Genomic DNA, 56,807 nt, shown 5'->3' on the forward strand with positions numbered 1-56,807 from the left:
CGAGAGACTGCCAGCACCCGGCCGGCCGGCCGAGATTCGAGCAGCTGGGTGACCGCGGCGAGACCGATGCCGCTGCTGGCTCCGGTGACCAGCGCAAGTGACCCCGTGGGCGGGCAAGTTCCTGACCTGGCGGCCATCGGCATCCTCGACGGTGGGCATGTCGGGAGGATGCCCGTGCGAGCGTCGGCGCTGCGTATGGGCGGCCGGAAGAAAAGCGCCGGCCATTCGGCCGGCGCGGATCATCGGAACGCCGGGGCTTGCCCGGCGCATGCTGCGTAGCCGCGTGCTCAGTGCACCGCGTTGCGCTCCTCGAACATGCGGGTCAGCCGGTCCTTGGCGAACAGCTTCTCCTTCTTCATCCGTGCCAGGGTCGTGTCGTCCAGGGGCAGCACCCCGAGTTCGGCATCCAGCACCTGCTTGTCGAGCTCCTGGTGTCGCCGGAACAGCTGGCGGAACTCGGTATCGTTCTTCATCAGGGCCTCGACCTCGGTTTGCGGATGGGCTTCGAACATCGCGTTTCCTCCTCAGGCAGAAACGCAAACGCCCCGCGCGAGAAGCTCGCGCGGGGCGTTTGCAGAGTGATCATCAAGCATGTGGCAGGCGGGGACCGGTTCGCGCTCCGACCCCGCCTCAGCCAGTGAGGCGGCGGACTCGGCGCTGTCGCAGTCATGCTTCATCGGCCTGCTTCCTTCGGACCGCACCCTCAGCGGCGCGGTGAATCCACCCTACGCCGCTGCCCGGCCGCCCGCAACCACCGTCCGTCGACTTGGCTGGCTACCGGCGAGACCTGTCGTCGGTGAGATTAAACTCTTTCAGTTCAATACGTTGCGCTATCGTCCGCGATTGATGACGATCTCCACGCGGCGGTTCCGGGAGCGCCCCTCCGCCGTGTCGTTGTCAGCCACGGGCTGGTCCTTGCCGCGACCCACCGCGGTCAGCCGGCCGGGGTCGACGCCTTCCTCGATCAGGGCGTCGCGGACCGCTTCCGCGCGGCGCTGGGAAAGGGCCTGGTTGAGGTTGGCGCTGCCACGATTGTCGGTGTGCCCCTCGATCAGAACCGGCGAGGCGCCAGCCGACTGCACGAAGTCGATCACCCGGGACAGGTTGGCCCGGGCCTCCGGGCGCAAATCGGCCTGCCCCGAGGCGAAGGCGTCGCCGGAGAGGGTCATCACCTCGCCACGGGCGTCGCGGCGCGAGGTCATCGACTCCAGCTGGATGCGCAGGCTGTCGGCCGCTGCTCCGGCCAGTTCCGCTTCGCGCTTGGCCAGTTCGGCTTCGGCCGCCTGGGCCTCGGCGAGGCGACGGGCGGCCTCGGCCTCGGCCGAGGACAGCTCGCTTTCGGCCCGGGCGGCGCGCGCCTCGTCCATCGCGCGAGCGGCCTCTTCGGCACGCGCCAGGCTCTGCAGCCGAAGCTTCTCGGCCTCGATCCGGTTGCGCTCGGCATCGCGGCGGGTGGCTTCGAGCAGGATGCGGTCGCGCTCACGCTCCAGCTGGGCCAGCTGCTGCTGGGCCAGCTCGGCCTGCGCGGCCACCCGGGCGATTTCCAGGCGCCGCTCGGCCAGATAGAGCTGGGCCGGACGATCGCGCTTCTCCGCCGCGCGCAGGGCGGCCACCGCCTGGCGCGCCTTGAGCCGCTCGGCCGGGGCCAGGCTGCCGAGCGAGGCGTCGCTCTCCAGCGCCGACAGCGAAGCCTCGAGGCGTTCGACCTCGAGATCGCGCTGCGGGGTACTGGCGCAGGCGGCAAGGCAGGCGATCAGGGCCAGCAGGATCAGGGTGCGGCTCATCGGCGTTTCTCCTCACCCAGCAGGTCGCGGCGGAGCTGGGTGTTCTCCTCGCTTCGCCTTTGGACCTCCCTGCGCGCCTGGGCGGCGCGGCTCTTGGCCAGGGCCAGCTCGGCGTCCGCCGCGGCCTGGGCCGCGGCATCCCGGGCCCGGTCGTACTGGCGGGCCTCGATCGCGGCCTGGGCGACGGCCAGCTTGTCACGGGCAAAGCCCAGCTCGACCGGTGCGAAGTCGGCGGCCTTGGCCTGCCGGGCGTCGTTCAACGCTGCCTCCGCAGCCGCCAGTTCCGCCGTGGGCGGCGGCGTGCTGGCGCAGGCCGCAAGCAGGATCACGGCGGCGATGGGCCCGCCCGCGTGGAACAATTTCCCTTTGCCTGTCATATGATTCCCGACGACACCGGCGAGATGGTGTGCTGGGCTATTGTGGAAAGCCGGCGCCTGGCTTGCAACGCCCGGGCCCGCCCACCATCCAGGGGGACGACGGAGCGACTGCTATGGATATCGGCTATTTCCTCAAATTGATGACCGAGAAGAACGCCTCGGACATGTTCCTGACCACCGGCGCGCCGGTGAACATCAAGGTCGAGGGCAAGCTCTATCCCCTGGGCAATACCGGCCTGCCGGCAGGCATGGTGAAGAAGATCGCCTACTCGCTGATGGACGAGGGCCAGGTTCCGCACTTCGAGCGCGAGCTGGAGTTGAACATGGCGATCTCGGTGCGCGAGGCCGGACGCTTCCGCGTCAACGTGTTCAAGCAGCGCGGCGAGGTCGGCATGGTGATCCGCGCGATCAAGAGCGAGATCCCGACTCTCGACCAGCTCAAGCTGCCCCCGGTGCTGAAGCAGATCATCATGGAGCAGCGCGGTCTGGTGCTGGTGGTCGGCTCCACCGGCTCGGGCAAGTCGACCACGCTGGCGGCGATGATCGACCATCGCAACAGCAATTCGACCGGCCATATCCTCACCATCGAGGATCCGATCGAGTTCCTGCACAAGCACAAGAAGGCGATCGTCAACCAGCGTGAGGTGGGACTCGACACCCATGGCTTCCACAACGCGCTGAAGAACGCCATGCGCGAGGCCCCCGACGTGATCCTGATCGGCGAGATCCTCGACCAGGTCACCATGGAAGCGGCCATCGCCTTCGCCGAGACCGGCCACCTGTGCCTGGCCACCCTGCACTCGAACAACGCCGACCAGACCCTGGAGCGCATCCTCAACTTCTTCCCCGAGTCCGCGCACAAGAACATCCTGATGAACCTGTCGCTGAACCTGAAGGCAGTGATCTCGCAGCGCCTGGTCATCGGCAAGGACGGCAAGCGACTGCCGGCCACCGAGGTGCTGATCAACACGCCGATGATCCGCGACCTGATCCGCCGCGGCGAGGTGCACGAGGTCAAGGAAGCGATGGACAAGTCGCTGGAGGAAGGCATGCAGACCTTCGACCAGTCGCTCTACCGGCTGTACAAGGAAGGCAAGTGCGAGCTGGAGGAAGTGCTGCGCAAGGCCGACTCGCGCGACGGCCTGTCGCTCAAGATCCGCCTCTCCGAAGGCTCGACCGACGAGCACGACCCCTACGCCGAGGTCTTCCGCTGACACCCTCCCGGCGGCGGGCTTGCCCGGCGCCCCTTGCCAGCGCTCCGCCACGGCATGGGCCGGGCACCGCGCAGCAGGCCGAGCGCTACGGCGGACTAACGACGCCTTCTAGTGTCCTGTCCCGGAAGTACGTTGTTGAAGTCGCGACGCGGATGCGTCGTCGAGGCAAGGCGCGAGAAGGAGGCATAGCAGCGCTATGGCGACGCCGACCGAGCGCAGCGAAGGCGTAGCGGGCAAAGCCCGCGCTGCTGCGCAGCGGCCGAACAACGCAGCATCGGCGGCGCAGACCGAGCGAGTTCTGCGATGTATTTCCGGGACAGGACACTAGCGGCTTCCGGACGCCAGGCTTGCTCAGGCCGGGGCCGTTACGGGCGGTGCGTCGGGCTGGTTCTCCGGCCGGGCCAGGTCGAACTCGGGCATCTCGAGGCAGCGACGGTCGATCCGCTCGATGGTCGGGTACTCCGACATGTCGACGCCGAACCGACGGGCGTTGTACACCTGCGGGATCAGGCAGCAGTCCGCCATGCTGGGCAGGTCGCCCTCGCAGAACTCGCCGGTAGAGGGATTGTCGGCGAGCAGGCTCTCCACCGCCGCGAAGCCGAGCTGGATCCAGCGCCGCACCCAAGCCTCACGCTCGGGCTGCGGCACGTTCCAACCGTTCTCGAAGAACTGCAGGATGCGCAGGTTGTTCAACGGATGGATGTCGCAGGCGACCATCTGCGAAATCGCGCGCACCCGAGCGCGATCACGGGCGGTGGCCGGCATGATCGGCTGGTCCGGAAAGGTCTCTTCGAGGTATTCGAGGATGGCCAGCGACTGCCGGATGACCCGTTGACCGTGCTTGAGCGTGGGAACGAGTTCCTGCGGGTTGAGCGCCTGGTAGGCCTCTCCATGCTGTTCGCCACCATCGCGGAGCAGGTGCACCGCGGCGATCTCGTGCGGCAGGCGCTTGAGCTGCAGCCCGATGCGGACCCGGTAGGCGGCGCTTGATCGCCAATAGCTGTAAAGCGTGAGCGTGCCGTTCAAAGCAACGCCTCCCATGGATTCCCCGCCTTGCAGCCTACGCTCCGCCTACCGGAGTGTGAAGCAGTCTGCTCCCTAGGCTGTGTAGCGTTTCACAGTTTGTTCAATCGCTCCGAACAGGGATTTTCCTTCCGCGTCGAGCATTTCGATGCGTACTTTGTCGCCGAACTTGAGGAACGGAGTCACCGGCTTGCCGGTCTCGAGGGTCTCGACCGTGCGCTTCTCGGCAAAGCACGAGGCGCCCAGCGAAGTGTCCTGATTGGCGACCGTGCCCGAGCCGACCAGGGTGCCGGCCGACAGCGGCCGTGTCCTGGCGGCGTGCGCGACCAGCTGGGCAAAGTTGAACTGCATGTCCACGCCGGCTTCGGGCGCGCCGAACCAGGCATCATTGATATGCGTCAGCAGCGGACGGTGCAGCTTGCAGTCCTTCCAGGCCTCGCCCAGCTCGTCGGGGGTGACGAAGACCGGCGACAGCGCCGACCGAGGCTTGCTCTGCAGGAAGCCGAAGCCCTTGGCCAGCTCACCCGGAATCAGCGCGCGCAGCGAGACGTCGTTGACCAGGCCGATGAGCTGGATGTGCCCGGCGGCCGCCTCCGGCGACACGCCCATCGGCACATCGTCGGTCACCACCAGCACCTCGGCCTCGAGGTCGATGCCGAATTCCTCCGAGCCCACCAGGACCGGATCGCGCGGGCCGTAGAAGCCGGCGCTGGTCGCCTGGTACATCAGCGGGTCGGTGTAGAAGCTGTCCGGCACCTCGGCGCCACGGGCGCGGCGGACGCGCTCGACGTGCGGCAGATAGGCCGAACCATCGACGAACTCGAAGGCGCGCGGCAGCGGTGCCGCCAGCTGGGCAAAGTCGACCGCGAACACCGGCTCGCCATTGATCGTCTCCGCCGGGCTGCCATTGAGCAGCTCGGACACCTGGTTCAGGCGCGGCGCGGTCGATTCCCAGTCTTCCAGCGCGCGCTGCAGGGTCGGGGCGATGTCCGGTACGCGCACCGCCCGGGCGAGGTCACGCGAGGCGACGATCAGCGTGCCGTCGCGGCCGCCTTCCTTGAGGGATCCGAGTTTCATGCGGTCAGTCCTTGTGGGGTTCTGGCGAATTGGGGGAGCGTAGGGCCGGGCTTGGCCCGCCGTCGAGAATGCCGGGTCGGCCGCAGAGCAGTCCGATCAATGCCTGCGCGCTGTGCCGCGATCACCGCTGCTGCGTCCGCGTTCCACGCCTGCGGCGGGCATCGGGCAGCGCGCGAGTCCCGACCTACGGCTTGCTCGGGTCGAAATGCTTCTTCAGGCCCTGCCAGCACTGCTGGTAGTCACCCTGCCTGTGGCCGGCCTGGAGCGCCTGGGCACTGGGGCAGAGCAGCCAGCGGCTCTCGAACATGAAGGCCATGGTATCGGTGATGAAGTCCGGCTTGCCGGTATCCGCCGCGCTGGCCTTCTCGAAGGTCGAGGCGTCCGGACCGTGGCCGCTCATGCAGTTGTGCAGTGACGCTCCGCCGGGCACGAAACCGCCCTGCTTGGCGTCGTAGGCGCCGTGGACCAGGCCCATGAACTCGCTGGCTACGTTGCGGTGGAACCAGGGCGGGCGGAAGGTGTCCTGCATGACCAGGATGCGCGGCGGGAAGATCACGAAATCGATATTGGCCCAGCCGGCGCTGTCGCTGGGCGAGGTCAGCACGGTGAAGATCGACGGGTCGGGGTGGTCGAAGCTGATCGAACCGATTGTGTTGAAGCGCCGCAGGTCGTAGGCGTAGGGCGCGTGGGAGCCATGCCAGGCCACCACGTCCAGCGGCGAGTGGCCGATCGAGGCCCGCCAGAGCGCGCCATCCAGCTTCTGAATCAGGTGGAATTCGCCCTCGACGTCCTCGTAGGCCGCCTCCGGCGTGCGGAAGTCGCGCGGATTGGCGAGCCCATTGGAGCCGATCGGGCCCAGCTCGGGCAGGCGGAGCGCGGCGCCGAAGTTCTCGCACAGATAACCCCGCGCCTGGCCATCCGGCAGTTCGACGCGGAAGCGCAGGCCGCGCGGAATCACCGCGATCTCCTGCGGCTCGACCTGCAGTACGCCGAGCTCGGTGGCGATGCGCAGCCGACCCTGCTGCGGCACGACCAGCATCTCGGCATCGGCGTTGGCGAAGAAGCGTCCATGCATGTCACGGTTGGCGGCATACAGGTGGATGCCCAGCCCCGACTGAGCCCGCGCCGTGCCGGCGCCGGCCATGGTGTACAGGCCATCGACAAAGTCGCGCGCCTCGGCCGGCAGGGGCAGCGGGTCCCAGCGCAGCTGGTCCGGGCTCACCGGAGTCTCGCCGAAGCGATTGTGGAAGGCCTCGTGCGGCAGCGGCTCGAACGGTCCGTGCATCGAACCGGGGCGTATCCGGTACATCCAGCTGCGCCGGTTGCCGTGGCGTGGCGCGGTGAACGCGCTGCCCGAGATCTGCTCGGCGTACAGGCCATAGGGGCAGCGCTGCGGCGAATTGCGCCCTTCCGGCAGCGCACCCGGCAGGGCCTCGCTGGCGAACTCCTGACCGAATCCGACCTGATACCGGAGCGTCTCGTCTGACTGCGTGCGGGGCTTGAGTTGGGCGTTCATGGGCCTTCGCCTTGTTTGGATCGCCCCTCTCCCACCGGGAGAGGGGTGTGTCGACGCGTGTGCCTCAGAGCACCCCGCGGCGCATCTGGTCGCGCTCGATGCTCTCGAACAGGGCCTGGAAGTTGCCCTCGCCGAAGCCTTCGTTGCCCTTGCGCTGGATGATCTCGAAGAAGATCGGACCGATCGCGTTCTGGGTGAAGATCTGCAGCAGCAGGCGCTTCTTGGTCTCGGGATCGGCGTCGATCAGGATGCGGTTCTTCTGCAGGCGCGGCAGGTCCTCGCCATGGCCGGGGATGCGCTCATCGACCACCTCGAAGTAGGTGTCCGGCGTGTGCAGGAACTCGACGCCCTGCTCGCGCATCTTCTCGATCGTCGCGTAGATGTCGTCGGTAAAGCAGGCGATGTGCTGGATGCCCTCGCCCTTGTACTCGCGCAGGTACTCGTTGATCTGCGACTTCTCGTCCGAACTCTCGTTGAGCGGGATGCGGACCATGCCGTCGGGCGCGGTCATCGCCTTCGACACCAGGCCGGTCTTGGCCCCCTTGATGTCGAAGTAGCGGATCTCGCGGAAGTTGAACAAGCGCTCGTAGTAGTCGGCCCACTTGCCCATGTTCCCCGGGAACAGGTTGTGGGTCAGGTGGTCGATGAAGGTCAGGCCGAAGCCGGTCGGCTTCATCTCGGCGCCCGGCAGCCACTCGTAGTCGGGGTCGTGGATGGTGCCCTTCTCGTCATAGCGGTCGACGATGTAGAGCATGCAGTCGCCGATTCCCTTGATCACCGGCGCGGCCACCGCCTTGCTCAGCTCGTCCTCGGCCTCGAACGCCTCGGCGCCGTTCTTCAGCGCCTGCACACGCGCCCACTCGGCGAGCTTGTTGACCCGGATGGCGAAGCCGCAGGCGCTGGGGCCGTGCTCGGCCGCGAAGCGCGCGGCGAAGCTGTCCGGATCCTCGTTGATCAGGAAGGTGCAGTCGCCCTGGCGGTAGGTCGTGATCTTGCGGGTCTTGTGCCTGGCCACCGGGGTGAATCCCAGCATGCGGAAATACTGGTGCAGCTTTTCCGGCTCCGGCGAGGCAAACTCGACGAATTCGAAGCCGTCGATGCCCATCGGGTTCTCGTGGCTGACTGCGGCGGCGCCGGCGTGCGGCTTGAGCTGGGCGTTCATGGCTTCTCCCGATGAGTCGGTGGCGTGCGGGCGCATCGCCATGATGCGCCGTCCTCCACTATAGTTTCTGTGGCAACCATTGACAAGCAGGCCCAACGGATGAGCGAACAGACCCACCCGGTGCTCGACCTCGAACACTTCCTGCCCTATCGGCTCTCGGTGCTCAGCAACCGGATCAGCGCCGACATCGCCGCCTTCTACCGCGACCGCTTCGGGCTGTCGGTGACCGAATGGCGGGCGATGGCGGTGCTCGGCCGCTATCCCGGCGCCTCGGGCATGGACATCACCGAGCGCACGGCCATGGACAAGGTGGCGGTGAGCCGCGCGGTCAATGCGCTGCTGGACCGCGGGCTCGTCCTGCGCGAGTTCGACAGGGCCGACCGGCGGCGCTCGATCCTGACCCTTTCCGAGCAGGGCCAGGCGGTGTACGACGAGATCGCCCCGCTGGCCCTGAAGCTCGAGGCCTCGCTGCTCGCCTCGCTCGATGAGGCCGAGCGCAACCAGCTCTGGCAGCTTCTGGACAAGCTCGACGCCGCCGAGCTGCGCGCACACGGCTGACGCGGGCAGGGTTCGCTTCGCCGCAGTGCAGCTTGACCGCGGACTTCGGGACGGGGACCCTCGGCGACCCGCCGGGTCGCGACCCGGTCTTCCCGATCGCATCTCAAGGACTGCCCGTGACTGCACCCCAGCGCTCCCTGCTCGCCGCCGCCATCGTTTTCTCGCTCGGGCTTGCCGCCTGCTCCAAGGCCCCCGAACAGCCCGCCGAGCCGGTGGCGAGCGCGCCGCAGACCCCCGCGCCGCTGGCGATCGACTTCAGCAAGGTGCCGGAGCCGATCAGCTTCTCGGCCGCCGACATCGACCCCGCCATCGCCGCCTGCGAGCGCTTCGGCGACCATGTGAACAGCAAGTGGCTGGCAGCCAATCCGATTCCCGGTGACCGCACCACCTGGGGCGCCTTCCCGGCACTCGGCGAGCGCTCGCTGGCCGTGCAGCACGAGATCGCCAAGGCCGCCGCGGCCGACAGCACCGCGGCCGAGGGCAGCATCCGGCGCAAGGTCGGCAACTTCTTCTCCGCGGGCATGGATACCGCGGCCATCGAGGCCGCCGGCATCAGCCCGATCCAGGCCGACCTCGACGCGATTTCCGAGCTCGCCGACGGAGCAGGCGTCGCGGCCTACCTGCGTGACCGCTACGCCAGCGGCGAGGGCATGCTCTTCTCGTTCTATGGCAGCGCCGACGTCAAGAACTCGGAGATGAACATCGCCTACGCCGGTCAGGGCGGCCTGTCCCTGCCGGAGCGCGCCTACTATCTGGAAGATCGCGAGGACTACGTCAAGGCGCGCGCCGCCTTCCTCGAGCACGTGGCGAAGCTGTTGCAGCTGGCCGGTGCCGACGAGGCCACCGCCAAGGCCAGCGCGCAGACCGTGCTCGACTTCGAGACCCGCCTGGCCCGCGCCTCGCTCGACCGCCTCTCGCTGCGCGACCCGGCCAACCGCTACAACCCGGTTGACCTGGCCAGCGCCGATGCGATGACCCCGAACTTCCCCTGGACCGCGTTCTTCGATGCGCTGCAGGTGCAGCGCCCCGAGATGTTCTCGCTGGCGATGACCGACTTCTTCAAGGAGGTCGACAAGATGCTGGTCGACCTGCCGGTCGAGGACTGGAAGACCTGGCTGCGCTTCAAGACCATCGACGAGGCCGCGCCCTTCCTCAGCAGCGCCTTCGAGCAGCAGAACTTCGACTTCTACCGCAAGACGCTGGCCGGACAGAAGGAGCAGCAGGAGCGCTGGAAGCGCGTGCTGGGCTCCCTCAATCGCTCGATGGGCGAAGCGCTTGGCCAGCTCTACGTCGAAGTGGCCTTCCCGCCCGAATCCAAGGCCAAGATGGAAGTCCTGGTCGGCAACCTCAAGGAAGCGCTCAAGGGCCGTCTCGAGAAACTCGAGTGGATGGGCGAGGAAACCCGGGCCAAGGCGCTCGAGAAGTGGGCCGCCTTCACCCCGAAGATCGGCTACCCGGACAAGTGGCGCGAGTGGGACGGCCTGGTGGTCAGCGGCGACAGCTACCTCGACAACGTGCGCGCCGCGGCCGGCTTCAACTACCGCTACAACCTCGACAAGATCGGCAAGCCGGTGGACAGGACCGAATGGGGCATGAGCCCGCAGACGGTCAACGCCTACTACCGCGCCACCGCCAACGAGATCGTCTTCCCGGCCGCCATCCTGCAGCCGCCGTTCTTCGATCCGAACGCGGATGACGCGCTCAACTACGGCGGCATCGGCGCGGTGATCGGCCACGAAATGCTGCACGGCTACGACGACCAGGGCAGCAAGTTCGACGCCGCCGGCAACATGATCAACTGGTGGACCGACGAGGACCGCAAGCGCTTCGAGGCCAGCGCTGCCAAGCTGGCCGACCAGTACAGCGCCTACGAGGCGCTGCCGGGCATGTTCGTCAACGGCAAGCTGGGCCTGGGCGAGAACATCGCCGACCTCGGCGGCGTCACCGTCGCGCTGGATGCGCTGCAGCGCGCCCAAGGCGAGAACTTCACCGACCCGATGGTCGACGGCCTGACGCAGACCCAGCGCTTCTTCATGAACTGGGCCACGGTGTGGCGGATCAACTACACCGAGGAGCAGATGAAGGTGCAGCTGACCGTCGGCCCGCACTCGCCCGGCGCCTTCCGCGCCATTGGCCCGGCGCAGAACCTGCCCGCCTTCGCCGAGGCCTTCGCCTGCAAAGCAGGCGACCCGATGGTGCGCTCCGAACAGGACCGCGTCGTCATCTGGTAAGCCCAAAGGCGCCGCGCGGGATCAACCCGCGCGGCGCGCGATGGGGCGGCGGGTTCGGGCGCGAAGTTCGCATTCGCCCCGGTCCCGCTGTAGGAGCCAACTTGCTGGCGATAGGCGCCCCGGATGGGACGATCGCCAGCAAGCTGGCTCCTACATTCGGGCTCTGCGGAAGGTCTTCTTTGCGCCCTTCCCCTCCGCTCAGCTACCCAGCACCGTGCGCACCTCGAGCAACTCGGGGAAGAAGGTCAGTTCCAGCGCCTGCTTGAGGAAACCGACCCCGCTCGAGCCGCCGGTGCCGCGTTTGTAGCCGATGATCCGCTCGACCGTCTTCATGTGCCGGAAGCGCCACATCTGGAACGAATCCTCGATGTCGATCAGCTGCTCGCACAGGGCGTACTCGGCCCAGTGCGCTGCGGTGTCCTGGTAGATCGCGGTGAACACCGGGACCAGTCCGGCGCTGCGCTGGTGGGGCTTGCGCACGTCGCGGGCGAGCAATTCACGCGGTACCGGATGGCCGGCGCGGGCGAGGTAGCGGAGGAACTCGTCGTACAGCGAGGGCGCCTCGAAGACCTCCCGCAGCTGCGCCTGCAGGACCGGACGGTACTCGAAGACGTTCAACATCTTCTCGTTCTTGTTGCCGAGCAGGAACTCGACCGTCCGGTACTGATAGCTCTGGAAGCCCGAAGACGGCCCGAGCACATCGCGGAACTCGCCGTATTCGCTTGGCGTGAGCGTCTCCAGCACGGACCACTGCTCGAACAGCTGACGCTGCACCTGCTTGACCCGCGCCAGCACCTTCTGCACGGGACCGAGGTTGTCCTCGCGCAGGTGGACGATCGCCGCCCGCAGCTCGTGGACGATCAGCTTGAGCCACAGTTCGGCCACCTGGTGCTGGATGATGAACAGCATCTCGTCGTGGTGGGTCGGCTGCGACAGCGGCGCCTGCGCATCGAGCAGCTTGTCCAGCTGGAGATAGCCGTCGTAGGTCAGGCGGTCGCGCAGGTCGGTGGTGATCCCGTCCTCCAGATCGCGCTGGTTCTCGGAAACGCTCATCGGCAGGTCAAGCCCGTGTGAAGGGCCACCGATGGTACCGGATGACCGGGGCTCGACCGGAAACTGACGGCGCCCGACATCCCGGTGAAACATGAACGGTTCTATAATGCGCGCCCGTCCGCGCCGGGGACCGCGCGGAGCCGAACCACTCCGGGGATTCCATACCATGTTCAAGCTTCGTTCGCGTCGGGCCGCGGCCCGTGCGGCCCTGTGCCTGTTTGTGCTCATCTTCTGCTGTGGCCAGGCCGCGGCGGCCGGGCGCCTGGTCATCAGCCAGGTGTACGGCGGAGGCGGCAACAGCGGGGCCACCTTCACCCACGACTTCGTCGAGCTGTTCAACGCCGGCGATGCAGCGGTCAGCGTCGATGGCTGGAGCGTCCAGTACGCCTCCTCCAGCGGCACCAGCTGGCAGAGCACCGCGCTGTCGGGCAGCGTGCTGCCGGGGCAGTACTACCTGGTGCAGCAGGCGCGCGGCAGCGGCGGCAGTGTCGCCCTGCCCGATCCGGATGCCAGCGGCTCGATCGCCATGTCGGCGAGCTCGGGCAAGGTGGCCCTGGTGGCCGCGACGGCCGCGCTGAGCGGCGCCTGTCCGCTCGCCGATGCGGTCGACTTCGTCGGCTTCGGCAGCGCCAACTGCTTCGCCGGCAGCGCCGCAGCCCCGGGCCTTGGCAACACCACCGCGGCCCTGCGTGGCGAGGCGGGTTGCCTGCTCGGTGGCGACAACGCCGCCGACTTCAGCCGCGGGACCCCGGCGCCGCGCAACAGCGCCGCCGCGCTGGCGCCCTGCGCCGGCGGCCCGGGCGCCGCCCAGCTGTCCATCTCCGACCTCAGCCTGGCCGAAGGCAACAGCGGCATCACCCCGTTCGGCTTCGAGATCAGCCTCGGAGAGCCGGCAGCCAATGACGTGGTGTTCGACGTGGTCACCCTCGACGGCAGCGCCAGCGCGGCCGAGGGCGACTACGTGCCGGTCAGCCTCATTGCGGCGCGCATCCCGGCCGGCGAGACCCGCTACCGGCTCGTGGTCGAGGTCCTGGGCGATACCGCCTTCGAGGCCGACGAGACCTTCGTGGTGCGCCTGATCAACGTCGTCGGCGCGCAGACGCTGCGCGGCGAGGCACTCGGCACCATCCAGAACGACGACCCGCAGCCGCTGCCGCTGCTGCCGATCCCGGTGATCCAGGGCGCCGGCATCGGCGACTCGCCGTGGCTCGGCCAGCGCGTGGCCGTCGAGGGCGTGATCACCGCGCGCCGCGGCAATGGCTACTTCATCCAGAGCGCGGTGGATGACGGCGACCCCACCACCGCGGAAGGCCTGTTCGTGTTCACCGGCAGCGCGCTGCCGGCCGAGGCCGAGGTGGGCACGCGTGCCCGGGTTGAGGGCGAGGTCAGCCAGTTCCGCTTCAGCCCGCATGGCTATGCGGTCACCCAGCTGAGCCGTTCGCAGCTGATCGTACAGGCGACGCGGCAGCCGCTGCCGGCCTCGGTGGAACTCACGGCTGCGGATCTGAGTCCGACGGCGCCGATCTCGCGTCTGGGCCGCTACCAGAGCATGCGCGTGCACCTTCCGCAGGCGCAGACCATCGGCGGCAGCAACAGCTTCGGCGACTTCTTCGTCAAGCTGCCCGAGGTCGCCCGTCCCGCCCGCGAGCCGGGCATTGCCCTGCTCGATGCGGTGCCGCTGCCCGCCGAGATCACCCCGCCGCGCTTCGACATGAACCCCGAGCGCCTGCGTGTGGTCAGCGTGGTCGCCCCGGGCGACGCGCCGCTGTTCGTCGACAGCCTCGCCGACATCGCCGGCCTCGAGGGCGTGCTGTACTACGACCGCGCCGAGTTCAGCCTGCTGCTGGACGCCTCGGCGCCGGTAGCGGTCAACGGCGGCATCGCCCCGCGCCCCGCCCCGGCCGCGCCCTTCGATGCGCTGACCATCGGCAGCTACAACATCGAGAACTTCAATGCCGCCAGCAGCAACGCCGGCCCGCGCCTTCAGAAGCTCAGCCAGGTGTTCTGCGGCTTCCTCGGCACGCCTGACATCGTCGGCCTGGTCGAGATCGCCAACCTCGAATCGGTGCAGGCCCTGGCCACCGCCATCAACGACAACCAGTACGGTCACTGCCCGGACAACCCGCGCTACCAGGCCTTCCTGCTGTCCAACGCCGGCAGCCAGCGTCTGGCGTTCCTGGTCAGCACCCGCGAAGTGCTGCCGGGCGTGCCCCGCGTGGCGGTCAACGAGGTGATCGAGGAAGGCCTCGGCGACAGCCTGGTCGCGCCCGACGGCAGCATCAGCGGCGTGCTGTTCGACCGTCCGCCTCTGCGCCTGTCGGCCACGGTGAGCGAGGACAATGGCCAGCAGGTCGACGTCACGGTGATCGGAAACCACCTGCTGTCCCTGCTCAACGTGGTCGACCTGTCGCCGCGCAACGACAGCTGGGGCACCGGCGGCGAGCGCTCGCGCGGCAAGCGCCTGCAGCAGGCCGTGCGCCTGGCGCAGATCGTCGATGCCCGCCAGCGGTCCAACCCGGAGGAGAAGATCGTCCTGCTCGGCGACTTCAACGCCTTCGAGTTCAACGACGGCTATGTCGACGTCATGGGCATCATCAGCGGCCGCCCGGCCGCGGCCAACGAGGTCCTGGCCTACGCGCCCTCGCCGCTCGTCACGCCGCTGTTCAACCTGGCGGCGACGGTCCCGGCCGAGGACCGCTACTCCTACGTCTTCGCCGGCAACACCCAGGCGCTGGACCACATCCTGATCAACGCCCCGCTGCAGCAGCAGAGCACCCCGCAGCTGCACTACGTGCGGGTGAACAGCGACTTCGGCTACGACAACGCGGCGGACGTTTCCATTCCGGTGCGCAGCTCCGACCACGACCCGCTGGTCGCGCACCTGCGTCTGCCCGAGTTCGCCTACGCCGATGTCGACCTGTCCGTGCGCATCGACGGGCCGCGCACGCCGCTGGTCAACGGCGCGGCCGGCGAGTTCCGCATCGCGGTCGGCAACGGCGGTGCACACCGTGCCCGCGATGCCGTGCTCTCGGTCGAGCTGACGACGCCGGCCGAGCGCGTGCAGCTGGTCGACGCCGCCGGGTGGTCCTGTGCCGTACAGGCCCAGGGCGCCCTGCGCAGCACCCTCGAGTGCCTGCGCAGCTCGCCCTTCGAAGCGGGTGCCAGCGAGACGCTCATGCTGCGCGCCAGCATGCCGCGGGTGGCCCCGCAGACCTTCCTGGTGCTGCAGGGTCGAATCGACAGCAGCGGCAGCGAGCGCTCGCCGCAGGACAACACCGATTCGTTCTCGGTACGGGTCACCGGCAAGCCGGGCGGCTGAGCCCGGCGCCAAGGCTAGACCCCGACAAGGGCGCGGCTTCGGTCGCGCCCTTGTCGTTTCAGCGGCCGCGTTGGCCCCTGGTCAACGTTGTTTGCGCAGCGCGGCTTGCCTTGTCCGGGGCGCACTGCTATCACACGGCTTCGGTTTCCCGGGAAACAGGCATGAGCGTCGTCGCCACCTTCTCCATCGAGTACCAGCGCTACCTCGACCCGGAAGGACGCCTCGTCGAGGACGACCTGCCGCCCTTCGCCCGCGATGACGAGGCGCTGGTCGAGCTGTACCGCCACATGAGCTACACACGCAGTTTCGACAGCAAGGCGGTGGCCCTGCAGCGCACCGGCAAGCTCGGCACCTATGCGTCCTGCCTGGGCCACGAGGCGACCCATGTCGGCGTCGCCTCGGCGATGCAGTACGACGACGTCATGGCGGTGTCCTACCGCGAGATCGGCGCCATGCTGCACCGCGGGGTGAAGCCGCGCGAGATCCTCATGTACTGGGGCGGCGACGAGCGCGGCAGCGACTGGTCGGGCCCCGCCCACGACTTCCCGATCTGCGTGCCGATCTCGACCCAGTGCCTTCACGCGGCGGGCTCGGCGCTGGCCTTCAAGCTGCGCGGTGAGCCGCGGGTGGCGGTGGCCTTCTGCGGTGACGGCGGCAGCTCGAAGGCCGACTTCTACGCGGCACTCAACGCCGCCGGTGCCTACCAGCTGCCGCTGGTGCTGGTGGTGGTCAACAACCAGTGGGCGATCTCGGTACCGCGCAGTGCGCAGACCGGCGCCCAGACCCTGGCCCAGAAGGGCATCGCCGGCGGCCTCGACTGCGTGCAGGTCGACGGCAACGACCTGATCGCGGTGCGCGCCGCCACCGAGTACGCCATCGCCCGCGCCCGCAACGGCCACGGCGGCAGCGTCATCGAGGCAGTCACCTACCGGCTGTCCGACCACACCACCGCCGACGACGCGCGGCGCTACCGCGACGAGGCCGAGGTCAAGGCGGCCTGGGAACAGGAGCCGATGCGCCGACTGCGCAGCTACCTCAGCGAGAAAGGCCTGTGGAGCGACAGCCAGGAGCAGGCCTGGAAGGAAACCTGCGCCAAGCGCGTCGACGAGGAGGTCAACGCCTACCTCGCCAGCGAGGCGCCGCCGCTGTCCGACATGTTCGACTACACCTACGCCGAGCCGCCGCTGGACCTGGTCCAGCAGCGCGCCGAGCTGCTCGCCGGGAGCAAGCGCTGATGGCCGCCATCACCCTGATCGAGGCGGTGACCATGGCGCTGGCCCACGAGATGCGCCGCGACGAAAGCGTGGTGGTCATCGGCGAGGATGTCGGCGTCAACGGCGGCGTGTTCCGCGCCACCAACGGCCTGCAGAAGATCTTCGGCGACCAGCGGGTGATCGACACGCCGCTCGACGAGACGATGATCGCCGGCCTCACCGTGGGCCTCGCCGCGCAGGGCATGAAGCCGATTGCCGAGGCGCAGTTCGACGGTTTCGTCTACCCGATGCTGGACCAGATCATCTGTCACGCCGCGCGCTTCCGCACCCGCACCCGCGGCCGCATCACCTGCCCACTGGTGCTGCGCGTGCCCTGGGGCGGCGGCATCCGCGCACCCGAGCACCACAGCGAGGCCAACGAGGCGATGTTCACCAACGTGCCCGGCCTGCGCGTGGTCATGCCCTCCTCGCCGCATCGCGCCTACGGGCTGCTGCTGTCGGCGATCCGCGACCCCGACCCGGTGATCTATTTCGAGCCCAAGCGCATCTACCGGCAGTACAAGGAAGAGGTCGCCGATGACGGTGAGGCGCTGCCGCTGGACGTCTGCTACGTGCTGCGCGACGGCAGCGACCTGACCCTCGTGACCTGGGGCTCGCAGGTGAAGGAATGCCTCGAGGCGGCCGACAAGCTGGCCGAGGACGGCATCTCCGCCGAGGTGATCGACGTCGCCACCCTGCGGCCGCTGGACTTCGACACCATCCGCGATTCGGTGAAGAAGACCGGGCGCTGCGTCATCGTCCACGAGGCGCCGCGCAGCGGCGGTTTCGGCGCCGAGATCGCCGCGCGGCTGGCCGAGGAGTCGATGTACGACCTGCTCGCCCCGGTCGAGCGCGTCACCGGATGGGACACCCATATCCCGCTGTTCCGGATGGAAATGAACTACCTGCCAAGCGTGGCCCGCATCCTCTCCGCCGCGCGCCGCACGCTGGCGAGGAGCGCCTGATGCTGCGCGCCATCACCGTCACCGCCAGCCGCGATGTCGAAGTGGTCGACGCCTTGCCGCTGACCCTGCAGCCCGGCGACCAGGTCTCGCTGAGCGACCCCGACCCGGAGCGCCCCGGCTACCGCTGGGCCAGCGACGGCGGGCTGTGCAGCGGCTGGGTGCCGGAGGCAGTGCTGACCATCCGCGACCGCCTCGGCATCGCCCGCAGCGAATACTGCAGCCAGGAGCTGGCGGTCGAGGCCGGCCAGGTGCTTCGCCTCATGTGGCGCGGCGAAGGCTTCCCGGCCAGCTGGTGCGAGAGTAGTGACGGCGAGCGCGGCTGGGTACCGGACGACGCGCTGGCCCCTTCCGCTGACCCAGGAGTCGATGCATGAGCGAGCGCTATACCTTCAAGCTGCCCGACCTCGGTGAAGGCCTGCCCGACGCCACCGTGGTCGAGTGGATGATCAAGGAAGGTGACAGCATCCGCCTCGACGAGCCGCTGGTCGCGATGGAGACGGCAAAGGCCGTGGTCGAGGTGCCTGCGCCCTGCTCGGGCAAGCTGGTCAGGACTGCCGGCGGTGCCGGCAGCGTGGTCAACACCGGCGCTGTACTGGCCGAGTTCGAACTCGATCCCTCGCAGCCACAGCGCGCCGCGGGCCACGACACCGGCCACCACCACGGCGGCGCCGAGGCCGACAAGGCGCCCGCCAGGTCGGAGGCGAATGCCGAGACCAAGGGCGAGCGCAGCGACGCGGGCACCGTGGTCGGCGCGGTCAGCGGCTCCGACCAGGTCCGCAGCGAGGCGGCGGTCAGCGTCGGCGGGGTCAGGGCGATGCCCGCGGTGCGGGCCCTGGCGCGCAAGCTCGGCGTCGATCTGACCGCGATCAGTCCGAGCGGAGCGGATGGCGTGGTGACCCTTCAGGACGTGAAACGGGCCGCCGCGGACCCTGCTCCAGCTCGCTCCGGGGCAACTCCCGCCGCGTCCTCGCCATCGCGGGCGGCAGAGCCGGCACCGCCCACCACGCGCACGGCAACCTCGGCCAGCGGGCGGCCACTGCGCACCCGGCCGCCCGGCGAGCAAGCGTCGGGCCAGCCCGAGGCGCTCACCGGCGTGCGCCGGAACATGGCCCGGGTGATGGCCAAGGCCCAGGCCGAGGTCGTGCTGACCACGCTCAATGACGACGCCGACCTGCACGCCTGGCAGGCCGGCAACGACCTGACCGCGCGCCTGGTCCGCGCCCTGGTCACGGCCTGCCGCGCCGAGCCCGGGCTCAACGCCTGGTTCGACGGCGAGCAGCTCGTCCGCACCCTGCATCCGCAGGTCGACGTCGGCATTGCCGTGGACACGCCGGATGGCTTGTTCGTGCCCGCCCTGCGCAATGCCGACATGCTCGATGCGCGCGGCGTGCGCGAAGGCATCAACCGCCTGCGCCAGCAGGTCGAGGCGCGCAGCGTTCCAGCCAGCGAACTCACCGGCTACACCATCAGCCTGTCCAACTTCGGCAAGTTCGCCGGGCGCTATGCGACGCCCATCGTGGTGCCGCCAACCGTGGCGATCCTCGCTGCCGGCCGCCTGCAGCACGCTCTGGTGCCGGTGATGGGCGGCGTCGAGACGCACCGGCTGCTGCCGCTCTCGCTGAGCTTCGACCACCGCTGCGTGACCGGAGGCGAAGCCGCGCGTTTCCTGCGCGCCGTGCTCGACGACCTGGCCCTGCCGGCCTGAACGGCCGGTTCGATTCGGCTAGCCGGCGATCCCGCCGAGCACGGCCAGCGCCAGGCCGGCCATCCACAGCAGGAGAATCCGCCAGATCAGGCTGAGGCTGTCCTCGACCGCGGCCTCGACCGTCGGTACCAACTGGTCCGAGGGCGCCGAGATCGACGCCAGGACGTCGGCGCTGCCGGACTCGGCCGCCTCCTCCGCTGCCTCCTCGGCCGCTTCTTCGACCTCCTCGTGCAACTCGCAGGCCACGCTGGCCTGGGCGGCGGCGTCGAGAAAGCCCAGGTCGGAGCCGAACCAGGCTCGACCCGCGGCGGCATGCCATTCCTTCCAGGCGGCGATCACCGCGTCGAAGTGGGCGACAAGGGCCAGCGACAGGGTCATCAGTGCAGCCACCGGCCACTGGGTGAGGCGGCGCAGCCAGTCGAGCGGGGCGTCCGACCGAGGAGGTTCGCGGGTGGCAAGCTGGGTCAGCCGGAACAGCACGGCACCGGCGCCGCCGAGCAGGACGAACCAGAGCAGGGGGCCGAACCAGCGGCTGAGCGCCGCGCGGAAGCTGGCCGCCACCGCCGCGCCGCTGCCCGGTGAGGTGCCGACCAGGCCAAGCGCCTCGCGGGCGCGCTGGCGCGCACGCTCGTCCTCCGCCTCGGCCAGCGCCCTCGCATCGGCGTCAAGGTCGCGCGGCCCCCAGCACAGGAACAGCATCAGCACGCCATACGGCAACAGGAGCAGGCCCCAGTAGTGCGAGGCGAGCAGCCACTGGAGCAGCAGCAGCAAGACCACCGGGCCGAGGATCCAGACCACCGACCCGGCCCCGCTGCCGGCGCTGCCCCAGGCCGCACCGAGCGACTGCCAGCGCGCCCATAGCCGGTCGATCCGCCGCCAGCGCGCGAGCTCCGGCAACGCGTGACTGACCACCAGCACCACCACGACCGCGATCAGGGCAATCGACATCGCTTCCTCCCCAGCGTTGGGGAAGAGTGTAAACCCACCCTCAACCGGGACCGCGCAGGCCCGGCTCGGGGGTTACCTCGAGCACCGTCTCGCGGCCCAGCTGCTCGACCAGCCAGTCAAAGATCAGCCGGTAGCTGATCGAGACGCGGAACGGCAAAAGGGTCTCCCGGCGGCGCACCTCGTCGAGGAGCTGGGCAGCGCCCACCCAGCGCGCATCGGCCAATTCCTCACCGAGCTGGATCGAGGGGTCCAGCGCGTCGGCGTGATAGCCGACCATCAGCGAGGCCGGGAAGGGCCAGGGCTGTGAGCTGTGGTAGCGGCAGACGCCGACCCGGACTCCGGACTCCTCGAACACCTCGCGGCGCAGCGCGTCCTCCAGCGACTCGCCCGGCTCGACGAATCCGGCCAGGGTCGAATAGCGGCGCTCCGGCCAGCCCGGCGAGCGGCCGATCAGCGCGCGCTGGCCGTCGCGCACAAGGACGATCACCGCGGCGTCGGTGCGCGGATAGTGCTCGAGCCCGCAGTCCGGATTGCGGCAGCGTCGGCAGTGTCCTGCGCGGATGCTCTCGGTGGCGCTGCCGCAGGCGCCGCAGAACGCAGCGCGGGTATGCCAGAGCAGCAGGGCCTTGGCGTAGGCGAAGAGACCGGCATCGAACGGCGTCAGCCGCGACGCCGCCTCGCGCAGACCTACCGGCTCCGGGCGATCCGGAGCGGCGTGCAGCCCGGGCAGGGCGAAGTAGGCCCGGCCCTCGGCAAGACCGAGAAAGCAGGCGCGCTCCGGAAGGCTTGCAGAGATCTCGCCACCGCTGCGAAAGCCCAGCCCGCCACGGTCATCCAGCGCGCTGCGGCCTTCGAAATCGACCTCGACCACCCGGCCCGATGGCCAGGCCTGCTCAAGCCAGTCGCGCTGCTCGCGACGCTCGGCGGCGCGGTCAAGCTCCAGCGCCTCGAACGGGTTGGGGGGCGGCGCCATGGCCGCGCTCACATCGCGAACGAGGAACCGCAGCCGCAGGTGGTCTTGGCGTTGGGGTTGCGGATGACGAACTGCGCGCCCTGAAGGCTCTCGCTGTAGTCGACCTCGGCGCCGTGCAGGTACTGCAGGCTGAGCGGGTCTACCAGCAGGACGACCCCGCTGCGCTCCACGGCGACGTCGTCCTCGGCCCGGTTCTCGTCGAACTCGAAGCCGTACTGGAAGCCCGAGCAGCCGCCGCCCTGGATGTAGACGCGCAGGTTCAGCTGGGGATTGCCCTCTTCCTCGATGAGCGCGCGCACCTTGCTCGCCGCGGCTTCGGTGAAGTGGATCGGGGCATCGATGTCCTGATAGGTCGGCAGGTTCATGGCTCAATCATCGGAAGGTGCCGGTCGACATGTGGCGCCGTCCAGCCTGGGATCAAGTATCGGCAGGCTGGCTGAACCTCGCGTGGAGGTCGGCGGCTCAGGCCGCAGCCTCCTCCCGCGCCTTGCGTACTGCCTCGGGTTTGGGCAGCTGCTTGGCCGGCGGCAGCTCGCCGTGGACCATGCGCCCGGTGATCATCGCGCCGGCGGCCATCTCGACCACCTTGTAATACACGTTGCCCTGGATCCGCGCGTTCGGGCCAAGCTCGATCCGCTCGGTGGCGTAGACGTCGCCGTGCAGTTCACCGTTGACCATCACCATCGGCGCACGCACCTCGCCGTGGATCGCCCCCTTCTCGGCCACCGTGAGCAGCGCGCTGCTGGCATCGGCTTCAGCGAACACGCCGCCGTGGATCGTGCCCTCGACATAGAGGCCACCACTGAAGTGGACATCGCCGCGAATGGTCACCTGGGCACCGATGAGTGTTTCGACGCCGGTTCCGCCGCGCACGGGCTTGCTCTTCTCCCCTCCGAACATGTCAGGCTCCTGCTTGTCTGCGGGTATCTTCCCACGGGATGGTCTGGTCCACATCGGCCCCCTCGCGGGTCAGCCGGACGCGCACCCGCTGTGGCTGGAATCCATCCGGCAGCATGATGCTCCCGGAAAGCTGCTGGAAGTAGCGGAACGAGAACGGGCGCGGGGCACCGTCGCGCTGCGGATTGAGCTCGCGCCACCCCAGCACCTTGAGCGCGCCATCGGCAACGCCCTCGACCGAAAACGTGAGGTCGCCCTCGGTCAGGCCGGAACGCTTGATGTTCTGGGTCAGGGTGATCTCGTAGCGGAGGTCCCCGGAGGCGCCCGGTTCGAACACGACGCTGTGCACGGCCAGCCCCTGCCGCTTCGCGCTGCCGCCGACCAGCCGCTCGTAGAACCCGACGTCGGCACGCAGGCTGGCGATCTCTTCCTCGCGCTCGGACAGCGAGGCCTGGAGTTGCGCCAAGGCCTCGCGGTTGACCTGCTCGGCCCGGGAAAGCACGGCGTTCTTCTGCAGCGCGGTCTCCAGCTTGACCTGAAGCGCCAGGTTCTCCTCGTTGAGCGCGTCGAGCTGGTCCATCGACTCGCCAAGCAGGGGCACCGACCAGCGGTGCACGACCAGGGCAACCAGCGCCAGGCTGGCCAGCCAGGCCAGGGTCAGCAGCGTCCAGCGCCAGCGGGCACGCGGGCGGCGCGGAACGATCATGAAGTCGGAGGCCGGCTGGGCCATGCGGCGGAACACCCTCTGCGGGTTTCAGGGGGGCTGAGTTAGCCAGCCGGGGCCGGCAGCGTCAAGGCAAACGCTGACAGTCCGACAAGCCCAGCGTTATAGTCCGCGCGACCCTCCTCAGGAATCGCCCTAGCTCGTGGCCACCCTCGCACCGGAAGACAGCCAGCAGCGCGCGGAGCTGCGCATTGCCTTCCTGCGTCACCTGCCCAAGCGCCTGCAGCAGGTCTGCCGCCGCGGGCGGCGGTTCTGCGAACAGGGCTGGGACATCAACGGGCTTTCGGTACTGCACGACGATGTCCAGCGCATGGCCGGCGTCGCCGGTCGCTACGGCGCGGTGGATGTCAGCAAGCAGCTGCTCGCCGTGGAAGAGCTCCTCGGCCGCTTCCTCGAACAGGAGCAACTGCCGGACAGCGCAGCCAACCGGACGCTGACCGGTCTGCTCGACGGGCTCGCGCCGGAGCTGCCCGGCACGGCGCCGGTGATCACCGCGCCGGTCGGCGATTCGGGCGCCAGGATCGAGCGCGCCGAGGCCACGCCCTCGCACTACTGGCGGCGCTGGACCGGCGATCTGGACGAGCCGCTGCCGGCGGCCGAGGACCTGCCCGACGGAACGGATGTCCACTCCCGCGCAGGATTCTCGCTGGATGCGGTCGGCACATCGCCCGGGGCGGGAGATTCGATCGAGATCGCAGCGGCTCCCCCGATTCAGCCTGCGTCCGAACGCCCTGCGCCGGCCGCGGCGCCGGCGCCACCCCGCCCTGCGCAGCGTCCGGCCGCGGCCGCGCCGCGTCCTGCGGCTACGCCGCCCAGGCCGACGGTACCCGCCGCGCGCCCCGCCGCCCCGCCGCGGGCGACGCCCCAGGCACCGCAGAGCAAGTCCTCGGCGCGCATCTACCACCTGAGCGACGCCGGCCCGGTCTCGCTCGAGCTCGACCAGCGTCTGGAGACGATGGGCTACGAGCTGGAACTGCTGGAGAGCGCCGATGAGCTGCGCGAGGTGCTGGCCGCGCTGGCCCCCGACCTGCTGATCGTCGACGCCGAGTTCGAACACGAGCTGGAATCGATCGGTCAGGTGCTGAAGACCACCCGCGACCGCAGCAATGCCAAGCTGCCCCTGCTGGCCATCGCCAGCGAGGACAGCATGCAGATCAAGCTGGCCGCGCGCCGCGCCGGGGCCGATGCACTGATGATCGCGCCACCTACGGCGGCCGACGTGCTGGCCCGTATCCACGAGCTGCTCGAGAGCAGCGGCGAGGAGAGCTATCGCGTGCTGATCGTCGAAGACGACCGCTCGCAGGGCCTGTTCGCCGAGTCGATCCTGCGCAATGCGGGGATGGAGGCCAAGGTTGTCTCCGACGCCTTCGAAGTGCTCGACGCCATGGACGCCTTCAAGCCCGACATGGTGCTGATGGACCTGTACATGCCGGAGTGCGACGGCACCGAGCTGACCGCCCTGATCCGCGAACGCGACGAATACCTGCACACGCCGATCGTTTTCCTTTCCGGCGAAAGCGACCTCGACAAGCACTACGCGGCGCTCGACGCCGGCGGCGACGACTTCCTCAGCAAGCCGATCCGGCCGAAGCATCTGATCGCCGCGGTCAGCAACCGCGTGCGCCGCGCCCGCGCCATGCTGCGACGGGTCGGCACCCAGGACCCGCGGGACGCGGTGACCGGCCTGTACAACCGCCGTTATGCGCTGGACCGCATCACCGAGCTGCTTGGCGCCGAGGACGTCCGCTCGCGGCCCGGCGGCGTGCTGTTCTTCGATCTTGACGGCATCGGCGCCTTGCGCGAGAAGCTGGCCCTGTCCGGCCTCGAACAGCTGCTCGGCGAGGTCGGCGCCCTGCTCGTCGGCGAACTCGACGGCCCCGACTTCGCCACCCGCTATGGCGACGGCTGCTTCGTGGTGGTCTGCCCGGACCGGCCGGAAGGCGCGCTGGACACCCTGGCCAGCGAAACCCGGGCCAAGCTCATCGCCCACAGCTTCAGCGTCGGTGGCCGCCCGCTCAGGCTGCGCGTCTCGGTCGGCGTCTGTGCGCTGCGACATGGCTTCGCGGACGCCGGCGGCCTGCTCAATGTCGCCGAGCGCTGCTCCCGCGAGGCACGCGGCAGCGAGCGTGGCGTGCGTCGCTATGAGCCAGAGCGGCGCACCGAGGACCCCAAGGCCAGCTCCCTGACCCTGCTGATCCGCGAGGCCATCGAGCGCGATGGCTTCGAACTGCTCTACCAGCCAATCGTCGCCGTGCAGGGTGGCGAGGAGTCCCAGTTCCAGACTCTGCTCCGGCTGCGCGACGGCGAGGGCAAGCTGCATACCGCCGCCGAGGTCCTGCCGTTGGCCGAGAAGGCCGACCTGATGGTCGATGTCGACCGCTGGGTCCTGGCCAGCGCCCTGCGCACCATCGAACAGCGCCGCAGTGCAGGCAAGCCGGTGCGGCTGTTCGTCAACCAGGCCGCGAGCAGCCTTGCCACGCCCGGCCACGGCGACTGGATCGCCAGCCAGCTCAAGGCCCGCGGCGTCCCCGGCAGCGAGCTCGTGCTGGAACTGACCCTCGACGACATCGATGCGCATACCCGCGACATGGTCGGCTTCTGCGAGGCCCTGATTCCGACCGGTGTCCGCTTCTGCCTGTCCCGCTACGAGCACAGCTCGATCGGCGAATCGGTGCTGGAGATGCTGCCGGTCGACTTCGTCAAGCTGGCGCCGAAGTACCTGATGGCCCTGAACCTGCCGGGTACCCGCGACGACCTCAGGCAGATCGTCGAGAATGCCCACCGCCGCAGCCTGCAGGTGATCGCACAGCGGGTCGAGGACGCCCAGTCCGCGGCTACGCTGTGGATGTCCGGCATCGACTTCATCCAGGGCAACCTGGTCCAGCAGGCGAGTGGCGAACTCAATTTCGACTTCCAGGCGGCCGTGCTCTGAGCCGCCGCACCGAACGCAGCGAGGCCCCGTTACGATGAATCTGCCTGTTGTGTGGTCCCGGCTTGCCCTCGGCTCCGCCGCGCTGGCGACGGTCGTGCTGCTCTTGCAGTGGGCGATGCCGCATCCGGCGCTGCTCTGGCTGGCCCTGCTGCTGGCCGGCCTCAGCGCGGCAGGACAATGGCTGGCAGGCCGGTCGCCCGGGACCAACGGCGCCGCGCCCGTGCAGCGGCGCGAGCCGGTCGCCGGCGACCTCGCCGGGGGGCGTCGCGACGAGCTCCTCGAGCTGCGCTCGGAGATCGAGCGACACAAGGCACTGGAGCAGGAGTTGCTGGCCGCCAAACAGGCGGCCGAGGCGGCGACCATGGCCAAGGGCGAGTTCCTCGCCACCATGAGCCACGAGATCCGTACGCCGCTGAACGGCATCATCCCCCTGCTCGACATCCTGCTGACCTCGCCACTCGGCCCCGATCAGCGTGACTACGTGCAGACCGCCTTCGGATCGGCCCGGCAGCTGCTGCGGATCGTCGACGACATCCTCGACTACTCCAAGCTCGAGGCCAGCAAGCTGGAACTCGAGACCGTCGGCCTGAACCTGAAGGAGGTCCTCGAGGGCGTCCAGCGGCTGATGGAGAAACCCGCCGAGGCCAAGCAGATCGGACTGAACCTCGCCATCGATCCTTCCGTGCGCCTGGCCGTTCGCGGCGACCCGGTGAGGCTGCGGCAGATCCTCACCAACCTGGTCAGCAATGCGGTCAAGTTCACCGACCGCGGCGCGGTCACCCTCAGCGTCAGCCGCCGCGGCGAGACCCGCACCCACCACGACCTGCGCTTCGAGGTTCGCGACACCGGCTGCGGCGTCGCCCCCGAGGCGGCCTCGAAGCTGTTCAAGCCCTTCTCCCAGGCCGACGCCTCCACCACCCGCACCTTCGGCGGCACCGGCCTTGGTCTGGTCATCTGCAAGCGCATCGTCGACCTGATGGGCGGCCAGATCGGCGTCGAGAGCGAGCTTGGCAAGGGCTCGGTGTTCTGGTTCCAGATCCCGATGCTGAAAGCGGTGGGTGACATGGGCAGCGCCCGCCACCATGGCCTGCAGGGCTCGCGCATCCTGGTCCTGAGCTCGGACCCCCAGCTCCTGCGGCGGCTCTCGGTGAGCATCCCGCAGTGGGGGGCGACCCCGGTGCCGGCCTCGAACACCCAGGAGGCGCTGACCAAGCTTCGAGCCGCAGCCAATCGACCGGACGCATTCAGCTTCCAGCTGCTGATGGTCGACCTCAACTCGGTGCGCACCACCGCGCTCGGGCTGCACCGCAACCTGATGCGTGAAGGGGGGCTGGAAGACCTGCGCGTGGTTTACCTGCAGGGCGAGGAGCCACCACCGGAGGAGATCGTCAACTCCGACCGCGTGCTGGTACTGCCGCGCTCCAGCAACGATGCCGAGCTTCGTCAGCTTCTCGGCCGCCACCTCGACGATCCCGGCGCATCAACCGGCGCAGCAGAACCCGACGTCCGGGTCAGCGCCCCGGCCAGGGGCGCGGCGCGCCCGCTGCCGGCGGCGCCCGCGGCCCGCCCGCGCCCCGCTGCGCCGGAACCGGCAGCCCCCGCGCCCTCCCCGCCGCCCGGCCCGAAGCTGCGCGGCCACATGCTGCTGGTCGAGGACAACCCGGTGAACCGCCAGGTGGCGCAGCGCCTGCTCAGCCTGTCCGGGCTGACCATGGACTGCGCCGAGAACGGTCGCGAGGCGGTCGACATGTCGGCCCGAGGCCGCTACGACGCCGTGCTCATGGACTGCCAGATGCCGGTGCTGGACGGCTACGCGGCGACGAGGGAGATCCGCGAACGCGAGAAGAAGGCCGGGATGGACCGCATCCCGATCATCGCGATGACCGCCAACGCCATGGTCGGCGACCGCGAGAAATGCCTCAACGCCGGCATGGACGACTACCTGTCCAAGCCGCTGAACCGCCATCTCCTCGAACAGACCATCCGCAAGTGGCTGATGCGCCGCGCCGAGTCCTCGCCGGTCAGCGTGATCAATGATCGCGAGCCGGAGTCCAGCCCGCCGGCGCGGTCCGCGCCGGCCCCGCAAGCCAAGCCCGCCGCCGCCCGGCCAGGGCCTCGCCCTGCGCCCCCTCCGGCCCCGCCGCGCGCCGATCCGATCAACCGCGAGGTGGTCGACGACCTGAAGGAGATCATGGGCGCCGAGTTCGACTCCCTGGTCCGGGTCTTCCTCGAGGACGCACCGCGCTCGATCGAGCGCCTGCGCCAGGCCGCCGAGGGCAAGGAGATCGATTTGATGGTCGGTCCGGCACATACCCTGAAATCGACCAGCGCCAACCTTGGCGCGATGGAGCTCTCGGCGATCGCCAAGCAGATCGAGTACGGTGCAAGACAGAAGAACCTGGACGAGCCGCTGACCCGGGTCGCCCAGCTGGAGCAGGAGTTCTCCCGGGCCGACCAGGCGCTGCGCATGCTGCTCGGCTAGTCCGGGGGAGCGTCCGGGCCTTCGAACGACCGGCCACTCGCTGCCGCAGGCGGATGACCGGCGCGACCTCGGGACCGGGCCTCACCGAGGTGGATTTCGGCACCCCGCCACGGCGCCGTCGGCCGGTTAAGGTCCACCGGTGCAATAATCAGCCGATCCCCGGCAGGAAATCGACGTGGAACACGGGACCATCAAGGGCAAGATCCTCACCGAGGTCACCGCGCGAGTGCACTCGCCCTCGCTCACTTCCGACCTGCGCCCGTGGTGTCTGAAACTCGTTAGCGGCGGCCAGGTCGGCCAGACCTTCCCGCTCGGCGATTCGGTGGTGGTCGGCCGCGAACACGGCGTCGACGTGCAGCTGCCCGAGGCCAGCGTCTCTCGCCGCCACTGCCACCTTTACCGCAAACGCGGCGGCTACTGGGTCACCGACCTCGGCGCCACCAACCCGACCCGGGTCAACGGCATGCAGGTCACCGCGACGCCGATCCTCGACGGCGACCTGCTGCGCTGCGGCGACCTCGACCTGAAGCTGCTGGGGCCGCGCAACGCCGACAACCCGATCGACCAGCCCGCCTCCAATCCGCAGGCACGCGACCCGCTCACCGGGCTTGCGACGCGCCAGCAGTTCCGTGAAGCCACCGAGGCGGCCTTCGAGGACTCGCGCAAGGGCAACGCCTACTCGCTGCTGGTGCTGGATGTCGACCATTTCAAGCACATCAACGACCGCTTCGGCTTCAGCGCCGGCAACCGGGTACTGGGCGCGCTCGGCAAGCTGCTGCGCGACCAGTGCCGGGGTGAGGAGTTTGCCGGCCGCATCGGCGGCGAGGAGTTTGCCCTCCTTCTGCCGGGCACCGCCAAACAGGAAGCGATGCGCTTCTCCGAGCGCCTGCGCCAGTCGATCGCCGCCCAGGAACTGATGGAGGATGGCGAGCCGATGACCTTCACCGCCAGCTTCGGCGTGGCCGTGGTCCGCGCGACCGATGGCTCCGCGGATGTCTTCTATGGCCGCGCGGATGCCGCGCTCTACGAGGCGAAAAGGCTGGGCCGCAACCGGGTAGTGGCCTTCCCCGACGGCTGATCGGGGCCCGGGGTCCAGCGCTCCGGCGAGGGGACGGTTTGGGCCGCGAAGCAGACGTTCCGCGAAACCCGAATGTAGGAGCCAGCTTGCTGGCGATAGGCGCCCCGGACGGGATGATCGCCAGCAAGCTGGCTCCTACAGCGGGACCGAGGCGAATGCGCACTCTGCGCCCGGATTTGGCCTTCCTCTGCCCCGGCCGGCCCGAAGGCAGACCCCGCGATTTGAGCCGGCCCCGCTCGCCGGCCTAGAGTGTCGCCATTGGGCGCCGGCCGACCCGCGCCGCCGCCGGGAGCCCCCATGCGCTGTCGCCTGCTGCTGTCCTCCGCCCCGCCCGAGCGTGCCGAATCGATCGGCCGCCATCTGGTCGAACAGGGCGTCGCCGCCTGCGTCAGCCTGCTGCCGGGGGCGCGCTCGATCTATCCCTGGAAAGGCAAGGTCGAGCAGGCCGACGAGAGCCTGCTGCTGATCAAGAGCGCGGCCGAGGTCGGCGTCATCGAGTCCGCCCTGCGCGCCGTGCATCCCTACGAACTTCCGGAGCTGATCGCGGTCGACATCCAGTCAGGCCTTGCGGCCTATCTCGATTGGGTGGCCGCGCATTCGCGTGGGGTGCCGCCCGCCGACTGACGGAATACCCGATGCTCAAACTGCTTTCCTGGCCGCTGCTGGCCCTCGCCCTCCTCGCGCCGGCGCAGGCCGCCGTCGATGAATCCGACCTGCTGCCGGTGGACGAGGCCTTCGTCCTGACCCACGAGGTCGAGCCCGACGGCAATATCGTGCTGCGCTGGGACATCGCCGAGGGCTATTACCTCTACCGGCACCGGTTTGCAGTGGAGGCCGAGCCCGGCTTCCGCCTCGACAGCGTGGTCTGGCCGCCGGGCACGCCGCACGAGGACGAGTTCTTCGGCAAGACCGAGACCTACCGCGGCTCGGTCACGGCTCGCCTGCTTGGCGCCCCGGAAGCACGCACCGCGCGGCTGGCGCTGCGCTACCAAGGCTGCGCCGACCTCGGCATCTGCTATCCGCCGCAGAAGCGCAGCCTCGAGGTCGCCCTGCCGGACGGCATGGCGGTCGCGCCGGCGCCGGCCCTGCCCATCGGCCTGCCGGCCGGCCCCAGCAGCCCGCTGCTGCCTGGCGCCGCGCCGCCTTCCGGCGGCGTGGTCGATGCCGAGCCGCTGCCGCCGGAGCAGGCCTTCGGCGTCGAGGCGATCGCCAACAGCGGGGGCGAGCTGCTGCTGCGCTTCACCCCGGCCCCGGGCTATTACCTCTATCGCGACAAGACCCGGCTCGCCCTGCGCGAGACCGAAGGCATCGCCCTTGGCGTGCCCGGCTGGCCCGAGGCCACCCCGCACCGCGATGAGCACTTCGGCGAGGTGATGGTCTACTTCGATCAGGTCGAGGTGCCGCTGCCGCTGCGCCGCGCGCGTGGCGAGGCCATGCGCCTGGTGCTCGACGTCGAGATCCAGGGCTGCCAGACCGACGGCATCTGCTATCCGCCGATGCAGCGCGTGCTGGACATCGCCCTGCCGGCCGCCGACCCGGCCAGCCTGGTCGACCCCGTAGCGCTGGCTGGCGAGGAACGCGCTCCAGCAAGCGGCGGAGAGACGCTGCCGCATGCCGGCCTCGCCCTGCTGTTCGCTCTGCTCGGCGGCCTGATCCTCAATCTGATGCCCTGCGTGTTGCCGGTGCTGTCGTTCAAGCTGATCGGCCTCGCCGAATCGCGGGAGAGCGTCGCCGCGGCGCGCCGCCACGCGCTCTGGTACACGGCCGGCGTGCTGCTCAGCTTTGCCGCCATCGGGCTCGGCGTGCTCGCCCTGCGCGAGGGCGGGCAGGCACTGGGCTGGGGCTTCCAGCTCCAGCAGCCGGCTGTGGTGGCCGGCCTGGTCTACGTCATGCTGGCGGTCGGCCTGTCGCTGTCCGGCCTGTTCCAGATCGGCGCCGGGCTGGCCGGGGCCGGCCAGTCGCTGGCCCAGCGCGGCGGCCGCAGCGGTGATTTCTTCACCGGCGTGCTCGCCGTCGTCGTCGCCACGCCCTGCACCGCGCCGTTCATGGGCGGCGCCCTGGCCTTCGCCTTCGCCGCCCCGCCACTACTGGCCCTGGCGGTGTTCCTGGCCCTCGGCCTGGGCCTTGCCCTGCCCTTCCTTCTGATCGGCCTGGTCCCGGCGCTGGGCCGCCTGCTGCCGCGCCCGGGCGCCTGGATGGAGACCCTGAAGCAGCTGCTCGCCTTCCCGATGTACCTGACCGCGGTCTGGCTGGTCTGGGTGCTGGCCAAGCAGCGCGGCGCCGACGCGGTCGGCTGGGTGCTGATCGGCGCGACCCTGCTGGGCCTCGCCGGCTGGGCGCTGGGTCAGGCCCAGCAGCGGGCCCGGCGCTGGGGCCTCGCGCTGGGCGTGGCAGCCCTGTTGGCTGCAATGTGGCCGCTGTTCGCGGTCTCCGCGCTGCCTGCCGCCCCGTCGACCACTGCACAGCGCTCGAGCGACGGCAGCGAGCCCTACTCGGCGGCGGCCCTGGCCGAGGCGCGCCGGGCCGGCCGCGTGGTCTTCGTCAACATGACCGCCGACTGGTGCGTGACCTGCAAGGCCAACGAGAAAAGCGTGCTTTCCGGCGCCGCCTTTGCCGAAGCGATGCAGGCCAGCGGCGCGGTGTACCTGAAGGGCGACTGGACCAATGTCGACCCGGCCATCACCGCGTTTCTGGAGGATCACGGGGCGGTGGGCGTGCCGCTCTACGTGGTCTTCCCCGCCGACGGCGGCGACGGCCGCCGCCTCCCGACCCTGCTGACGGACGCTATCGTGACCCAGGCCCTTGAAGATGCCCGACGCTGACGCCACCCTGCCGCGCTGGGCCGGGCCCGCGATCATCCTCGGGCTGGCCCTGCTGGGCGGCCTTGCCGGCGTGCTGGCAGGGCGCGCCTTCCTGTCGCCGGCGCCGCCCGCCGACGGCCCCGGCGTGATCGCCGAGGGCGAGGCCGCTCCGGCCCTGACACTGCGCCAGCTCGATGGCGGCAGCCAGCCTCTGGCCGGCTGGCGCGGCCAGCCCGTGCTGATCAACTACTGGGCCACCTGGTGCCCGCCCTGCGTCAAGGAGCTGCCGATGCTGGAGGCCCTGCACGCCACCCGCGAGGGCCAGGGCCTTGCGGTGATGACCATCGCCCAGGAGGACGATGCCGGCGCGGTGCGCGCCTTCCTCGACCGCCACGGCCCGGGCCTGCCGGCCTTCATCGAGCCGCCCGGTGAAACCGACAGCTCAAGGACCTTCGGCAACCTGCGCGGCGTGCTGCCGTACAGCGTCCTGCTCGATGCAGAGGGCCGCGTGCTCAAGCGCAAGGCCGGCGCGTTCACCCAGGCCGAGCTGGACGACTGGGCCGAGCTGGCCCGCGGCGAGTCCTGACCGCGACTATCGGGCCAGCCGCTGCGCCCGCTGGCGCAGCACCAGCACATTCCCAAGCAGGACCAGGACCAGGCCGCCGACCAGGAAGGGCGTGATCAGCAGGCCTTCAAGCAGGCCCGAGAGCAGCAGGGCAATGACCGGGGTCAGCACGGCGCTGTAACCGGCGCGCACCGGGCCCAGCTCGCGGACCACGTTGAGATACAGCGCGAAGGCCAGGATCGAGCCGATCACCGACAGGTACACCAGGCTCAGCGCGTAGGCCGGGGTCCAGACGATCTGCCAGCCCTCGCCGCTTAGCAGCGCGGCCAGCACGGCCAGCACGGCGCCGACCATGAAGCCCCAGAAGTTCATCGCGAACAGCGAGGCGCCGCCGCTGATCAGCCGGCTGGACAGCACGTTGCCCAGGCCTACACAGATCGCTCCACCGAGGGCCAGGCCGACGCCGAGCAGGCGCTGCGGCGGTGCCGCGCCGGTCTGCACCGGCAGCAGGACCAGGGCCAGGCCGGCCACGCCCAAGGCCGCCGCCAGCCACAGCCGGGGCGGCGAACGCCGGCCGAGCAGCAGCGGCTCCAGCAGCAGCGAGACCACCACGTTGAAGGCGAACACCAGGGCGACCAGGCCCGAGGCGATATAGGCGGTGGCGCTGTAGGCGAACAGGTAGTTGATGCCGCACACGCACAGGCCCTGGACGAGGATCAGCGGCCACAGACGGCGCGGAATCCCCAGCGGCCGACGGGTGACCAGCATCCAGGCGGCCAGGGCCGCGGCGGCCAGGGCGAAGCGCAGCGCCACCGAGACGAACTTCGGCGTGCCGTTGAGCTGTTCATGGATGGCGTACCAGGTGCTGCCCCAGATCAGGGTCATGCCGGCAAACGCCCACAGGGCGAGGCCGCGCGGGGGCGGCAGGAGGGGGCTGCTCACGGGATCTCTCTTCGGGCGGAAGGATCCCGCCGAGGCTGTGGAAGCTTGACAGCCTTCACGGATGCTTGCCAGCAAATTCCGGCGAACATCGGCCAACTGGACAGGAACGCACGCTTGTCCGACACTGGCGCGCCTTCCGGGAGGGGAAGCGATGTCACGGATACTGGTCCTGCACGGGCCCAATCTCAATCTGCTTGGTGAGCGTGAGCCCGAGGTCTACGGGCGAGCCACGCTGGCCGATATCGATGCCGGCCTCGTCGAGGCCGCGAAGGCGGCTGGCCACGCGCTGGAGTCGCTGCAGAGCAATGCCGAGCACGTGCTGGTCGAGCGCATCCACGCCGCCCGCGCGGACGGCACCGGGTTCATCCTGATCAACCCCGGCGCTTTCACCCACACCAGCATCGCCCTGCGCGACGCGCTGGCCGGCGTCCGCATCCCCTTCATCGAGCTGCACCTGTCCAACGTCCACGCCCGCGAGCCGTTCCGCCGCCACTCGTATCTCTCCGACCTCGCGGTCGGGGTGATCTGCGGCCTGGGCGTCGACAGCTACCGGCTGGCGCTGGCTGCGGCGATCAGCCGGCTGGACGCGGCGGCCGCCTGACCCTTTCCACCCATCCCACCGGGACCCCACCGGATCTGCCCACGAGATGCCCATGGACCTTCGCAAGATCAAGAAGCTCATCGACCTGCTGGAAGACTCGAACCTGACCGAGATTGAAATCCGCGAGGGCGAGGAATCGGTTCGCCTTTCCCGGGCCATGGCCCAAGCCCCGGTGACCCACTACGTCGCCGCTCCGCCAGCCGCTGCGCACCACGAGGCGCCGCGCCCGGCCCAGGGCATGACCTCGCCCACCGAAGCCGCCACCGGCGGCCGCGCGCCGAGCGCGGGCAGCGGCCTGCCCGAGGGCCACGTCGTCCGCTCGCCGATGGTCGGCACCTACTACGCCTCGCCCAATCCCGAGTCCCCCGCCTTCGTGAAGGTCGGCCAGAGCGTCAAGGCCGGCGAGACCCTCGGCATCATCGAGGCGATGAAGATGTTCAATCCGATCGAAGCCGACGTATCCGGCACCGTCGTCGCCATCCTGGTCGAGAACGGCCAGCCGGTGGAGTTCGACGAGCCGATGTTTGTGATCGGCTGATGCCGAGGGCTCAGGTGCCAGGGCTCAGGGCTCAGAAGAGCTCGCGCTCCGGCTTTTCTGAGCCCTGAGCCCTGACTACTAGGCCCTTGCAATGCTAGACAAAGTCGTCATCGCCAACCGCGGCGAAATCGCCCTGCGCATCCTGCGCGCCTGCCATGCGCTGGGCATCAAGACCGTGGCCGTGCACAGCACGGTCGACCGCAACCTCAAGCACGTGGCCATGGCCGATGAATCGGTGTGTATCGGTCCACCGCCTTCGGCGCAGAGCTACCTCGACATCCCGGCGATCATCGCCGCAGCCGAGGTGACCGATGCGCAGGCTATCCATCCCGGTTACGGCTTTCTCTCCGAGAACGCCGACTTCGCCGAACGGGTGGAGAAGTCCGGCTTCATCTTCATCGGCCCCAAGGCCGACACCATCCGTCTGATGGGCGACAAGGTCGAGGCGATCAAGGCGATGAAGGCCGCGGGCGTGCCCTGCGTGCCGGGCTCGGGAGGACCGCTCGGCGAGGACGCCGCGGAGAACCTGCGCATCGCCCGCGAGATCGGCTATCCGGTGATCATCAAGGCCGCCGGCGGCGGCGGCGGCCGCGGCATGCGCGTGGTCCGCACCGAGGGCCACCTGCACAGCGCGATCACCACGACGCAGAGCGAGGCCAAGGCCGCGTTCGGCAATGCCATGGTCTACATGGAGAAGTTCCTCGAGAACCCGCGCCACGTCGAGATCCAGGTGCTGGCCGATGGCCAGGGCAATGCGATCCACCTCGGCGAGCGCGACTGCTCGATGCAGCGCCGGCACCAGAAGGTGGTCGAGGAGTCCCCGGCCCCCGGCCTGACCGCCGAGCAGCGCGCCGAGATCGGCAAGGTCTGCGTCGAGGCCTGCCTTCGCATCGGCTACCGCGGCGCCGGCACCTTCGAGTTCCTCTACGAGGACGGCCGCTTCTACTTCATCGAGATGAACACGCGCATCCAGGTCGAGCACCCGGTCACCGAGCTGGTCACCGGCATCGATCTGGTCCGTGAGCAGCTGCTGATCGCCGCCGGCAACAAGCTGTCGATCAAACAGAGCGACGTGGTCCTGCGCGGCCACGCCATCGAATGCCGCATCAATGCCGAGGACCCGGACAGCTTCATGCCCTGCCCCGGCCTGATCAAGCACTTCCACGCCGCCGGCGGCCCGGGCGTGCGGGTCGACTCGCATATCTACGAAGGCTATCGCGTCCCGGCCAACTACGACTCGATGATCGGCAAGCTGATCGTCCACGGCGCCGACCGCGCCCAGGCCATCGCCCGCATGCGCGTTGCGCTCTCCGAGATGGTCGTCGACGGGATCAAGACCAATATTCCGCTGCAGCAGCGGATCATGGCCGACGTCGGCTTCCAGCAGGGCGGGATGAACATCCACTACCTCGAGAAGCGGCTGAAGGAGCAGAAGGAGCGCGGTATCGATCTTGGGTGAATCGAGACGCTTGCGAGCTGCCGGTGGCAGCTCGCGTCTCGATTCACGGGCGAAGCAGGATGCGCAGCCCCGGAGCCGACTTGGTGAGGCCTGGATGGCCGAACCTAGTCGGCTTGCCGCAACCGCCCCCGCGGTCTCTTTCAGAATCCTGTCGATCGACCGGTCTTGGCAACCAATGCCCACCTCCCCGAGCAACCTGTAACCATGCCCCACCTCGAACTGACCCTGCGCTGCCGCGAGGCCGAGCAGCACCGCTACGAGCACGCACTGGAGGACGTCGGCGCGCTGGCCGTCACCCTGCTCGACGCTGACGCCGAGACGCCGAACGAGCGCGCCATCCTCGAACCCGGCGTCGGCGAGACGCCTCTCTGGGCCGAGATCACCCTTAACGCCCTGTTCGACCACCAGTGCGACCGCGAAGCCATTCTGTTGGCGCTGGAAGCCTTCGATGCCGACCTCGACCTGTCCTCGGCCTGCTGGCGCGAGGTCGCCGACCAGGACTGGGAGCGGGCCTGGCTCGACCAGTACCAGCCGATGCAGTTCGGTGAGCGGCTTTGGATCTACCCCTGGAACATCGAACCGGAAGGGCTGGCCGCGGGAGCCGTGGTGCTGCGTCTCGACCCGGGGCTCGCCTTCGGCAGCGGCACCCATCCGACCACCGCGCTGTGCCTGCAATGGCTGCAGGAGCAGGCGCTCGCCGATACGCATGTACTCGACTTCGGCTGTGGCTCGGGGGTCCTTGCCATCGCGGCGCTGAAGCTGGGCGCGGCGCGTGCCGACGGCATCGACAACGATCCGCAGGCCCTGGCGGCCAGCCAGGACAATGCGGATCGCAACGGCGTCGCCGATCGACTGGCGCTGTTCGATCCGGAGTCGGCGCCCGACCGCAGCTACCCGGTCGTGGTGGCGAACATCCTCGCCGGCACCCTCGATACCCTGGCCGAGGTGATTGCCGCACGCTGCGAGGCAGGCGGACGACTGGCGATGTCGGGCATCCTCCACGGCCAGCACGAGGCGCTTCTCGAGCGCTTTGCGCCATGGTTCGAGGACTTCGCGGTTGCCCGCCAGGAAGACTGGGTGCGGATCAGCGCCCGCCGTCGCTGAGCCGGCCGCTACACTTGCCGCCATGCTGACCCAGTGCCCGCACTGCGCCACGGTCTATCCGGTCGAGGCCGAACAGTTCCTGCCTTCCGGCGGGCGGGTGCGCTGCGGAGTCTGCTCGCGCGAGTTCGATGCGCTCGAGCGCCTGCGCCACGGACCGCCCGAGGCCGAAGCGCCGATCCTCGATCCTGAGCTCGCCGAACGCCAGGGCGAGCTGTTCGCCGCGGCCGCCGCCGATGGTGAGGATGCGAGCGTACCCCGCTTCGCCCAGCGCTTTGGGCCGCGGCTCGGCACTGCCGGACTGTGGTGGATCGGGGCGACGGTGTTGGCGGTGGTCCTGGTCCTGCAGATCCTTCTTGCCGAGCGACACCGGCTGGCCACCGACCCCGAATGGCGGGCGGCCTACGAGACCCTCTGCGGCGCGCTGGGCTGCTCGCTGCCGCCGTGGAAGGACAGCGCCGCGCTGCAGCTGCTGAGCCGCGAGGTGGGCCCGCATCCAAGCGAGGAGGGCGGTCTGCTGGTGACCGCGAGCCTGCGCAACAACGCACGCTGGGCGCAGCCGCTGCCGATGGTCGAACTGACCCTGGCCGACATCGACGGCCAGGTGGTCGCAATGCGCCGATTCCAGCCCTCGGAGTACCATGTCGGCGACACCCGGCAGCTGGCGCCGGGACAGACCACGAGCCTGCGGCTGGAAATTGCCGACCCCGGCAGCCAGGCCCTGGCCTTCGAGTTCGCCTTCCACTGATCCGATCGCCCGCCGCGCATCGGGAATCCCCTGATTTGCACTCGCCAATGAGACGTGGCGGGTCTACACTGCCCCTCCGCCAGTGCGCGGTGGCTCACCGAACACAAAGCTTCCCGATGCGACCCAGAAATTCCTCTTCCGCGGCATCCTCGCCGCTGCGCGAGCATGTTGCCCACGCTGTCCAACGCTACCTGTCCGACCTCGGGGAAACCGTGGACGGTGACCTGCGCGCGTTCGTGCTGAGGGAAGTCGAGGAGCCGCTGTTCCGCGAGGTCATGAACCACTACGAAGGCAACCAGACCCGCGCCGCTGCTGCCCTCGGCATCAACCGCGCCACCCTGCGCAAGCGACTGCGCGACCTCGGACTCGACTGACGCCCCCCGCGCATCGGGGTGCGGAATGGGCGCGAAGTTCGCATTCGCCCCGGTCCCGCTGTAGGAGCCAGCTTGCTGGCGATAGTCGCCCCGGATGGGACGATCGCCAGCAAGCTGGCTCCTACATTCGGGTGTTGTGGAAGGTCTTCTTCGCGCCCGAACCGGACCATGGTGTACGGCCGACTTTGGCATGGCCGCTATAATCCGCGGCCCCGCTGCCAAGGACTCCCGCCATGACCGCCGACCGCCAGCCCATCCGCCGCGCCCTGCTCTCGGTCTCGGACAAGGACGGGCTGCTTCCGCTGGCCACGGCGCTGCGCGCGGCAGGGGTGGAGCTGCTCTCCACCGGTGGCACGGCGCGGGCGCTGCGCGAGGCGGGGCTGACGGTGCGCGACGTAAGCGAGCTGACCGGATTTCCCGAGATCATGGACGGCCGGGTCAAGACTCTGCACCCGAAGGTGCACGGCGGCCTGCTCGGTCGCGAGGCACTGGATGCCGAGGTCATGGCCGAGCACGGCATCGCCCCCATCGACCTGCTTGTCGTGAACCTCTACCCCTTCTCCGCAACGGTCGCGAAGCCGGACTGCAGCTACGCGGACGGCGTCGAAAACATCGATATCGGCGGCCCGGCGATGCTGCGGGCGGCGGCCAAGAACCATGAGCGGGTGACCGTGGTGGTCGACCCGGCCGACTACGTCGAACTGGGCGAGGCCCTGGTCGCAGGCGGCACCAGCGCGGCCCAGCGCCGGCGCTTTGCGGCCAAGGCCTACGCCCACACCGCGCAGTACGACGGCCAGATCGCGATGTGGCTGTCGGCGCGTGCCGAGGACGCCGGGCAGCCTGCCGTCTGGCCGCAAAGCTTCCACGCCAGCTTCAGCCTGCGCTCGGCGCTGCGCTACGGCGAGAATCCGCACCAGCGCGGCGCGCTGTTCGTGGAGGCCGGCGACCTCAGCGGCACCGTCGCCGGCGCCCGCTTCCTTCAGGGCAAGGAGCTGTCCTACAACAACCTCGCCGACGCCGACGCCGCGCTGTCCTGCGTGCGCCAGTTCGATCGGCCGGCCTGCGTCATCGTCAAGCATGCCAACCCTTGCGGCGTTGCCGTGGATGCCGACATCGGCCGCGCCTACCAGCGCGCCTACGCCACCGATCCGACCTCGGCCTTCGGCGGCATCATCGCCTTCAACCGCACGCTGGACGCGGCAACCGCGAAGGCGATCATCGACCAGCAGTTCGTCGAGGTGGTGCTGGCGCCGGCGATCGATGCCGAGGCCCTGCCGGTGTTCGCGCGCAAGCCCAACGTCCGGGTGCTGGAGTGCGGCGGGCTGGAGACGCAGCGCGCGGGCCTGCACCTGCAGCGCATCGATGGCGGCCTGCTGGTGCAGGACCGCGATATCGACCGTCTCGGGCTGCCCGAGCTCAAGGTGGTCAGCGCCAAGGCGCCCAGCGAGGCCCAGCTGGCCGATCTGCTGTTCGCCTGGAAGGTCGCCATGCAGGTGAAGTCGAACGCGATCGTCTACGCCCGCGATGCACAGACCGTCGGCATCGGCGCCGGCCAGATGAGCCGCGTGGTCAGCGCCAGGATCGCCGCCCTAAAGGCCGAGGAGGCCGGGCTTGAGGTCGCCGGGGCAGTGCTGGCCTCGGATGCCTTCTTTCCCTTCCGTGACGGGATCGATGCGGCGGCGCAGGCGGGGATCAGCGCGGTGATCCAGCCGGGTGGCTCGATGCGCGATGCCGAGGTGATCGCCGCGGCCGACGAGCACGGCATGGCGATGGTGTTTACCGGGGTCCGCCACTTCCGGCACTGAGCGCCGGGCCCTGCGCAAGCAGGGCCTCGAGCGGTTCGGGGATGTGCAGGTGGTGGCCCTGCAGCCAGCGCACGCCGGCGGCGGCCAGCCAGTCGGCATCGGCTGGGCTCTCGATGCCGCAGGCCACGCTGTCGGCGCCCAGCGCCTCGGCCAGCCTCACGGCGGACTCCACCATCGCCCGATCGATCAGGTCGGCTGCGCCGGCGCGGACCATCCGTGCGTCAAGCTTGAGCTGGCTCAGTGGCAGTCGGCGCAGCCCTTCGATCGCCGCCACACCGCCGCGAAAGCGATCGACGCCGATTCGCGCGCCGCTCCGGTGGATCTGTCGTGCAAACTCGAAGCTGTGAGGATAGCCGCCGACCAGCACGTCCTCCCCGATCTCGAACAGCAGTCGAGCGGCGCGGGTCGGATCGGACTCCAGCCGCGCCAGAAGCGCCTGTGAATAGTCGGAGGAACGCAGCGTCTGCTCGCCCAGATTGAGCTGCAGGCGCAGCCCCGGGTGCCTATCCAGCAGGGCCCATGCGCGGTCGAGCACCCAGCTGTCGATCCGCGGCACGAGGCGCAACTGGGCCGCCATGCCGAGCACCTGCGCGGCACGCAGACGCTGCCCGCCGTCCTGTCCGCAGGGGAGACGAAGCAGCAGCTCGAGCGGCCCGGCCTCGTTGCCCCGCGAGGGCAGCAGACGTTGGGCGTCCAACGCGAGCGCGCCGGAGGCGGTCGCGGCCTGCAGCAGGTCGCGCAGCTCGTCGAGCCCGGCATGGACGGCCGCATCGGCAGCCGCCGCGCTGACTGTCGAGACCCGGTTGCGCCCGCCGCGCTTGGCCGCGTAGCAGGCGGCATCGACCTCGGCGAGCAGCTGCTCGGCGTCCATCTCGTCGCTGAAGAAGTCCAGGGCGCCGACGCTGGCAGTGACCCGGTAGGACTGCCCCTGCCAATGGAAATCCAGCGCGTCGACGGTCTGCCGCAGCGATTCGGCGATGCGCTCGGCCACCTCCATGCCACATTCCGGCAGCAGCAGCACGAACTCGTCGCCACCGAAGCGGACCAGCAGGTCGCCGCGGCGCACCAGCGGGCGCAGTCGCGCGGACAGCTCCCTCAGCAGCTCATCGCCGGCGGCGTGCCCAGCGTGATCGTTGACCGCCTTGAAGTGGTCGAGATCGACGAACAGGACCGCATGCGGCCCGGCGGTATCGCCGGCCATCAGATCGCGCAACCGACGCAGCAGGGCCCGGCGGTTGGCCAGGCCGGTCAACGCATCGTGCTCGGCCTCGTGCTGCAACTGGCGGCTGGCGCGCTGCGCCTCGCTGACATCGCGGATGACCAGCAGGCTGGCGTGCAGATGGCCACCGTCCCTGAGCGGCAGCAGGGTGAGCGAAATGTCGCGCAACCGCCCATCGGGGCAGCGCAGGCGTGGCGCGCCGGAGGTGGCGGGGGGATCCGAGCGGTACGGGAGGGTCGGGTCCAGGCGCAGCGGCGCGCCCTCGGCATCCACCAGATTCAGGACCTTGTCCAGTGTCTGGCCAAGCGCCTGTCGGGCCCCGTCGCCGAGCAGCTTCTCGGCGGCCGGGTTGAGCCGCTGCACCCGACCGTCGGCGCTGCACAGGATGACCGCATCGGAGATCTCGCCGAGCAGCGCCGCGTGGACGTCGTGCAGGTGGCGCAGGCCCGACAGGGCGGCGGCCTCGCCCGAGGCCTCCGCTGGTCGCTCGCGTTCCCTGATCGGCGCCTGGTCCTGCATGCCTGCCCTCCGGGCCCGGGTGGGCCGGGGCGGAAGGCCCCGGAGTCCCGAGCGCGGAGCATGCCACAGTTCAAGCGGACGGGGGAGGCAAAAAGCCCGGCCGCCCGGCGCAAACGTCTGGCATGTCAGGCGCTTATCGGCTCGACAGGTCAAACCTCGCCCGCCGGTTAACCGGCGCCGTGCAGTGCCCGGCGGTGCCGGCTCAGCCTGCGAGCTGGCGCAGCGCGGCGCGGAGCGCGGCCTCGTCGATGCCCTCGCCAAGCCTCAGCCCGTCGGGCAGCCTGGCCTCCGGGTCGGCCTTGAGCGCGGCGACGGCCTGACCGGCCTCGCGCGGCTGCGGGTAGGCATCGCTCTGCGCCAGCAGGCGGCCCTCGGCGTCCAGCAGCTTGAAGTAGAAGCGACCATCCTGCTCGCGGTACTGCTTGAACTGCGGCAGGGCCGCCTTGCCGGTCGCCGCCGGCGCCGCGCTGCGGGCAGCGCTGCCAAGACGACCCAGACCGACCGCCTCGCGCAGCCTGGCCATGAAAGGCGTGGCCACCGTCCGCGCCCTGCGGGCACCGGCCTGCAGGATGTCCTCGATGTCATCCGGGCGGGCGATCAGCTCGGCATAGCGCTCGCGCATCGGGGCAAGATCGTCCTCGATGCGCGCCGCGAGACGCTGCTTGGCCTCGCCCCAGCCAAGACCCTCGCGCAGGGCCGTGGCAAAGCCGGCGGCCTCGGCTGGGCTGGCGAAGGCCTCGAAGATCAGTTGCAGGGCGGTGCCCTCCGGCTGCTTGGGCTCCCCCGGGGCGCGCGAATCGGTGACGATGCGCTTGATGGCCTCAAGGGTCGCCTTCGCACCGCCGGCAAACAGCGGCACGGTGTTGTCGTAGCTCTTCGACATCTTGCGCCCGTCGAGCCCGGGCAGGGTCGCGACCTGCTCCTCGATCACCGCCTCGGGCAGCTCGAACAGGGCCTCGCCGCGACCGAACAGGTGGTTGAAGCGCTGGGCGAAGTCGCGGGCCATCTCGATGTGCTGCACCTGGTCGCGGCCGACCGGCACCTTGTGCGCGTTGAAGATCAGGATGTCGGCGGCCATCAGCACCGGGTAGCCGTACAGGCCCATGCTGATGCCGGCGTCCGGGTCCTCGGCGGCGGCAACATTGGCGTCGACGGCGGCCTTGTAGGCGTGGGCACGGTTGAGCAGTCCCTTGGCCGACACGCAGGACAGCAGCCAGGCCAGTTCGGGAATCTCGGGAATATCGGACTGCCGGTAGAACACCGCGCGCTGCGGGTCGAGCCCCGCGGCGAGCCAGGTGGCGGCGATCTCCAGCCGCGAGCGGGCAACGCGCGCAGGGTCATCGCACTTGACCAGGGCGTGGTAGTCGGCAAGGAACAGGAAGCTGTCGACCTGCGGCTGCCGGCTGGCCTGGATCGCCGGGCGGATCGCGCCGACGTAGTTGCCGAGATGCGGGGTGCCGGTAGTGGTGATGCCGGTGAGTACGCGCTGCATGGATGCTTCCTTGCCCGGTCCGGGACGGACGACGGTCTACTTCTTGTTGCCCTTGGCGGCGCGCTCGATGGCCTCGCCCGCCTTCTGGATATCCTTGCCCGCGCCCTGCAGGGTGTTGCAGCCGGCAAGCGCCAGGATGACGAGGACCAGCAGCGCGCTGCCGAGGACGCGTTTCATGATGGAACTCCGTGTTCCCTGGCGCCGGCTCAGGCGCGCATCAGGGTGGACTTGCCGAACAGGCTCTCGACCAGGTCGACGGCCAGCCTCGCGGTCTGGTTGCGCTTGTCGAAGGCCGGGTTCAGCTCGACGATGTCCAGCGAGGCCATGCGTCCGGTGTCGGCGATCATTTCCATCACCAGCTGCGCCTCGCGATAGGTCGGCCCGCCCTTGACCGTGGTGCCGACGCCCGGGGCGATCGACGGGTCGAGGAAGTCGACGTCGAAGCTGACGTGCAGGTGGGTATCGGCGTCGACGCCTTCCAGCGCCTCCTCCATGACCCGGCGCATGCCGACCTCGTCGATGTAGCGCATGTCGTAGATGTCGAGCCCGACGTCATGGACCAGCCGGCGCTCGCCCTCGTCCACCGAGCGGATGCCGATCTGCCGCACCACCGAGGGATCGATCACCGGCTTGCGGTCGCCGATCTCGACCAGCGGCGCCGGGCCGATGCCGCACAGGCAGGACACCGGCATGCCGTGCACGTTCCCGGTGGGCGTGATGGCGCTGGTGTTGAAGTCGGCGTGCGCATCGAGCCAGATGATGCGCAGCTTTCGGCCGGTCTTTCGCGTGTGCGCGGCCACCGCGGTGATCGACCCGATGGCCAGGCAGTGGTCGCCACCCAGCACGATGGGCAGCCGGCCGCCCTCGAGTTCAGCGGCCACGGCGTCGCGCAGGGCGACGTTCCAGGCGACCACCTCGTTCAGGTGCCGGTAGCCCTCGGTCGGGGGCAGCCAGGGGTTGTAGGGGCCGGCGAGGTTGCCGCGATCGAGGACGTCGACGCCGCGCGCCTTCAATGCCTCCCCCAGCCCCGCGACACGCAGCGCTTCCGGACCCATCGAGGCACCGCGGTGCCCGGCACCGATGTCGGTGGGCACGCCGATCAGAGAGACGGCTTTGGACATGGAGGGGCTCCTTGCTGCAGGGCGCGCACGGGCAGGACCCGCGCGGCCGGAATGGTGCCGACAGTCCGATTCGAACGGACGACCTACCGCTTACAAGGCGGTTGCTCTACCAGCTGAGCTATGCCGGCGTGGCCGGCCATTGTAGGGGCTGGCGCGTCCCGCTTCACCCACGAGCCCGATCGTCGCGACGCCTCAGTCGGCCACGGCCGCCTCGCCCAGCTCGCAGGCGATCTCGCGGGTGCCGATGTCGCCCTGGCGGCCAAGCAGGGCGCGCCAGTCGACGCCACGGTCGACATCGATGTCGACCCAGTACTGCGGCAGTTCGTCGTTGCGCGGCTCGAGCTGGGCGTCGAAACCCTGGGCGCGGACCTGGCGGAGGCGGGCGTTGGCGTTGTTCTGGTCGCGGAACAGACCGAGCGAGACGCTGTTCTGGTCGTCACCGGCAGTTACCACGTAGTAGTCCGACAGGCCTCGGGCGGAAAGCTCCCGGGCAATCGCGAGCGCCTGCTCGCGGCTGCCCGGCGAGGCCAGGAACACCCGATAACCACGGCGGATGACCTCGCGGGTCTCGCGAAACTGGATCCGGTTGACCGCGGGGGTCAGCACGTTCATCGCCCGGCGCACGTCGACCTGGGTAACCCAGGGCCCGAGCTCAAGGCAGTCGCGGGCCTCCGGCTCGGCCAGAGGCTGGGGAGGTCCCACCGGCTCGGCCTCGGCAGGCACCGCGCTGGCCACGACCTGCTCACTGAGCAGCTGCAGGGCCGGCACACCGGGTTCGCTGGCCGCGACCACCGGCTCGGCGGGCTGCGGACGCAGCCACCACCACAGGCCGACGCCCAGGTTCATCACCAGCAGGACCAGGACGACGATCCGCGCGAACATCCGCCACTACCTCGAAGGGGCCTGCAGTGTAGCGACCCGGCGCGGGCGCCGCAGCCAGATGTTCAGGCGGGTCCGGGCAGGAGCTGCCCCGCGGCCCAGTCGGCCAACCCCTCCAGCACGGCATGCTCGCGAAGGCTCGCCCGCGCCTGCAGGCCTGGCAGCAGGGCCGCCGCGCCTCCGCCCGCAAGGACCAGGCGCAGCGGCGCGCCAAGCTCGGTCTCGGCGGCGTGCAGCACGTGCTCGATCAGGCCCTGGGCAGCGAGCAGGGCCCCCGAGCGAAGCGCGCTGCCGGTATCGATCGCGAACGGGGTCACCGGGCCGTCGGGCTCGGGCAGATGACGGGCGCGACGGCGCAGGGCCTCCAGCGCTCGCTCCGGCGCCGGGGCAATCACCCCGCCGAGGTGGCGACCGCTTGCCGATACGGTATCCACGGTCAGCGCCGAGCCGCAGCAGGCCAGCACGAAACCTCCGTCCAGCCGCCGGCGCAGTGCCCGCAGGGCCAGCCAGCGATCGACGCCCATCCGCTCGGGCTTCGGATAGGCCAGCTGCAGCAGGTCGTCGCTGGCGGGCGGACCGGCTTCGTGCACGGCCAGCCCGCGCTGTCGCAGCAGGCCGCGCAGTCGGGTCCGGCGGGCCGGGCGGGTGACGCAGGCAAGGCGGGCCGCAGCGGCCCGCCCGGCGTGTGCATCCAGCCAGTCTCCGACCCGCTCCCAGCAGTCGGCGTCGGCGAACGCGAAGGCAGCCTGGCCCTGCAGCCGGTCGCCAACGCCCAGCGCCGCCTTGATGCGGGTATTGCCGAGATCGAAAAGCAGGGCGCTGGCAGGGCTCATCTGGGGTCGGGCGTGGGAACCGGCCGCAGTGTAGGCGCCGCCGCGGCGCGCCCCAAGTCGCCGCGGCTCACAGGTCCTCGCGGTCGCCGCGGGTGGCCGGCGCCGAGATCACAAGAAAGCGCACCGGCAGGTCGCCGGGATTGTGGAAGCGATGGGCGATGCCGGGAGGCACCTCCAGGGACTGGCCGGCCACCAGCTCGACGGCGCCGTCGTCGAACTCGATCAGCGCGCAGCCGCTGAGCACGTAGAAGCACTGGCGGGCCCGGGCATGAAGATGGCGACGCTCGCCGGCGCCCGGCGGGACGGCTTCCTCGATCACCGAGAGGTCCTCGCCGTCGAGCAGCCGCCAGCCCTCGCAGACCCCACCCCAGCGGTAGTGCGGCGCGCCGCCGTCGGCGGCGGAGCGCGCGGCCGGCAGGCCGCTCAAGCGCTGCCTGGAGAGGGGGTCGGCCCGTCGGCGTCGGGCAGCGGCGCCGGCTCGCCGTAGTCTCCCGGAGCTGCGCTGGGCTCGGCCACCGGGGCGGCCTTCGGAATCAGGGTGATCACCGTCCAGCCAGCCTTGGGCTGCCACTCGCGGGTCTCGTGGGCCGGCCGCAGGAAGCCGCGCTCATCGATGGCGAACAGCAGCATCGCGGCTTGGCCGTGCTTCTCGCGGTAGTCCTTCCAGCCGAAGTTCTCGCTGAGCTTGGTGCTCTTGATTGCGGCACCGTTGTCGAGCATCTCCTCAACCATGCGCTGGGTCACGCCCTCGCCGAACAGCGGGCGCCCGCGCAGGGCGCCGGAGATCGATTGCTTGGGTGCCTCCCCGGGGGCCAGGATGCGCAGCCGGAAAATGTGCTCCTTGCCGAACTCCGGCTCGAAGCGCACGCAGGCCAGGGTATTGATCTCGCGGCGTGCGGAAATGGCGATCAGGGTACCGATGCCGGTCAGGTCCAGATGCACATCCGCATGTTCGGACACCGGATTGCCGAAGTAGGTCCGAAGGCCGTCCATGCGCGCCGCGCGGATGGCCATCCAGTCATCGTCCGCGACCAGCACCTCGAACTTGTGCTGATGCAGCGCGCGCGCCAGGGCACGGGAGACACGGCCGGCGCCCACGATCAGCACGCCGCGGCTGTCCGGCTCGGAGACACCGAGCATCGCCGCCAGCTTGCGCGAGGTGGCGCTTTGCAGCACCACCGTGCCGATGATCAGCATGAAGGTCAGCGGGACGATCTGCTCGGCGCCGGGTACGCCGGCATCTTCCAGCTTCAGCGCGAACAGCGCGGAGACCGCGGCGGCGACGATGCCGCGCGGAGCGATCCAGCCGATCAGCGCGCGCTCGCGCCAGTTGAGGCTGCTGCCCAGGGTCGAAAACATCACCGACAGCGGACGCGCCACCAGCACGGCGACGCCGAGCAGGGTCAGGCCGCCCAGCGCCAGTTCGAGCGAGGGCCACTCAAGCCGTGCCGCCAGGACTATGAACAACAGGGAGATCAGCAGGGTCGACAGGTGCTCCTTGAAATCGAGGATGTCGTCCATGTGCAGGTCGGCGCGGTTGCCAAGCCACATGCCCATGATCGTGACCGCCAGCAGGCCGGACTCGTGCGAGACCATGTTCGACAGCGAGAACACCGAAAGCACCATGACCAGGGCGGCGTAGTTCTGCAGGTACTCGGGAATCCACTGCCGGCGCAGCAGGCCGCCGAGCAGGATCGCCCCGATCACGCCGAAGCCGGTGCCGACGGCCGTGGTCCAGCCGAAGGCGGCCAGCGCGCTGCCGAAGGTGTCGGCCTCGAGCCCGAGCGAGATCCAGGCGAAGACCAGCACCGCGAACAGGGCGCCGATCGGGTCGATGACGATGCCCTCCCAGCGCAGCACATTGGCAATCCGCGCGTTCGGCCTGACCGCGCGCAGCATCGGCGAGACCACGGTCGGCCCGGTGACGCAGGTCAGGGCGCCGAACAGCAGGGCCAACTCCCAGGACAGCCCGACCAGGTAGTGAGCGGCGGCGGCCAGCACACCGACACTGATCAGTGCGCCGAAGGACACCAGATTGAACACCGCGGGGGCGACGCCGCGCAGTTCCGACCAGCGCAGGCCGAGGCTGCCCTCGAACAGGATCACCGCAACGCCCAGCGAGACCAGCGGGAACAGCAGGTCGCCGAACAGGGCGTCCGGGTCGAAAAGACCGGTGGCCGGACCGAGCACGATGCCGGTCAGCAGCAGGAACAGGATCGCCGGCAGGCGCACGCGCCAGGCCATCCACTGGCAAAGGAAGCCCAGGACCAGCAGGGCCAAGGGCAACAGCGGTTCACTCACGCCAGATCTCCTGCAAGGGCACGCGCGGCAGCATGGACAGCCCCGCGCAGGGGGTCAAGGCGGGTGGGGTTCAGCCGAGGCGACGGCGGCGGACGACCAGGGCGGCGATCAGGCCGGCCAACAGCATGCCGGTGAGCAGCGCAGCGACCAGCGCCAGGAACAGCGGCAGTTCGAGCGACATCCAGAGCACCGCGAGCACGACCGGATCGCTGTTCTGTGCCAGCACGATCAGGGCGAGGACGACCAGAACACCGAGGGTGATCCATTTGATGCGTCGAGCCATGGGAGTCTCCTTGTGCAAGGGGCCGGTGGCCGCAGCGCGGCCGGGCACGTCAGCCCCAGCTTACCCTCCCCCGCGGTGCAGCCCGGCGCCCGCGCCGATCGCAAGGCGCCCTTCCTGAGGGAACGGCGGGTAATGAACGGGCGCGAAGAAGCCTTTCATAGGGTGCGGCTGGCCGCACCGGGCGTACCGTCCGAACGCCCGTATCGGTGCGCTCAAGGCACACCCTATGGAGCTTCGCTGACGCCCAACGAAGCCCGACCGTAGAAGCGTCCTTGGGCGCGACCGCAGAGCTACGGATTCACCACAGACCGTGGCCAGAGCGGATCTCCGCGGTCGCGCCCAAGGGCACTCCCACAGAGTCAAGGGCACTCCCACAGAGTAAAGAGCCCATTCGGTGGACCAGGGCGAATGCGAACTTCGCGCCCTCTGATCGCCATCGACCTCAGGCCTGGGATCGCCGGCGACGCGGGTCAGGCGGGACCGGGCAGGTCGCGGGCGTAGCGGCGCAGCGGCTTCTCGGATCCGGGCGGCCGGATCGCGCCGGCATCGACGAAGCCGAGCCGTCGCAGCAGGCTGATCGAAGGCGCATTGTCGGCATTGACGATCGCCAGTACCCGGCGCATGCCGTGCTTCTCGTGGGCCAGCTTCAGGCAGAGCCGCGCGGCCTCGCCGGCGTAGCCCCGCCCTTCGTGCTCGGGCAGCAGGGCGTAGCCGAGATCGACGGTCTCGAGGAAGTCGCGCTTGAGCAGGCCGGCGATGCCGAGCGGCGCATCATCGCCGCGGCGGCCGATCCGCCACAGCCCGAATCCCTGTTCGGCGTAGCTGCGCTGCGGCCCCTGGCGCAGGTAGTCCAACGCCTGCTCCAGCGTGCGAACGCCGCGATCAGCGATATGGACGAGGAACCCGGGCGTGTTGAGCAGCGCGACCAGGAATGCCGCGTCGCGCGCCGTCAGGGGCTGCAGGACCAGACGCTCGCTCATCGCCACGTAATACGGCAGCGGCTGCTCGTCGGAAGCGCCCCATTCCAGCTTGTTTCCCTCGAAGCCGTCGAACAGGACCCGATGCTCGGCCAGGGACCAGGGAGCGGGGCGCCGGTAGTAGTCGGAGATCCAGGCCCGGAGCATGTCGAGATTGGCCTGCTGGGCGGCCGGGTCGGCGTACTTGTGCGGCTCCCAGGGGCGGGCAGCGGCGTGGGCCAGGCAGGCCGCCTCGCCCGGGTTGAGGAACTGCAGGCTGCTGCAGTGCGGGGCGAGATGGGCGATGCAGTCGCTGTAGCAACCCTCGACTACCCAGCGCGGGTGAGCCGCCCGGAAGGCGTCGAGGTCGGCCGCCACCTTGGCGAACGGCCGCGGACAGGGGCCATCGGCAGGTTGGGGCTGCTGCCAGTAGAGGCTGTCGAGGTCGAGGTGCTCAAGGTCGTGGGCCGCGGCCAGCTGGCGCGCCCAGGTCGACTTGCCGGAGCCGGAATTGCCGAAGATCAGCGCGCGCATGGACCGGGGGCGTGCGCGGGCGGGGAGCCCTGGATCAATGCCCGGGCAGCCGATAGTGAAGCGTGTAGTGGTGGACGCCCTCGCGGATGTCCAGCTCGAAGCTGCCGGTGATCCCGGCCAGTTCACCGGTCCCGGAGTCGGGCACGATGCGGATGGAAAGTGAGCGGGCGCCCCGGTCCATGGTGCCCCGGTGCTGCAGGACGAATCCACCGCGATGTCCATGCAGGCTGCCCGTGAGCCGCTCGATGGCGACGTAGCCGGCCGAACCGTCCTCGGCGGTCATCGCGGTCAGCATCTGGCCCTTGCCGGTCCCGGAAAAATCGCCGCTGAACTGCTTGGACAGGGCCATCCGCCCGAGGGTCACCCCGTCGACCACATCGGCATCGGGTTGCGGAGTCATCTCGACGGTGAAGGTGCCGGTAGCGGTCTGGGTCATGTCTGGATTCTCGGCGGAACTTTCGGTGAAGGGGGCGCCTAGCAATAGCAGCGGGAGGCTGAAGCCTGGCCGGCCGACCTGATTCAGGCCGCCTGCTTCCGACCCTCGGCGATCAGCGCCTCGATGGCTTCGGGGTCCTTGGGTACGCCTTGGGTCAACACCTCGCAGCCCGTAGTGGTGACCACGACATCATCCTCGATGCGCACGCCGATTCCTCGCCATCGGGCGGCAACGCCCTTGCTGTCCGGGGCGATGTAGCAGCCTGGTTCGACGGTCAGCACCATGCCCGGCTCCAGCAGCCTGGGCTCGCCGTCGATGCGGTAGTCACCCACGTCGTGAACGTCGAGGCCGATCCAGTGGCCGGTGCGATGCATGTAGAAGCGCTTGTAGGCGCCGCTCTCGAGCACCTTCTCCAGCGCGCCCTTGAGCAGGCCCAGACGAAGCATGCCCTCGGCCAGCACCTCGACGGCGGCTTCGTGCGGCGCATCCCAATGGTTGCCCGGCCGCACCGCGGCGATCGCCGCCTCCTGGGCCTGCAGCACGAGCTCGTAGACGGCGCGCTGCGCCGGCGTGTAGCGGCCGTCGACCGGGAAGGTGCGGGTGATGTCCGAGGCATAGCCCTGCAGCTCGGCGCCGGCATCAACCAGGAGCAGGTCGCCCTCGCACAGCGGTGCGGCGTTCTCCCGGTAGTGCAGGACACAGGCATTGGCGCCGGCGCCGACGATGCTTTCGTAGGCCGGCACCGCGCCGTGGCGGCGGAAGTGGTAGAGCAGCTCGGCCTCGATGGTGTACTCGTGCAGGCCGGGCCGCACGGCACGCATGGCCGCGCAATGGGCTTCGGCGGCGATGGTCGCCGAGCGGCGCATCAGCTTGAGCTCCTCGCGGCTCTTGAACAGGCGCAACTCGTGGAGCAGGTGGCCAAGCTGGAGGAACTCGTGCGGCGGGTGGGCGCCAAGGCGGACCTGCTCGCGCACCCGGTTCACCCAGGCAAGGATCCTGAGGTCGAACTCCTGGTCGCGGCCGAACTGGTAGTAGACCCGGTTGCGGCCCTCGATCAGGCCGGGAAGGATGTCGTCGATGTCGGCGACATCGTAGGCATCATCAAGGCCCAGGGCCTCGACCGCGGCCTCCGGCCCCAGGCGCCGACCGTCCCAGGCTTCGCGCTCGGCGTCGCGCTCGCGGCAGAACAACAGGACCTCGCCAGCGCGTCGCCCCGGCACCAGCACGAGCACCGCCTCGGGCTCCGCAAAGCCGCTGAGGTACAGCAGGTCGCTGCTCTGCCGGTAGGGGTGGTGGCTGTCGTTGCTACGAATCCGCTCGGGGGCGGCGGGCACGATGAGGATGCTGTCATCGCCGGCCAGACGCATCAGCTGGCGGCGGCGGCGGGCGTACTCGGAAGGCTTGAACATCGCAACGAAACTGTCCGGATCAGTGCAGGCGGGAGGGATGGGGCGGCGGCTGCCGCTCGCCCTGCAGCAGCAGGGCGGCGACGCGGATGAACTCGGAGATCTCCATCAGCGACTCCTCGTCACTGTCCGGATCCTCGTAGCTCAGCTCGGCACCGGCGATCGATGACAGGTCCTGGAGTGCCTCGGCGGCCTCCTCGGAGAGGGTGGCCTGGCTGCCGCCGGCCAGCCCGAATCCGCCGAGGAAGCCGCGGGCCCAGGCGATCAGCGCATCGGCGCGCTCGCCGAGCGCCGCGCCTTCTTCGGGAAGCAGCAGCTGCAGGCTCATCTGCGGATCGGCCAGCTGGGCGCAGCTCGCATCGAAGAGTGCGGACAGCTGCGCCTCGGCGTCCTCCGCGGGCGCATCGATGGCGAGCTGGCGCAACCAGTCGCGCGGTGTGGCGGCGCCGCCGCCGCAAAGGAAGCCGCACAGTGAGCCATGCAGCTCCGAGGGGTCGACGCTCAGATTGAGGCGTTGCACCGTCTGCGCCACGTCGGCGTAGCGCGGCAGGTCGATATCGGTCACAGGAGACTCCGGCTGGCAGCGGCCATGGTACCGCGGGAGCCACGCCGGCTGGTTGACGCTTGCTGGCTCCCCTACACTGCCGGCAAGCGGGATGCCTGGCCAGAGGCCGTGGCCGACCCGGGTCGCGGGCGGAGGAGTCCTTTGCCAGGAGCAGAGTCAGTGCCAGTGGGCCATTCCTCGTCGCGCCACGCCGTGCTCCGGATCTGCCAGATGGCCGGCCTGGCCTGCCTGCTGCTGGCGCTGGCCGCCGGCGCCGCCCGGCGCGATCAGGTGTTCCGCTCGATCAGCAGCAACGAAGGGCTGGCCCAGAACACCATCCACGCTGTCGTCCAGGACCCGTCCGGCTTCATCTGGGTTGCCACCCAGGGTGGACTGCACCGCTTCGACGGCTACCAGTTCGAGCTGTTCCAGCACGAGCCCAACGACCCCAGCACCCTGCCGGAGAGCTTCATCACCGCATTGGCCGTCGGCGGCGAGGGCGAACTCTGGATCGGTACCAACAGCAGCTTTCTCGCCAGACTCGATCTTGCCACGCGGCGCATCGACCGCTTCGAGTCGTTGACTGCCGTCGACGACGCCCGGCGCAACACGATCTCCGCCATCCGCATCGCCGGCGATGGTGGACTCTGGCTGGGCACCGGCGCCGGCATCGAGCATTTCGACCCGGGCACGGGCGAGCGCCGCGAAGTGCTGCGGCTGAGCGATGCCCCCCGGATCAACCGCGCCGGCATGCCGCGCTCCATCGACTTCCAGTTCGACGCGGGCGGCATGCTCTGGGCGGCCACCGACGGTGGCCTGTTCCGCATTGATCCACGCAGTCGTACCTACCAGCGCGTCGGCGCGGACACCCCGGCCTACGGCACGTTCCGCGACGCCGCCGGCCAGCTGTGGATCGGCCGGCTCGACGGTCTGTGGCGCATCGGTGACGGCGGCCGCATCGAGCAGGTTCATGACAGCGCCGGCATGCCGGTGGATGCCACCTGGCGAATCGCCGGCGACCCGCAGGGTCGTCTCTGGCTTGCCCTGCTCGACGGGGGCCTGCTGCGCTACGACCCGCACAGCGGGACCACCCTGCGCATCGACTACCGGCCTGAACTGCCGAGCGGCCTGCAGGAGCGGGTCCTGTCCACCCTGATGGTCGATGAAAGCGGCCTGCTCTGGGTCGGCGGCATGTCCAACGGCCTTGCCACCTCACCGACCGACGAGCCCCGGTTCATCTACTACACCGACAGCGCCCCGGCGCCGGATCCGATCGGCAGCAACAATGTGCGCGCGATCTACCAGGAGGACAGCCGGACCCTCTGGCTGGGCGCCGAGAACCGCGGGTTCCACCGGGTCGATCTCGGTACAGGCGAGTTCCAGAACCATTTCGATGCCCTGCAGCGGGCCCTGCCAGCGGCGATCCGGGGTCGCGGCATGCGCGTGCTGGGCCTTGCCGCAGGCGAGGCCGGGCGGATCTGGGTCAGCACCGACCAGGGCGCCTTCGAGTTCGATCCGGACACCCTCAACGCGGTGCGCGCCTACCCGACGGGGAACGCGCTGGGCACCGACGCCACGAACCTCCGTCACGCCATGCGCGGCCGCGACGGCAGCGTCTGGTTCGGCACCTATGGCAATGGCGTGCTGAGGCGGCGGCCGGACGGCAGCTGGCAGACCTTCGAGCACCATCCGGATGATCCGACCAGCATCTCGCACACCCTGGTCAACCACGTCTACGAGGACAGCCAGGGGCTGATCTGGGTCTCCACCCTCAATGGGGTCACCCTGCTCGATCCGGAGACCGGCGTCGGGCGGCGCATCGTCGCCGAAAGCGGCGACCCGCAAGGCCTGGCCGGCAACCTCGTACGCGGCGTACTGGAAGCCCGCGACGGCCGGATCTGGATCGCCACCCACAGCGGGATCAGCGCCAGCCTCGGCGATCCGCGGGTCGAGCGGCCGCGATTCCAGCATTTCGGTACCGCCGACGGGCTACCGGCCAACACCGTCTACGGGCTGCTGGAGGACGCGGCGGGCCACCTGTGGGGCAGCACCAACCGCGGCCTGATCCGGCTGGAGCCCAAGCCCGGGCGCATCCGCCTGTTCACCCTCAGCGACGGCCTGCAGGACCTCGAGTTCAACGGCGCCTCCCTGCTGCGACTGAGCGACGGACGACTGGCCTTCGGCGGCATCCGCGGGATCAACGTGTTCGACCCGCAACAGATCCGCCAGAGCGACTACTCGCCGCCGGTGGTCCTGGTCGGCCTGCGCGTCGGCGGCGCGGCCGAGAACCAGGCTCCGCTGCTGTCCACCGGCGCTCTTGCCCTGGACCAGACCGAGCGCGTCTACCGCTTCCGTTTCGCCGCTCTCGACTACACAGCGCCGCGACGCAACCGATTCGAGTATCGGCTCGAGGGTTTCGACCGCGGCTGGAACGACGCCGGCACGGTGCCGGATGCAACCTACACCAACCTCGACCCCGGCCTGTACCGGCTGCGCGTGCGCGCCACCAACCATGACGGCGTCTGGAGCGAGCGCGAGCTGGACCTTCCGATCGAGATCGTCCCGCCATGGTGGAACAGCCAGGTGGCCCGTCTGGGCTACCTCCTTCTGGCGGTGCTGGCCCTCGCCCTGTTCGCGCACAGCCGGCATCGCCGACGTCAGCAGGAGCTGAACCTGCTGGCCGAGGTGAAGGAGCGCGAGGAACGCCTCAAGCTCGCCCTCTGGGGCTCGGGTGACGAGTTCTGGGACTGGGACATCAAGCGCAACACGGTGTTCAGGATGGGCGCAGACCAGCTGCTCGGCGCCGACAATTCGCATCAGGAGCTGTCCACCGACAGCTGGCGCAGCGACGCGGTGCACCCGGACGATCTGGCCCGTGTGCAGGAACTGCTCCAGGCCCACATCACCGGACGCAGCCCCTCGTTCGAGTCCGAGCACCGCATCCGCAACGCCCGCGGCGAGTGGATCTGGGTGCGCTCGCGCGGCAAGGTCGTCGGTCGCGACGCCGAAGGCCGCCCGGTGCGCATCGCCGGCACCGCGCGCGACATCACCGCCAGCCGGGCCGCCGAAGGCGAACGACGGATTGCCGGCGAGGTCCTGCGCAGCATGGGCGAGGCGGTGGCGGTGGTCGACCTGCAGTTCTGCTTCGTCTCGGTCAACCCGGCCTTCGCCAGGATCACCGGTTACGCCGAGGAAGAGGTCCAGGGCGTGTCGGCCGGCCTGCTCGACTCCTCGCAGCAGCCGCCGGAGTTCTACCGCCGGCTGCGCGAAGGGGTGGAGCGCAGCGGACACTGGACCGGAGAGATCTGGCAGCGGCGCAAGAACGGCGAGGAGTTCCTGTCCTGGCTGGAGATCAGCGAGGTCAGCGATGCCCAGGGCCTGCGCACCCACTTCGTCGCCGTGCTCTCCGACATCACCGACAAGAAGCGGGCCGAGCAGGAGCTGCGCTATCTCGCGAACTACGACACCCTGACCGGCCTGCCCAACCGCACCCTGCTCGCCGAGCGCCTGGCCCGCGCCGTGGTCCGGGCCAAGCGCAACGAGACGCGCATCGCGGTTCTCTTCCTTGATCTGGACCGCTTCAAGGACATCAACGATTCACTCGGCCATTCGGCCGGCGACCGCATCCTGAAGTCGGCTGCGGCCCGCCTGCTCGGCACGGTGCGCGAGAGCGACACCGTCGCCCGACTGGGCGGGGACGAGTTCACGGTGGTGCTGGAGGACATCAACGAGGCGGCCGCCGCCGAACAGATGGCGATGCGCATCCTCGAGTCGTTCAGCGCGCCCCTCGACCTCGATGGACGCAGCGAGGTCGCCATCTCGCCCTCGATCGGCATCGCCCTGTTTCCGGACCATGCCCAGATCCCGGCCGACCTGCTGAAGTGCGCCGACACCGCGATGTACGCGGCCAAGGACCGCGGCCGCAATACCTGGCAGCTGTACAGCGAACTGATGGATTCGGAGACCCGCCGGCGCACGGCCATGCTGAGCGCGCTGCGCCGGGCCCTTGAGCGCAACGAGTTCCATCTGGTGTTCCAGCCGCGGATGTCGATCGGCGATCGCCGCATCACCGGTTTCGA

The 56,807-nt window shown here is 69.7% G+C and carries 50 protein-coding genes and 1 tRNA gene (2 of these 51 running past the window's edge); 22 read left to right on the top strand and 29 right to left on the bottom strand.

The features are described 5' to 3' along the window. From M0G41_RS00725 to M0G41_RS00740, 4 genes are all read right to left on the bottom strand, one after another. Window positions 1–137 carry the beginning of an SDR family NAD(P)-dependent oxidoreductase gene (locus M0G41_RS00725; protein ID WP_248204206.1) on the bottom strand. It extends 643 nt beyond the left edge of the window, so only the first 137 of its 780 coding nucleotides appear in the window; its start codon is at window positions 135–137; its stop codon lies off the left edge, out of view. A gap of 150 nt (window positions 138–287) precedes the next feature. After that, window positions 288–512, bottom strand: coding sequence for an HP1242/YdcH family protein (locus M0G41_RS00730; protein WP_248204208.1), 225 nt, complete (start codon window positions 510–512; stop codon window positions 288–290). A 318-nt stretch (window positions 513–830) separates the two neighbouring features. Then, window positions 831–1,784, bottom strand: coding sequence for an OmpA family protein (locus M0G41_RS00735; protein ID WP_248204210.1), 954 nt, complete (start codon window positions 1,782–1,784; stop codon window positions 831–833). After that, a complete protein-coding gene (locus tag M0G41_RS00740) occupies window positions 1,781–2,113 on the bottom strand; it encodes a DUF4398 domain-containing protein (protein ID WP_248204211.1) in 333 nt (110 codons plus the stop codon). Before M0G41_RS00740 ends, M0G41_RS00735 begins: the two co-directional genes overlap by 4 nt. Window positions 2,114–2,274: 161 nt before the next feature. On the opposite strand from M0G41_RS00740, the gene M0G41_RS00745 reads away from it, so the two are divergent. After that, the gene (locus M0G41_RS00745; protein ID WP_248204213.1) at window positions 2,275–3,375 is read left to right on the top strand and encodes a PilT/PilU family type 4a pilus ATPase; all 1,101 of its coding nucleotides are present in this window, start codon (window positions 2,275–2,277) and stop codon (window positions 3,373–3,375) included. A 351-nt stretch (window positions 3,376–3,726) separates the two neighbouring features. Here M0G41_RS00745 and maiA read toward each other — a convergent pair whose 3' ends face one another. From maiA to hppD, 4 genes are all read right to left on the bottom strand, one after another. Continuing rightward, complete coding sequence (gene maiA / locus M0G41_RS00750) at window positions 3,727–4,416, bottom strand: maleylacetoacetate isomerase (RefSeq protein WP_425511217.1); 690 nt, start codon at window positions 4,414–4,416, stop codon at window positions 3,727–3,729. A gap of 57 nt (window positions 4,417–4,473) precedes the next feature. Then, on the bottom strand, window positions 4,474–5,475 hold the full coding sequence (locus M0G41_RS00755; protein WP_248204215.1) for a fumarylacetoacetate hydrolase family protein: 1,002 nt from the start codon (window positions 5,473–5,475) through the stop codon (window positions 4,474–4,476). 184 nt (window positions 5,476–5,659) lie between these two features. Next, window positions 5,660–6,991, bottom strand: coding sequence for a homogentisate 1,2-dioxygenase (gene hmgA / locus M0G41_RS00760; RefSeq protein ID WP_248204217.1), 1,332 nt, complete (start codon window positions 6,989–6,991; stop codon window positions 5,660–5,662). Between the two features lie 64 nt (window positions 6,992–7,055). Further along, a complete protein-coding gene (gene hppD / locus M0G41_RS00765; RefSeq protein WP_248204745.1) occupies window positions 7,056–8,153 on the bottom strand; it encodes a 4-hydroxyphenylpyruvate dioxygenase in 1,098 nt (365 codons plus the stop codon). 99 nt (window positions 8,154–8,252) lie between these two features. On the opposite strand from hppD, the gene M0G41_RS00770 reads away from it, so the two are divergent. Both M0G41_RS00770 and M0G41_RS00775 read left to right on the top strand, forming a co-directional pair. Further along, on the top strand, window positions 8,253–8,711 hold the full coding sequence (locus tag M0G41_RS00770) for a MarR family winged helix-turn-helix transcriptional regulator (RefSeq protein WP_248204219.1): 459 nt from the start codon (window positions 8,253–8,255) through the stop codon (window positions 8,709–8,711). Window positions 8,712–8,827: 116 nt separating this feature from the next. Next, on the top strand, window positions 8,828–10,942 hold the full coding sequence (locus M0G41_RS00775) for a M13 family metallopeptidase (protein WP_248204222.1): 2,115 nt from the start codon (window positions 8,828–8,830) through the stop codon (window positions 10,940–10,942). Window positions 10,943–11,140: 198 nt separating this feature from the next. Here the strand turns inward: M0G41_RS00775 and M0G41_RS00780 are convergent, their stop codons facing one another. Then, on the bottom strand, window positions 11,141–11,995 hold the full coding sequence (locus M0G41_RS00780) for a tryptophan 2,3-dioxygenase (RefSeq protein WP_248204223.1): 855 nt from the start codon (window positions 11,993–11,995) through the stop codon (window positions 11,141–11,143). 166 nt (window positions 11,996–12,161) lie between these two features. Here M0G41_RS00780 and M0G41_RS00785 point away from each other — a divergent pair, with 166 nt between their 5' ends. From M0G41_RS00785 to M0G41_RS00805, 5 genes are all read left to right on the top strand, one after another. Beyond that, entirely contained in the window at window positions 12,162–15,314 is a 3,153-nt protein-coding gene (locus tag M0G41_RS00785; protein ID WP_248204225.1) for a lamin tail domain-containing protein, read from the top strand. 161 nt (window positions 15,315–15,475) lie between these two features. Further along, window positions 15,476–16,549: a pyruvate dehydrogenase (acetyl-transferring) E1 component subunit alpha gene (pdhA, locus tag M0G41_RS00790; protein ID WP_248204227.1), complete on the top strand. Its 1,074-nt coding sequence runs from the start codon at window positions 15,476–15,478 to the stop codon at window positions 16,547–16,549. Continuing rightward, window positions 16,549–17,532 (top strand): alpha-ketoacid dehydrogenase subunit beta, encoded by a 984-nt coding sequence (locus M0G41_RS00795; protein WP_248204229.1) that lies wholly within the window; start codon window positions 16,549–16,551, stop codon window positions 17,530–17,532. Before pdhA ends, M0G41_RS00795 begins: the two co-directional genes overlap by 1 nt. Beyond that, window positions 17,532–17,906: an SH3 domain-containing protein gene (locus tag M0G41_RS00800; RefSeq protein WP_248204230.1), complete on the top strand. Its 375-nt coding sequence runs from the start codon at window positions 17,532–17,534 to the stop codon at window positions 17,904–17,906. Before M0G41_RS00795 ends, M0G41_RS00800 begins: the two co-directional genes overlap by 1 nt. Further along, window positions 17,903–19,237, top strand: a complete 1,335-nt coding sequence (locus tag M0G41_RS00805; protein ID WP_248204232.1) for a dihydrolipoamide acetyltransferase family protein — start codon at window positions 17,903–17,905, stop codon at window positions 19,235–19,237. Before M0G41_RS00800 ends, M0G41_RS00805 begins: the two co-directional genes overlap by 4 nt. 18 nt (window positions 19,238–19,255) lie before the next feature. Here the strand turns inward: M0G41_RS00805 and M0G41_RS00810 are convergent, their stop codons facing one another. The 5 genes from M0G41_RS00810 to M0G41_RS00830 all read right to left on the bottom strand — a co-directional run bounded on the left by M0G41_RS00810 (window position 19,256) and on the right by M0G41_RS00830 (window position 22,785). Continuing rightward, window positions 19,256–20,185 carry a hypothetical protein gene (locus M0G41_RS00810; RefSeq protein WP_248204234.1) on the bottom strand — a complete coding sequence of 310 codons (930 nt, stop codon included), beginning with the start codon at window positions 20,183–20,185 and terminating at the stop codon, window positions 19,256–19,258. Window positions 20,186–20,225: 40 nt separating this feature from the next. Next, on the bottom strand, window positions 20,226–21,158 hold the full coding sequence (nudC, locus tag M0G41_RS00815) for an NAD(+) diphosphatase (protein WP_248204236.1): 933 nt from the start codon (window positions 21,156–21,158) through the stop codon (window positions 20,226–20,228). A gap of 8 nt (window positions 21,159–21,166) precedes the next feature. Then, entirely contained in the window at window positions 21,167–21,523 is a 357-nt protein-coding gene (gene erpA, locus M0G41_RS00820; protein ID WP_248204238.1) for an iron-sulfur cluster insertion protein ErpA, read from the bottom strand. 97 nt (window positions 21,524–21,620) lie between these two features. After that, window positions 21,621–22,058 carry a bactofilin family protein gene (locus M0G41_RS00825; RefSeq protein ID WP_343226455.1) on the bottom strand — a complete coding sequence of 146 codons (438 nt, stop codon included), beginning with the start codon at window positions 22,056–22,058 and terminating at the stop codon, window positions 21,621–21,623. A 1-nt stretch (window position 22,059) separates the two neighbouring features. Further along, window positions 22,060–22,785: a DUF6776 family protein gene (locus M0G41_RS00830; protein ID WP_248204239.1), complete on the bottom strand. Its 726-nt coding sequence runs from the start codon at window positions 22,783–22,785 to the stop codon at window positions 22,060–22,062. 136 nt (window positions 22,786–22,921) lie between these two features. On the opposite strand from M0G41_RS00830, the gene M0G41_RS18745 reads away from it, so the two are divergent. The 6 genes from M0G41_RS18745 to M0G41_RS00860 all read left to right on the top strand — a co-directional run bounded on the left by M0G41_RS18745 (window position 22,922) and on the right by M0G41_RS00860 (window position 32,658). Continuing rightward, window positions 22,922–25,711: a GGDEF/EAL domain-containing response regulator gene (locus M0G41_RS18745; protein WP_248204241.1), complete on the top strand. Its 2,790-nt coding sequence runs from the start codon at window positions 22,922–22,924 to the stop codon at window positions 25,709–25,711. A 34-nt stretch (window positions 25,712–25,745) separates the two neighbouring features. Beyond that, window positions 25,746–28,193 carry a hybrid sensor histidine kinase/response regulator gene (locus M0G41_RS00840; protein WP_248204243.1) on the top strand — a complete coding sequence of 816 codons (2,448 nt, stop codon included), beginning with the start codon at window positions 25,746–25,748 and terminating at the stop codon, window positions 28,191–28,193. Window positions 28,194–28,368: 175 nt separating this feature from the next. Then, on the top strand, window positions 28,369–29,271 hold the full coding sequence (locus tag M0G41_RS00845) for a diguanylate cyclase (protein ID WP_248204245.1): 903 nt from the start codon (window positions 28,369–28,371) through the stop codon (window positions 29,269–29,271). Window positions 29,272–29,568: 297 nt separating this feature from the next. Next, the gene (cutA, locus tag M0G41_RS00850) at window positions 29,569–29,895 is read left to right on the top strand and encodes a divalent-cation tolerance protein CutA (RefSeq protein WP_248204247.1); all 327 of its coding nucleotides are present in this window, start codon (window positions 29,569–29,571) and stop codon (window positions 29,893–29,895) included. An 11-nt stretch (window positions 29,896–29,906) separates the two neighbouring features. Further along, entirely contained in the window at window positions 29,907–32,093 is a 2,187-nt protein-coding gene (locus tag M0G41_RS00855; RefSeq protein ID WP_248204249.1) for a protein-disulfide reductase DsbD domain-containing protein, read from the top strand. Further along, a complete protein-coding gene (locus tag M0G41_RS00860) occupies window positions 32,080–32,658 on the top strand; it encodes a TlpA family protein disulfide reductase (RefSeq protein ID WP_248204252.1) in 579 nt (192 codons plus the stop codon). The genes M0G41_RS00855 and M0G41_RS00860 overlap by 14 nt, the downstream gene beginning before the upstream one ends. Window positions 32,659–32,664: 6 nt before the next feature. Here M0G41_RS00860 and M0G41_RS00865 read toward each other — a convergent pair whose 3' ends face one another. Next, window positions 32,665–33,579 (bottom strand): DMT family transporter, encoded by a 915-nt coding sequence (locus M0G41_RS00865; protein ID WP_248204254.1) that lies wholly within the window; start codon window positions 33,577–33,579, stop codon window positions 32,665–32,667. Between the two features lie 151 nt (window positions 33,580–33,730). Here M0G41_RS00865 and aroQ point away from each other — a divergent pair, with 151 nt between their 5' ends. The 7 genes from aroQ to purH all read left to right on the top strand — a co-directional run bounded on the left by aroQ (window position 33,731) and on the right by purH (window position 40,205). Continuing rightward, entirely contained in the window at window positions 33,731–34,180 is a 450-nt protein-coding gene (aroQ, locus tag M0G41_RS00870) for a type II 3-dehydroquinate dehydratase (RefSeq protein ID WP_248204256.1), read from the top strand. A gap of 52 nt (window positions 34,181–34,232) precedes the next feature. Beyond that, window positions 34,233–34,718, top strand: coding sequence for an acetyl-CoA carboxylase biotin carboxyl carrier protein (accB, locus tag M0G41_RS00875; RefSeq protein WP_248204258.1), 486 nt, complete (start codon window positions 34,233–34,235; stop codon window positions 34,716–34,718). Between the two features lie 91 nt (window positions 34,719–34,809). Then, on the top strand, window positions 34,810–36,177 hold the full coding sequence (gene accC, locus M0G41_RS00880) for an acetyl-CoA carboxylase biotin carboxylase subunit (RefSeq protein WP_248204260.1): 1,368 nt from the start codon (window positions 34,810–34,812) through the stop codon (window positions 36,175–36,177). 204 nt (window positions 36,178–36,381) lie between these two features. Then, entirely contained in the window at window positions 36,382–37,281 is a 900-nt protein-coding gene (gene prmA / locus M0G41_RS00885; RefSeq protein WP_248204262.1) for a 50S ribosomal protein L11 methyltransferase, read from the top strand. A gap of 22 nt (window positions 37,282–37,303) precedes the next feature. Further along, window positions 37,304–38,026, top strand: coding sequence for a zinc-ribbon and DUF3426 domain-containing protein (locus M0G41_RS00890; protein WP_248204263.1), 723 nt, complete (start codon window positions 37,304–37,306; stop codon window positions 38,024–38,026). 116 nt (window positions 38,027–38,142) lie between these two features. Beyond that, the gene (locus M0G41_RS00895) at window positions 38,143–38,400 is read left to right on the top strand and encodes a helix-turn-helix domain-containing protein (protein WP_248204264.1); all 258 of its coding nucleotides are present in this window, start codon (window positions 38,143–38,145) and stop codon (window positions 38,398–38,400) included. A gap of 233 nt (window positions 38,401–38,633) precedes the next feature. Next, complete coding sequence (gene purH / locus M0G41_RS00900) at window positions 38,634–40,205, top strand: bifunctional phosphoribosylaminoimidazolecarboxamide formyltransferase/IMP cyclohydrolase (protein ID WP_248204265.1); 1,572 nt, start codon at window positions 38,634–38,636, stop codon at window positions 40,203–40,205. Here the strand turns inward: purH and M0G41_RS00905 are convergent. The 14 genes from M0G41_RS00905 to M0G41_RS00970 all read right to left on the bottom strand — a co-directional run bounded on the left by M0G41_RS00905 (window position 40,177) and on the right by M0G41_RS00970 (window position 52,749). After that, on the bottom strand, window positions 40,177–41,943 hold the full coding sequence (locus M0G41_RS00905) for a diguanylate cyclase domain-containing protein (protein ID WP_248204266.1): 1,767 nt from the start codon (window positions 41,941–41,943) through the stop codon (window positions 40,177–40,179). The two genes, purH and M0G41_RS00905, sit on opposite strands and share 29 nt — an antisense overlap. 202 nt (window positions 41,944–42,145) lie before the next feature. Then, the gene (locus M0G41_RS00910) at window positions 42,146–43,435 is read right to left on the bottom strand and encodes a tryptophan--tRNA ligase (RefSeq protein WP_248204267.1); all 1,290 of its coding nucleotides are present in this window, start codon (window positions 43,433–43,435) and stop codon (window positions 42,146–42,148) included. A 36-nt stretch (window positions 43,436–43,471) separates the two neighbouring features. Further along, a complete protein-coding gene (locus tag M0G41_RS00915) occupies window positions 43,472–43,612 on the bottom strand; it encodes an entericidin A/B family lipoprotein (RefSeq protein WP_248204268.1) in 141 nt (46 codons plus the stop codon). Between the two features lie 29 nt (window positions 43,613–43,641). Beyond that, entirely contained in the window at window positions 43,642–44,556 is a 915-nt protein-coding gene (gene rocF / locus M0G41_RS00920; RefSeq protein WP_248204269.1) for an arginase, read from the bottom strand. Window positions 44,557–44,608: 52 nt separating this feature from the next. After that, window positions 44,609–44,684, bottom strand: a tRNA-Thr gene (locus tag M0G41_RS00925). Between the two features lie 64 nt (window positions 44,685–44,748). After that, entirely contained in the window at window positions 44,749–45,438 is a 690-nt protein-coding gene (locus M0G41_RS00930; RefSeq protein WP_248204270.1) for an SPOR domain-containing protein, read from the bottom strand. A 62-nt stretch (window positions 45,439–45,500) separates the two neighbouring features. Next, a complete protein-coding gene (locus M0G41_RS00935) occupies window positions 45,501–46,268 on the bottom strand; it encodes a type III pantothenate kinase (RefSeq protein ID WP_248204271.1) in 768 nt (255 codons plus the stop codon). Between the two features lie 67 nt (window positions 46,269–46,335). Then, complete coding sequence (locus tag M0G41_RS00940; protein ID WP_248204272.1) at window positions 46,336–46,695, bottom strand: cupin domain-containing protein; 360 nt, start codon at window positions 46,693–46,695, stop codon at window positions 46,336–46,338. Beyond that, window positions 46,692–48,569 carry a cation:proton antiporter gene (locus tag M0G41_RS00945; RefSeq protein WP_343226456.1) on the bottom strand — a complete coding sequence of 626 codons (1,878 nt, stop codon included), beginning with the start codon at window positions 48,567–48,569 and terminating at the stop codon, window positions 46,692–46,694. Before M0G41_RS00945 ends, M0G41_RS00940 begins: the two co-directional genes overlap by 4 nt. Before the next feature lie 70 nt (window positions 48,570–48,639). Continuing rightward, entirely contained in the window at window positions 48,640–48,852 is a 213-nt protein-coding gene (locus tag M0G41_RS00950) for a lipopolysaccharide assembly protein LapA domain-containing protein (protein WP_248204273.1), read from the bottom strand. Window positions 48,853–49,322: 470 nt separating this feature from the next. Next, a complete protein-coding gene (locus M0G41_RS00955) occupies window positions 49,323–50,342 on the bottom strand; it encodes a GNAT family N-acetyltransferase (protein WP_248204274.1) in 1,020 nt (339 codons plus the stop codon). Between the two features lie 34 nt (window positions 50,343–50,376). Beyond that, entirely contained in the window at window positions 50,377–50,778 is a 402-nt protein-coding gene (locus M0G41_RS00960) for a DUF3224 domain-containing protein (RefSeq protein WP_248204275.1), read from the bottom strand. A gap of 83 nt (window positions 50,779–50,861) precedes the next feature. Then, the gene (pepP, locus tag M0G41_RS00965; RefSeq protein WP_248204276.1) at window positions 50,862–52,187 is read right to left on the bottom strand and encodes a Xaa-Pro aminopeptidase; all 1,326 of its coding nucleotides are present in this window, start codon (window positions 52,185–52,187) and stop codon (window positions 50,862–50,864) included. A gap of 19 nt (window positions 52,188–52,206) precedes the next feature. After that, window positions 52,207–52,749 (bottom strand): UPF0149 family protein, encoded by a 543-nt coding sequence (locus M0G41_RS00970; RefSeq protein ID WP_248204277.1) that lies wholly within the window; start codon window positions 52,747–52,749, stop codon window positions 52,207–52,209. 210 nt (window positions 52,750–52,959) lie between these two features. Between M0G41_RS00970 and M0G41_RS00975 the strand changes: the two genes are divergently transcribed. Continuing rightward, a protein-coding gene (locus M0G41_RS00975; RefSeq protein WP_248204278.1) for an EAL domain-containing protein crosses the window boundary here: on the top strand, window positions 52,960–56,807 show its 5' portion. The gene runs 667 nt beyond the window's last position; only the first 3,848 of its 4,515 coding nucleotides appear in the window; the start codon lies at window positions 52,960–52,962; its stop codon lies off the right edge, out of view.

Origin of the sequence: Pseudomarimonas salicorniae (assembly GCF_023156535.1) — a bacterium.
Taxonomy (GTDB): domain Bacteria; phylum Pseudomonadota; class Gammaproteobacteria; order Xanthomonadales; family Xanthomonadaceae; genus Pseudomarimonas; species Pseudomarimonas salicorniae.

Excerpts from the sequence above, each read along its gene's own strand:
- M0G41_RS00730 (WP_248204208.1), bottom strand. The coding sequence starts at position 512 with ATGTTCGAAGCCCATCCGCAAACCGAGGTCGAGGCCCTGATGAAGAAC.
- M0G41_RS00735 (WP_248204210.1), bottom strand. The coding sequence starts at position 1,784 with ATGAGCCGCACCCTGATCCTGCTGGCCCTGATCGCCTGCCTTGCCGCC.
- M0G41_RS00745 (WP_248204213.1), top strand. The coding sequence starts at position 2,275 with ATGGATATCGGCTATTTCCTCAAATTGATGACCGAGAAGAACGCCTCG.
- maiA (WP_425511217.1), bottom strand. The coding sequence starts at position 4,416 with ATGGGAGGCGTTGCTTTGAACGGCACGCTCACGCTTTACAGCTATTGG.
- M0G41_RS00755 (WP_248204215.1), bottom strand. The coding sequence starts at position 5,475 with ATGAAACTCGGATCCCTCAAGGAAGGCGGCCGCGACGGCACGCTGATC.
- hmgA (WP_248204217.1), bottom strand. The coding sequence starts at position 6,991 with ATGAACGCCCAACTCAAGCCCCGCACGCAGTCAGACGAGACGCTCCGG.
- hppD (WP_248204745.1), bottom strand. The coding sequence starts at position 8,153 with ATGAACGCCCAGCTCAAGCCGCACGCCGGCGCCGCCGCAGTCAGCCAC.
- M0G41_RS00770 (WP_248204219.1), top strand. The coding sequence starts at position 8,253 with ATGAGCGAACAGACCCACCCGGTGCTCGACCTCGAACACTTCCTGCCC.
- M0G41_RS00780 (WP_248204223.1), bottom strand. The coding sequence starts at position 11,995 with ATGAGCGTTTCCGAGAACCAGCGCGATCTGGAGGACGGGATCACCACC.
- M0G41_RS00785 (WP_248204225.1), top strand. The coding sequence starts at position 12,162 with ATGTTCAAGCTTCGTTCGCGTCGGGCCGCGGCCCGTGCGGCCCTGTGC.
- pdhA (WP_248204227.1), top strand. The coding sequence starts at position 15,476 with ATGAGCGTCGTCGCCACCTTCTCCATCGAGTACCAGCGCTACCTCGAC.
- M0G41_RS00795 (WP_248204229.1), top strand. The coding sequence starts at position 16,549 with ATGGCCGCCATCACCCTGATCGAGGCGGTGACCATGGCGCTGGCCCAC.
- M0G41_RS00800 (WP_248204230.1), top strand. The coding sequence starts at position 17,532 with ATGCTGCGCGCCATCACCGTCACCGCCAGCCGCGATGTCGAAGTGGTC.
- M0G41_RS00805 (WP_248204232.1), top strand. The coding sequence starts at position 17,903 with ATGAGCGAGCGCTATACCTTCAAGCTGCCCGACCTCGGTGAAGGCCTG.
- M0G41_RS00810 (WP_248204234.1), bottom strand. The coding sequence starts at position 20,185 with ATGTCGATTGCCCTGATCGCGGTCGTGGTGGTGCTGGTGGTCAGTCAC.
- nudC (WP_248204236.1), bottom strand. The coding sequence starts at position 21,158 with ATGGCGCCGCCCCCCAACCCGTTCGAGGCGCTGGAGCTTGACCGCGCC.
- erpA (WP_248204238.1), bottom strand. The coding sequence starts at position 21,523 with ATGAACCTGCCGACCTATCAGGACATCGATGCCCCGATCCACTTCACC.
- M0G41_RS00825 (WP_343226455.1), bottom strand. The coding sequence starts at position 22,058 with ATGTTCGGAGGGGAGAAGAGCAAGCCCGTGCGCGGCGGAACCGGCGTC.
- M0G41_RS00830 (WP_248204239.1), bottom strand. The coding sequence starts at position 22,785 with ATGGCCCAGCCGGCCTCCGACTTCATGATCGTTCCGCGCCGCCCGCGT.
- M0G41_RS00840 (WP_248204243.1), top strand. The coding sequence starts at position 25,746 with ATGAATCTGCCTGTTGTGTGGTCCCGGCTTGCCCTCGGCTCCGCCGCG.
- cutA (WP_248204247.1), top strand. The coding sequence starts at position 29,569 with ATGCGCTGTCGCCTGCTGCTGTCCTCCGCCCCGCCCGAGCGTGCCGAA.
- M0G41_RS00855 (WP_248204249.1), top strand. The coding sequence starts at position 29,907 with ATGCTCAAACTGCTTTCCTGGCCGCTGCTGGCCCTCGCCCTCCTCGCG.
- M0G41_RS00860 (WP_248204252.1), top strand. The coding sequence starts at position 32,080 with ATGCCCGACGCTGACGCCACCCTGCCGCGCTGGGCCGGGCCCGCGATC.
- aroQ (WP_248204256.1), top strand. The coding sequence starts at position 33,731 with ATGTCACGGATACTGGTCCTGCACGGGCCCAATCTCAATCTGCTTGGT.
- accB (WP_248204258.1), top strand. The coding sequence starts at position 34,233 with ATGGACCTTCGCAAGATCAAGAAGCTCATCGACCTGCTGGAAGACTCG.
- accC (WP_248204260.1), top strand. The coding sequence starts at position 34,810 with ATGCTAGACAAAGTCGTCATCGCCAACCGCGGCGAAATCGCCCTGCGC.
- prmA (WP_248204262.1), top strand. The coding sequence starts at position 36,382 with ATGCCCCACCTCGAACTGACCCTGCGCTGCCGCGAGGCCGAGCAGCAC.
- M0G41_RS00890 (WP_248204263.1), top strand. The coding sequence starts at position 37,304 with ATGCTGACCCAGTGCCCGCACTGCGCCACGGTCTATCCGGTCGAGGCC.
- M0G41_RS00895 (WP_248204264.1), top strand. The coding sequence starts at position 38,143 with ATGCGACCCAGAAATTCCTCTTCCGCGGCATCCTCGCCGCTGCGCGAG.
- purH (WP_248204265.1), top strand. The coding sequence starts at position 38,634 with ATGACCGCCGACCGCCAGCCCATCCGCCGCGCCCTGCTCTCGGTCTCG.
- M0G41_RS00905 (WP_248204266.1), bottom strand. The coding sequence starts at position 41,943 with ATGCAGGACCAGGCGCCGATCAGGGAACGCGAGCGACCAGCGGAGGCC.
- M0G41_RS00910 (WP_248204267.1), bottom strand. The coding sequence starts at position 43,435 with ATGCAGCGCGTACTCACCGGCATCACCACTACCGGCACCCCGCATCTC.
- M0G41_RS00915 (WP_248204268.1), bottom strand. The coding sequence starts at position 43,612 with ATGAAACGCGTCCTCGGCAGCGCGCTGCTGGTCCTCGTCATCCTGGCG.
- rocF (WP_248204269.1), bottom strand. The coding sequence starts at position 44,556 with ATGTCCAAAGCCGTCTCTCTGATCGGCGTGCCCACCGACATCGGTGCC.
- M0G41_RS00930 (WP_248204270.1), bottom strand. The coding sequence starts at position 45,438 with ATGTTCGCGCGGATCGTCGTCCTGGTCCTGCTGGTGATGAACCTGGGC.
- M0G41_RS00935 (WP_248204271.1), bottom strand. The coding sequence starts at position 46,268 with ATGAGCCCTGCCAGCGCCCTGCTTTTCGATCTCGGCAATACCCGCATC.
- M0G41_RS00950 (WP_248204273.1), bottom strand. The coding sequence starts at position 48,852 with ATGGCTCGACGCATCAAATGGATCACCCTCGGTGTTCTGGTCGTCCTC.
- M0G41_RS00955 (WP_248204274.1), bottom strand. The coding sequence starts at position 50,342 with ATGCGCGCGCTGATCTTCGGCAATTCCGGCTCCGGCAAGTCGACCTGG.
- M0G41_RS00960 (WP_248204275.1), bottom strand. The coding sequence starts at position 50,778 with ATGACCCAGACCGCTACCGGCACCTTCACCGTCGAGATGACTCCGCAA.
- pepP (WP_248204276.1), bottom strand. The coding sequence starts at position 52,187 with ATGTTCAAGCCTTCCGAGTACGCCCGCCGCCGCCGCCAGCTGATGCGT.